Annotated in this window: 53 protein-coding genes and 1 pseudogene (2 of these 54 running past the window's edge); 19 read left to right on the top strand and 35 right to left on the bottom strand. The window is 62.1% G+C overall.

Translation table 11 applies throughout. From position 1 onward, the window contains the following. From IQ26_RS01380 to IQ26_RS01370, 3 genes are all read right to left on the bottom strand, one after another. Positions 1–249 carry the start of a DUF2950 family protein gene (locus tag IQ26_RS01380; protein WP_145711648.1) on the bottom strand. The gene continues 729 nt to the left of window position 1, outside the view, so only the first 249 of its 978 coding nucleotides appear in the window; its start codon is at positions 247–249; the stop codon falls past the left edge of the window. A 29-nt stretch (positions 250–278) separates the two neighbouring features. Next, entirely contained in the window at positions 279–1,622 is a 1,344-nt protein-coding gene (locus IQ26_RS01375; RefSeq protein ID WP_407660302.1) for a DUF3300 domain-containing protein, read from the bottom strand. A gap of 427 nt (positions 1,623–2,049) precedes the next feature. Further along, positions 2,050–4,197 carry an alpha-1,4-glucan--maltose-1-phosphate maltosyltransferase gene (locus IQ26_RS01370; RefSeq protein WP_240546954.1) on the bottom strand — a complete coding sequence of 716 codons (2,148 nt, stop codon included), beginning with the start codon at positions 4,195–4,197 and terminating at the stop codon, positions 2,050–2,052. A gap of 429 nt (positions 4,198–4,626) precedes the next feature. On the opposite strand from IQ26_RS01370, the gene IQ26_RS01365 reads away from it, so the two are divergent. After that, positions 4,627–5,781, top strand: a complete 1,155-nt coding sequence (locus tag IQ26_RS01365) for a glycosyltransferase family 4 protein (protein ID WP_145711560.1) — start codon at positions 4,627–4,629, stop codon at positions 5,779–5,781. Positions 5,782–6,020: 239 nt separating this feature from the next. Here the strand turns inward: IQ26_RS01365 and IQ26_RS01360 are convergent, their stop codons facing one another. Both IQ26_RS01360 and IQ26_RS01355 read right to left on the bottom strand, forming a co-directional pair. Continuing rightward, a complete protein-coding gene (locus IQ26_RS01360; RefSeq protein ID WP_145711558.1) occupies positions 6,021–7,253 on the bottom strand; it encodes an HlyD family secretion protein in 1,233 nt (410 codons plus the stop codon). A gap of 3 nt (positions 7,254–7,256) precedes the next feature. Further along, positions 7,257–7,751 (bottom strand): hypothetical protein, encoded by a 495-nt coding sequence (locus IQ26_RS01355; protein WP_240546953.1) that lies wholly within the window; start codon positions 7,749–7,751, stop codon positions 7,257–7,259. Between the two features lie 458 nt (positions 7,752–8,209). On the opposite strand from IQ26_RS01355, the gene IQ26_RS01350 reads away from it, so the two are divergent. Continuing rightward, positions 8,210–9,385 (top strand): hypothetical protein, encoded by a 1,176-nt coding sequence (locus tag IQ26_RS01350; RefSeq protein ID WP_145711556.1) that lies wholly within the window; start codon positions 8,210–8,212, stop codon positions 9,383–9,385. Positions 9,386–9,470: 85 nt separating this feature from the next. On the opposite strand, the gene IQ26_RS01345 is transcribed toward IQ26_RS01350, so the two are convergent. The 7 genes and pseudogenes from IQ26_RS01345 to IQ26_RS01315 form a co-directional block, all read right to left on the bottom strand. Continuing rightward, positions 9,471–9,812 (bottom strand): DUF1622 domain-containing protein, encoded by a 342-nt coding sequence (locus IQ26_RS01345; RefSeq protein ID WP_145711554.1) that lies wholly within the window; start codon positions 9,810–9,812, stop codon positions 9,471–9,473. Between the two features lie 7 nt (positions 9,813–9,819). Beyond that, positions 9,820–10,731: a formylglycine-generating enzyme family protein gene (locus IQ26_RS01340; protein ID WP_240546963.1), complete on the bottom strand. Its 912-nt coding sequence runs from the start codon at positions 10,729–10,731 to the stop codon at positions 9,820–9,822. Positions 10,732–10,868: 137 nt separating this feature from the next. Next, positions 10,869–12,359, bottom strand: a pseudogene (locus IQ26_RS01335) (arylsulfatase); the annotation flags it as partial. A 36-nt stretch (positions 12,360–12,395) separates the two neighbouring features. After that, a complete protein-coding gene (locus IQ26_RS01330; protein ID WP_145711550.1) occupies positions 12,396–12,839 on the bottom strand; it encodes a YidH family protein in 444 nt (147 codons plus the stop codon). 69 nt (positions 12,840–12,908) lie between these two features. Beyond that, positions 12,909–13,322 (bottom strand): hypothetical protein, encoded by a 414-nt coding sequence (locus tag IQ26_RS01325; RefSeq protein ID WP_145711548.1) that lies wholly within the window; start codon positions 13,320–13,322, stop codon positions 12,909–12,911. 92 nt (positions 13,323–13,414) lie between these two features. Beyond that, positions 13,415–14,419, bottom strand: a complete 1,005-nt coding sequence (locus IQ26_RS01320) for an HAD family hydrolase (protein ID WP_145711546.1) — start codon at positions 14,417–14,419, stop codon at positions 13,415–13,417. Positions 14,420–14,505: 86 nt separating this feature from the next. Next, on the bottom strand, positions 14,506–16,884 hold the full coding sequence (locus IQ26_RS01315; RefSeq protein WP_145711543.1) for an arylsulfatase: 2,379 nt from the start codon (positions 16,882–16,884) through the stop codon (positions 14,506–14,508). A gap of 1,437 nt (positions 16,885–18,321) precedes the next feature. On the opposite strand from IQ26_RS01315, the gene IQ26_RS01310 reads away from it, so the two are divergent. Further along, complete coding sequence (locus IQ26_RS01310; protein WP_240546951.1) at positions 18,322–20,487, top strand: mechanosensitive ion channel family protein; 2,166 nt, start codon at positions 18,322–18,324, stop codon at positions 20,485–20,487. Positions 20,488–20,964: 477 nt separating this feature from the next. Next, positions 20,965–21,492, top strand: coding sequence for a hypothetical protein (locus IQ26_RS01305; protein ID WP_145711541.1), 528 nt, complete (start codon positions 20,965–20,967; stop codon positions 21,490–21,492). 404 nt (positions 21,493–21,896) lie between these two features. Here the strand turns inward: IQ26_RS01305 and IQ26_RS01300 are convergent, their stop codons facing one another. From IQ26_RS01300 to IQ26_RS01275, 6 genes are all read right to left on the bottom strand, one after another. Further along, positions 21,897–22,313, bottom strand: coding sequence for a hypothetical protein (locus IQ26_RS01300; protein WP_145711539.1), 417 nt, complete (start codon positions 22,311–22,313; stop codon positions 21,897–21,899). Beyond that, positions 22,310–22,489, bottom strand: coding sequence for a hypothetical protein (locus IQ26_RS01295; RefSeq protein WP_145711537.1), 180 nt, complete (start codon positions 22,487–22,489; stop codon positions 22,310–22,312). The genes IQ26_RS01300 and IQ26_RS01295 overlap by 4 nt, the downstream gene beginning before the upstream one ends. 59 nt (positions 22,490–22,548) lie before the next feature. After that, positions 22,549–23,808, bottom strand: a complete 1,260-nt coding sequence (locus IQ26_RS01290) for an alpha/beta hydrolase (protein WP_407660303.1) — start codon at positions 23,806–23,808, stop codon at positions 22,549–22,551. A 214-nt stretch (positions 23,809–24,022) separates the two neighbouring features. Beyond that, positions 24,023–24,913, bottom strand: coding sequence for a porin family protein (locus tag IQ26_RS01285; RefSeq protein ID WP_145711535.1), 891 nt, complete (start codon positions 24,911–24,913; stop codon positions 24,023–24,025). Positions 24,914–25,013: 100 nt separating this feature from the next. After that, positions 25,014–25,787 (bottom strand): transporter, encoded by a 774-nt coding sequence (locus IQ26_RS01280; RefSeq protein ID WP_407660304.1) that lies wholly within the window; start codon positions 25,785–25,787, stop codon positions 25,014–25,016. 70 nt (positions 25,788–25,857) lie between these two features. Next, complete coding sequence (locus IQ26_RS01275) at positions 25,858–26,157, bottom strand: hypothetical protein (protein ID WP_240546950.1); 300 nt, start codon at positions 26,155–26,157, stop codon at positions 25,858–25,860. Positions 26,158–26,519: 362 nt separating this feature from the next. Between IQ26_RS01275 and IQ26_RS01270 the strand changes: the two genes are divergently transcribed. Next, complete coding sequence (locus tag IQ26_RS01270) at positions 26,520–28,241, top strand: hypothetical protein (RefSeq protein ID WP_145711532.1); 1,722 nt, start codon at positions 26,520–26,522, stop codon at positions 28,239–28,241. 404 nt (positions 28,242–28,645) lie between these two features. Here IQ26_RS01270 and IQ26_RS01265 read toward each other — a convergent pair whose 3' ends face one another. Continuing rightward, positions 28,646–29,005: a VOC family protein gene (locus IQ26_RS01265; RefSeq protein WP_145711530.1), complete on the bottom strand. Its 360-nt coding sequence runs from the start codon at positions 29,003–29,005 to the stop codon at positions 28,646–28,648. A gap of 61 nt (positions 29,006–29,066) precedes the next feature. Here IQ26_RS01265 and IQ26_RS39905 point away from each other — a divergent pair, with 61 nt between their 5' ends. Both IQ26_RS39905 and IQ26_RS01260 read left to right on the top strand, forming a co-directional pair. Next, positions 29,067–29,357 (top strand): hypothetical protein, encoded by a 291-nt coding sequence (locus IQ26_RS39905; RefSeq protein ID WP_208760086.1) that lies wholly within the window; start codon positions 29,067–29,069, stop codon positions 29,355–29,357. A gap of 1,644 nt (positions 29,358–31,001) precedes the next feature. Continuing rightward, positions 31,002–31,841: a coiled-coil domain-containing protein gene (locus tag IQ26_RS01260; RefSeq protein ID WP_145711632.1), complete on the top strand. Its 840-nt coding sequence runs from the start codon at positions 31,002–31,004 to the stop codon at positions 31,839–31,841. A gap of 615 nt (positions 31,842–32,456) precedes the next feature. Here IQ26_RS01260 and IQ26_RS39050 read toward each other — a convergent pair. From IQ26_RS39050 to IQ26_RS01205, 14 genes are all read right to left on the bottom strand, one after another. Beyond that, on the bottom strand, positions 32,457–32,621 hold the full coding sequence (locus IQ26_RS39050; protein ID WP_156090915.1) for a hypothetical protein: 165 nt from the start codon (positions 32,619–32,621) through the stop codon (positions 32,457–32,459). A 403-nt stretch (positions 32,622–33,024) separates the two neighbouring features. Beyond that, a complete protein-coding gene (locus IQ26_RS40235) occupies positions 33,025–33,465 on the bottom strand; it encodes an ABC transporter permease (protein WP_240546948.1) in 441 nt (146 codons plus the stop codon). Further along, positions 33,455–33,577 carry a hypothetical protein gene (locus IQ26_RS41000; protein WP_276316395.1) on the bottom strand — a complete coding sequence of 41 codons (123 nt, stop codon included), beginning with the start codon at positions 33,575–33,577 and terminating at the stop codon, positions 33,455–33,457. The genes IQ26_RS40235 and IQ26_RS41000 overlap by 11 nt, the downstream gene beginning before the upstream one ends. 30 nt (positions 33,578–33,607) lie before the next feature. After that, positions 33,608–33,829, bottom strand: coding sequence for a hypothetical protein (locus tag IQ26_RS40230; RefSeq protein ID WP_240546947.1), 222 nt, complete (start codon positions 33,827–33,829; stop codon positions 33,608–33,610). Continuing rightward, positions 33,826–34,419 (bottom strand): ATP-binding cassette domain-containing protein, encoded by a 594-nt coding sequence (locus tag IQ26_RS40225; protein ID WP_276316394.1) that lies wholly within the window; start codon positions 34,417–34,419, stop codon positions 33,826–33,828. Before IQ26_RS40225 ends, IQ26_RS40230 begins: the two co-directional genes overlap by 4 nt. A gap of 19 nt (positions 34,420–34,438) precedes the next feature. Continuing rightward, positions 34,439–34,834, bottom strand: a complete 396-nt coding sequence (locus IQ26_RS40220; protein WP_276316393.1) for an ATP-binding cassette domain-containing protein — start codon at positions 34,832–34,834, stop codon at positions 34,439–34,441. A 192-nt stretch (positions 34,835–35,026) separates the two neighbouring features. Then, positions 35,027–36,085: an ABC transporter ATP-binding protein gene (locus IQ26_RS01240; RefSeq protein ID WP_145711525.1), complete on the bottom strand. Its 1,059-nt coding sequence runs from the start codon at positions 36,083–36,085 to the stop codon at positions 35,027–35,029. Positions 36,086–36,131: 46 nt separating this feature from the next. Then, positions 36,132–36,953 carry a carbohydrate ABC transporter permease gene (locus tag IQ26_RS01235; RefSeq protein WP_077373101.1) on the bottom strand — a complete coding sequence of 274 codons (822 nt, stop codon included), beginning with the start codon at positions 36,951–36,953 and terminating at the stop codon, positions 36,132–36,134. Further along, entirely contained in the window at positions 36,954–37,856 is a 903-nt protein-coding gene (locus tag IQ26_RS01230; RefSeq protein WP_407660305.1) for a carbohydrate ABC transporter permease, read from the bottom strand. Between the two features lie 35 nt (positions 37,857–37,891). Beyond that, positions 37,892–39,229, bottom strand: coding sequence for an ABC transporter substrate-binding protein (locus IQ26_RS01225; RefSeq protein ID WP_145711521.1), 1,338 nt, complete (start codon positions 39,227–39,229; stop codon positions 37,892–37,894). 63 nt (positions 39,230–39,292) lie between these two features. Next, entirely contained in the window at positions 39,293–39,952 is a 660-nt protein-coding gene (locus tag IQ26_RS01220; protein ID WP_145711519.1) for a GntR family transcriptional regulator, read from the bottom strand. Between the two features lie 22 nt (positions 39,953–39,974). After that, complete coding sequence (locus tag IQ26_RS01215; protein ID WP_145711630.1) at positions 39,975–40,859, bottom strand: dihydrodipicolinate synthase family protein; 885 nt, start codon at positions 40,857–40,859, stop codon at positions 39,975–39,977. Positions 40,860–41,005: 146 nt separating this feature from the next. Beyond that, on the bottom strand, positions 41,006–42,292 hold the full coding sequence (locus IQ26_RS01210; protein ID WP_145711517.1) for a D-tagatose-bisphosphate aldolase, class II, non-catalytic subunit: 1,287 nt from the start codon (positions 42,290–42,292) through the stop codon (positions 41,006–41,008). After that, entirely contained in the window at positions 42,289–43,236 is a 948-nt protein-coding gene (locus tag IQ26_RS01205; RefSeq protein ID WP_145711515.1) for a sugar kinase, read from the bottom strand. The genes IQ26_RS01210 and IQ26_RS01205 overlap by 4 nt, the downstream gene beginning before the upstream one ends. A 247-nt stretch (positions 43,237–43,483) precedes the next feature. Between IQ26_RS01205 and IQ26_RS01200 the strand changes: the two genes are divergently transcribed. Next, a complete protein-coding gene (locus IQ26_RS01200; RefSeq protein WP_145711513.1) occupies positions 43,484–44,506 on the top strand; it encodes a LacI family DNA-binding transcriptional regulator in 1,023 nt (340 codons plus the stop codon). On the opposite strand, the gene IQ26_RS01195 is transcribed toward IQ26_RS01200, so the two are convergent. Further along, positions 44,494–45,474: an alpha/beta hydrolase gene (locus IQ26_RS01195; protein WP_145711511.1), complete on the bottom strand. Its 981-nt coding sequence runs from the start codon at positions 45,472–45,474 to the stop codon at positions 44,494–44,496. The two genes, IQ26_RS01200 and IQ26_RS01195, sit on opposite strands and share 13 nt — an antisense overlap. 9 nt (positions 45,475–45,483) lie before the next feature. After that, a complete protein-coding gene (locus tag IQ26_RS01190; RefSeq protein ID WP_145711508.1) occupies positions 45,484–46,632 on the bottom strand; it encodes a Gfo/Idh/MocA family protein in 1,149 nt (382 codons plus the stop codon). A gap of 173 nt (positions 46,633–46,805) precedes the next feature. Here IQ26_RS01190 and IQ26_RS01185 point away from each other — a divergent pair, with 173 nt between their 5' ends. From IQ26_RS01185 to IQ26_RS01135, 11 genes are all read left to right on the top strand, one after another. After that, complete coding sequence (locus tag IQ26_RS01185) at positions 46,806–48,152, top strand: ABC transporter substrate-binding protein (protein ID WP_145711506.1); 1,347 nt, start codon at positions 46,806–46,808, stop codon at positions 48,150–48,152. A gap of 3 nt (positions 48,153–48,155) precedes the next feature. Beyond that, positions 48,156–49,085, top strand: a complete 930-nt coding sequence (locus IQ26_RS01180) for a carbohydrate ABC transporter permease (protein ID WP_145711503.1) — start codon at positions 48,156–48,158, stop codon at positions 49,083–49,085. Continuing rightward, a complete protein-coding gene (locus IQ26_RS01175; protein ID WP_145711501.1) occupies positions 49,082–49,918 on the top strand; it encodes a carbohydrate ABC transporter permease in 837 nt (278 codons plus the stop codon). Before IQ26_RS01180 ends, IQ26_RS01175 begins: the two co-directional genes overlap by 4 nt. A 52-nt stretch (positions 49,919–49,970) precedes the next feature. Next, entirely contained in the window at positions 49,971–50,744 is a 774-nt protein-coding gene (locus IQ26_RS01170; protein WP_145711629.1) for a sugar phosphate isomerase/epimerase family protein, read from the top strand. A gap of 10 nt (positions 50,745–50,754) precedes the next feature. Beyond that, a complete protein-coding gene (locus IQ26_RS01165; protein WP_145711499.1) occupies positions 50,755–51,831 on the top strand; it encodes a Gfo/Idh/MocA family protein in 1,077 nt (358 codons plus the stop codon). Continuing rightward, positions 51,832–52,650, top strand: coding sequence for a sugar phosphate isomerase/epimerase family protein (locus tag IQ26_RS01160; RefSeq protein WP_145711497.1), 819 nt, complete (start codon positions 51,832–51,834; stop codon positions 52,648–52,650). Continuing rightward, positions 52,650–53,483, top strand: coding sequence for an alpha/beta fold hydrolase (locus IQ26_RS01155; RefSeq protein WP_145711495.1), 834 nt, complete (start codon positions 52,650–52,652; stop codon positions 53,481–53,483). Before IQ26_RS01160 ends, IQ26_RS01155 begins: the two co-directional genes overlap by 1 nt. Next, positions 53,480–54,202, top strand: a complete 723-nt coding sequence (locus IQ26_RS01150) for a ribulose-phosphate 3-epimerase (protein ID WP_145711493.1) — start codon at positions 53,480–53,482, stop codon at positions 54,200–54,202. Before IQ26_RS01155 ends, IQ26_RS01150 begins: the two co-directional genes overlap by 4 nt. Continuing rightward, a complete protein-coding gene (locus tag IQ26_RS01145; protein WP_145711491.1) occupies positions 54,202–55,233 on the top strand; it encodes an ROK family protein in 1,032 nt (343 codons plus the stop codon). The genes IQ26_RS01150 and IQ26_RS01145 overlap by 1 nt, the downstream gene beginning before the upstream one ends. Beyond that, positions 55,187–56,317 (top strand): ABC transporter ATP-binding protein, encoded by a 1,131-nt coding sequence (locus tag IQ26_RS01140; protein WP_407660299.1) that lies wholly within the window; start codon positions 55,187–55,189, stop codon positions 56,315–56,317. The genes IQ26_RS01145 and IQ26_RS01140 overlap by 47 nt, the downstream gene beginning before the upstream one ends. A gap of 374 nt (positions 56,318–56,691) precedes the next feature. Beyond that, positions 56,692–57,054, top strand: partial view of a sugar ABC transporter substrate-binding protein gene (locus IQ26_RS01135; protein ID WP_145711489.1) — the 5' end (the start) only. Its footprint extends 627 nt past the window's final position; only the first 363 of its 990 coding nucleotides appear in the window; the start codon lies at positions 56,692–56,694; its stop codon lies off the right edge, out of view.

Here is a 57,054-nt window from a genome sequence, read left to right as displayed (position 1 = left end):
CAGTGCTGCGACCGCGTCCGAGCCCTCAGCCTGAAGCGCCTGTTTGAAGGCGTCGAGCGCCGCCTCCGGCGTATCGAAGGACGGCGGCTCGTCGGCAGCCGCAAACGATTCGATCTCCGGTCTGGCTACATCCAGGGCCGCCGCATCCTGCGCGGAGGCGACTGACGACAGCGACAGAGCGAGGCCAAGAGCAATGGCGACCGCGCAGACGCTGTGATGAAGGCCCGTGAAACGGGTGGTGCTGAACATCCTGGTCATGATCCTGTCCTCCCGTTGCCTCAACGCCGCCGCCCGCCGCCGCTGGGTCGCCTGATCTGCTTGTGGGCACCGCCTCCGCGACTGCCACCGCCCATCGACTTGTGGCCCCGGTTGGAGCTGACCTTGGTAGCCTTGCCGCGGTTGACGTTGCCGAGCCCGGACGGCTTCTTCGGGCGATTGTCGACCCTCGTCGCCGGCTTCGGCTTGCCGGCCTTGCGGTTAACGTTGGCAGGCTTGGCCGCATGACGGTTGGCGGTGGGCTTCGCCGCAGGGCGATTGACGTTCGCCTTGTTGGCCGGCCTGTTTGTTGCCTGACCTCCCTGTCCCTTCAGCCCGTCCAGCGTGCTCTTGCGAATGTCCCTGGTTCCAGCCGTCTTGCCCGGCCCCCTGTTGCCGACCTGGTCGCGCTTCTTGATGTCCTTGGCGCGGTCGCGGATGGCGTTGTCGCCGTTCTTTTCGATCCGGTTCTTGATGTTGTTCTGGTCGAACTTGTTGAACTGGTTACGGTCGATGTTGATCTTGTCGCGGTCGACGTTCTTCCAGTCCACGTCATTGAAGTTGACCTTGCCGTTGAAGTCGCGGTTGTTGAAGCAGTTGTTGCAATCGATGTCGATGTCGCCGCCGTTCCAGCGGCCGCCCCATACGCCCCAGTCATCCCAGTCGACGGCGGCGGCCCAGATGGCGCCCGTCACCGCCCCAGCGAAGAAGGTCGCCCCGGGATACCAGTAATAGGGATAGGGGTCGGGATAGTAACGGATCGGCTCCCACACATAGCCGGGCTCATAGAGCATCTGAGGCGGATATTGCGGGACATAGATCACCTCCGGGCTGGCAGACTTGATGACGACGTTGTCGTTCTCCTTGACCACCTGTATCTTGTCGTCGGTCTTGATGACGCCCTTGGCGACCGCTTCGTCGCGCAGCTGCTGGATGGCGACCAGCACGTCCTTCTGCTGGTAGGCGATGGCGTCGCCGAGCGCCTGCGTCCATTCGAGGTCGTCGCTCATCATCTTGACGATGTCCGGATAGTTGAGCAGAGACACCACCGAGCCGTCCCAGCTCTCCTTCGGCTTCAAGCTCTTGTCCTTCTCGTACCGGTCGAGGAAGCGCGCTGCCTCGACGATCTGCAGCGGATAAAGCGCTGCCGCCGTGATCACCGCGATCAGCTCGTCCGGATAGAGCGCAATCCGCGCAACCAGGACCTCCATTTCGTCGGCGCTCAGCGGCTCCGGCGAAGTCGTCGCAGCGCCCGAAGCGTCAGCCGCCGCGACCTGTTCTTGTGCAAGGACAGGGTGCGCCGAACCAAGCCCGGCAAGCAGCAGCGCCAGCGCCGCAGCGCCCACCTTCAACATGTCATTGCCCATCATGCTTCGATCCTCCTGCTTGTCGTCGTCCCGGCAGGTCTTTGTGCCGGCCCGTCTATGCGTCTGCGAAAGGCAGTCCCGGAAACAAGAAAGCCACGACAGCTCCAGCGGCAAGAAAGGTCTTCATCTCACCCCCTCCTCCTGGCCGGCAGAAAGGCCCTGAGGGCCGGCGCCAGCAGCGTCCTTGTTGGGGACGCCTGTCCGCAGGCGAAAAGATGCGCCAATAGGCCCTGCCGTACCAGCGACTCTATGTAATTTACGTCGAACGCGCGCAGCCAAATGCGAGGGCGGCCGCACAATTGGCGGTGAGTGGAAAACTGCACTTTGCCGGTGACTACTCTGGATCCAATGCTCGACATACCGCGCCGATATCGCGACCAAAGCCGCAGAATATGCGAAGCTTCGAGAAGGCTTGTTCGAAGCCGCCTCAAGCGTCTGGTCGAGACTGCCCTGCGTGTGCTCCCGGCGAGATAAGTCGCCACACCGCATAGGGCTTGTAGAACGGATCGAGATGGATGTGCTGAATTTTGCCGTGCCAGGTGAAGTGCCGGCCGGTGACCATGTCCTCCACTTCGACCGGGGCGTCGTCGGTGAGACCTAACTCCCAAAGCGGCACCTCGAAATCCGCGCCCTGAGCCGAGTGCGGATCGAGGCAGACATGGAACAGCAGAAAGTCGGACAGGTCGGCCGTGCGCTTGCCGTAGTAGATGATGTTATCGTTCCAGGCATTGTAGAAGGCGAGACTGGTGAAGTCCTGCAGCGACTTGTGGTTTCGGCGGAGGCGGTTGACGAACCCAATGTCCCACTGCAAGTTGCCGGGCTCGTCCATGTTCCAGGCGCGGATTTGGTACTTCTCGGAGTTGAGGTACTCCTCCTTGCCGGGCACGGCCTCAGCCTCGCAGATCTCGAAGCCGTTATAGATGCCGTAATTGCCGCCGAGCGTGCCGGCCAAGATCAGCCTGGCCTGGAATCCCGGCCTGCCGCTATGCTGGAGATAGATTGGGTTGATGTCGGGCGTATTGGTGAAGAAGTTCGGCCGCATATAGTGGCGGCATTCTTCCTGAGTGAGTTCGGTAAGGTATTCCTCCAATTCCCGTTTGAGGTTTCGCCAAGTGAAATAGGAGTAACTCTGGTTGAACCCGACTTTGGCGAGGCGCTTTGTGATCTTGGGACGCGTGAAGCCTTCGGCGAGGAAGATAATTTCGGGATGCCTGGAGCGGACTTCCCCGATCATCCACTCCCAGAAGGCGAACGGCTTGGTGTGCGGGTTGTCGACCCTGAAGATCTTTACCCCGTGGCCAATCCAAAACAGCACGATGTCGCGCAAAGCGTGCCAGAGACCTGGGAAGGCGTCACTATGGAAGTTCACATTGACGATGTCCTCGTACTTCTTGGGCGGGCTCTCGGCGAATTCGAGGGAGCCGTCCGGTCGCCAGTCGAACCATTCCGGATGCGCCTTAATCCAGGGGTGGTCTGGAGAACACTGAATCGCAAAGTCGATCGCGACCTCCAGCCCGTGCCGCCGCGCAGCAGCCATCAAGCGATGGAAATCCTCGAAACTCCCCAGCTCCGGGTGGATGGCATCATGCCCTCCATGCTCTGAGCCGATGGCATAGGGGCTGCCGACGTCGCCCAGTTCGGCCTTGAGGCTGTTGTTGCGGCCCTTGCGATTGGTCTCGCCGATGGGGTGAATGGGTGGGAAGTAAAGCACGTCGAAGCCGAGATCGCGCACATAGGGCAGACGGGCGATGACGTCGTCAAAGGTGCCGTGGCGCGCGGGATCGCCTGATTGGGAACGCGGGAAAAGCTCGTACCAAGCGCTGAACGCCGCGGTCTTGCGGTCGGCGAAGATCTCGAGAACCTTGTGGTAATAGCTGAGATTGGTTCTGACCCCGGCCCGGCTCATCACGGCGGCCACCGCATCGGAACCAAGCAGAGCAAGACGCTGCGTGTCGGCACGCAGAATCTCCAACGACGCCAGCACCTGCTCAAGTTCTGCGACATCATCTGGGCCTGCCCAGTCGGACCGCGCCGCAGATTGAAGCAGGCGGCGTCCTTCCTCCAATTCGAGGGCGATGTTCCGGCCCGCCGTATGCTTCTTGGCTACTTCCTCGCGCCAGGTCGCATAAAGGTCGTGCCATGCGCAGAAGGTGAACTGGTAAAGCCGGTTTTCGCCGAGCACGATCGTGGTACTCCAGCGGTCGTTTTCCAACAGGATCATCGGCTGCTCGGTCCAGCTTTCGGTCCCTGCGGGCCGGTAACGCAGGCAAGCAACGATCCTGTCGTGAGCGTTGCCGAAGATGTCCGCCTCGATCAGAACCTGCTCGCCGGCGACACATTTGGCCGGGAAGCGCCCGCCGTCGATCTCTGGGCTTACGCCCTCGATCGCAATCCGGTTCGCCGCGAGGTCGCACAGCGCATCCAGTTCTCGTGGCTGCCCCTGCGGCTTGCGTGGCCGAAGATTTGCGGGGCGCCGGAAAAGTGGTTTTGCAGCGCTGGCTTTCTTTTCATCGACCAGCACGAAGTGCTTCCCTCCTCGCGACGGGACAGGGATCGAATGCATCGGAGTTTTCATCAACATCACCTTCCGACTTGTCGCGCTCAGGTGACGTTGAGACATCGCCTCTCTGCGCGGAAGGTAATTTACTGTATTGGAGAATTCGAAGTCAGTCCTCGATGTGAACCCTGCCTTTTCAGCAAACCGAGCAAGAGCTCGACGTCCGTCGAAGCAGCTATCCTCATCGAACTTGTTCTCGGCTGTTCTTCACCAGATCCAGCGCATTTTTGTGTAGCCGGGAACACGAGCGAACGGCCTCGATTTTGCTTCCTGCTTCGCCAGAAACGTCAGTGGCAATCACGTGATCGATCGGGACGCACAGAGCCGGCGATCTTTTGATCCACATAGCTGCCTTACCCAGCCAACCACGTAACTTACATTCCCCCACTGCCCTCCACGCGGTAACCTCACGGCAGCCTCCCGGTCGTCACCGAAAAGCCGCAAGAAATGAGAATTGCTCAGGTCGCGCCCCTAGACGAATCGGTCCCGCCGCGCCTCTACGGGGGAACGGAACGGATCGTATCGTTCCTCACCGAGGAGCTTGTCAGAAGAGGTCATGAGGTCTCGCTGTTCGCGAGCGGGAACTCCGTCACCACCGCCAATCTGGTACCGCAGGGCACCACGGCGTTGCGCCTTGACCCAAACGCGCGACGGTCCTCCATCGCCGCCCATCTGGCAATGCTGGATGAAGTGCGCCAGCAACAGGACCGGTTCGACGTAATTCATTGCCATCTCAGCCATTTTCAGCATTTCCCGCTCTTCGAGACATTCGCAGAAAAGACAATAACCACGCCGCACGGACGGCTCGACTACAGCGATCTTCCTAGCACATATGCCAGGTGGCCTTACTTCTCGCTAAGCTCGATCTCGATGCGCCAGCGCCAGCCGCTACCCAAGGCGCGATGGGTGGGCAACGTCTATCACGGCCTGCCCCTGCATCTTTATCCCGCCACCGACCGGGCTCACCCACAAGACCCCTACCTTGTTTTTCTGGGCCGGATTTACCGCGACAAGCGGCCCGACCGCGCGATCGAGATCGCCAGGTTGGCGGGCATGCGGCTAAAGATCGCCGCCAAGATGGATTACAGCAACCGCGCCTACTGCGAAGAGCTCGTCGAGCAAATGAAAAGCCCCCATGTCGAATTCTTAGGGGAAGTGGACGATGTCGGTAAGGCCGCTCTTTTCGCCGGCGCGCATGCCCTGCTTTTTCCGATCGATTGGCCGGAGCCTTTCGGCCTTGCGATGATCGAAGCCATGGCATTTGGGGTGCCGGTGATCGCCTGGTCGCAAGGTGCGGTGCCCGAAGTCGTGGACGACGGTGTCACCGGCTTCGTGGTCGACACCATCGACGATGCGGTCGCCGCCATCCAACGGGCCTATTCGCTCGACCGGCGTCAGGTAAGGCGCAGGTTCGAGGAGCGCTTCAGCGCGTCCCGCATGGTCGATGACTACGAGGCGATCTACGCCTCGGTTGCCGCAGGCGTGTACAAACCCGAAGGCGACCCGCGGATTGTTCCGATCGCGGGAGAAGGTCGATCGGACCAGGAATGGACAAACGGAAATCAGATCAGCTTAAACTCTCGGCGGGGATCGATGAACTAATTCCCCTGGAACCGTAGCGCCAACTGGAAATATCGATGCTGATGAGCCGCGCTGTCGGGATCTGGAGCAGATGTACGCACGCAAATGAACGAAGCTTTGCACGCAAACGAAGCACTGTTTGAGAATGGTCCGCCTGTCGGGCTCCTGCGGCGTCTCGGCTTCGTTAGGGGTAGTCAACTCAACGTTGGCCGCCGCGCGATGACCTAGCTAGCCGAACTCCTTGCATGCGTCGCTCCGTGTCAGTGGCCCGTCAAGACCAGGGTCTGCACCGGAAGCAGCAGCGCCTGAGCCCGCAGGATCCCGGCGTGCACGATTCCGACCGTGTCTACAATGTGCAGAAACAGCCATCGCGGGGTGCCCAGCTTGTCCGACGCGAGTTCGTCATGGTTGTTCGTGTAGGCGTTGGCGATGCAACTGCCGCCCGGCGGGACGCCTTCGAGCCCGCCCGCGTAGAGGGGCTCTAGGAATGCGGTGATGGTTCCGGGCCGGACGGTCTGTGTCACGTCGATCAGTTGGTCGGTGGGCCGGAATTGACCAGACGCGATCGCGTCCTGAACCTGGGTCACCACCATCGGGATAATGGTGAAGGGTTTGCCGATGCATGTGACCTCGGCAATCATCCCGGTCCTGATCACCTGAGCCTCGATCTGCCCGAAACCGGCGACGAGCGCCTGCCGACCCGCCTCGGCGGGGACCAGGATGCCGGCGGGCCGGAGCATCGGATTAACCACGTCGCCCTGCCTGAGCGTGAACTGCTGAACCGTTCCGGAAACGCCGGCCCGAACGAGTGTTTTGTCGATTTCGACTTGTGCCTGGACAAGTGCGGCCTCGGCGGTCGCCTTCTGCGCCGGCAACAGCGAAGCGATCTTGGTCTGCAGCGCCTGCTTGTTCGCCAGCGCGGCTTCAGCCGCACCCTGCTGACCTTCCGCGACGTCCCGCAGCCGCTCGAGTTCCCGCAAGGAAACGGTATTCGGGTTGCGGCGCCGGAGTTCGGTTTTGGTCTCGAGCTCCGCCAGCGCGTCACGATGGGCGCTCTCGGCTTGCCGGATCTGCCCGTCCGCCACCGCCAGTTCGCTCCGGGCCACTTCGGTAGCAGCATCGACTTCGGCGATGGTTCGGCGAGCCGACTCGTGGACCGCTTCCTGCTGCGAGCTGTCCAGGCGGAACAGCGGCTGGCCGGCCTCGACCTTGTCGTTCAAGCCCACAAAAACCTCGGCGACGCGCCCGCTGGTCTCGGGAAGGATGATGGTGGTCCGGAATATGGCCGTGACCGCTGTCGTAGCGGGATGGAAGTAGAAGATGAGCGTGATGAGGGAGACGGTGAGGATCAGGCAGGCGGTGATGCCCCAACGGAGCTCGAACCACACCGAGTAGAAGGTGATCTCCCGGCCGATCCGCTTGTCCTGGACATAGCGGCGAAAAAGATAGTCCGGGAAGATGGTGAGCATGGAGCACAGCAGCAATTCCAACATCGCTCAGCTCCGCGCTTCCAGCCTGTCGGTCAAGGGAGGTGTCCCCGGAACCACCTCTAGCGCCTCGTCGCTGCGGCGGGCGGCGTGGATGGGCATTTCGAGGGACTGGGCCATTGCCTCAGGGATCACAGTCAACTCCTCCCTGCGGCGGCGGTCGCCGCCATGAGCGAGCTTCTCGAGGGACTTGGCCATGGAAGAGATCGGTGTCGAGAAGTCCGGCAACTGAACGAAGGCGAGAAGCAGGCCCGCAATCCAGAACAGGTGGTTGTGGGTAAAGAGCGCGATAACCGCCAGGATCGCCACGATCTCCATCTGCACTTTTTGGGTCCGATGCGCCACCTGCTCGGGAAGCGCATGGAGGCGCAGGTAGAGGTTGCCGATGATAAGGACGATGCCGATGAGGAAGACCGTCATCACGACGAACAGAATGTCAGTCTGACCGGGAGGCGTAATGAACGGCGGCAGATGCTTCACCGCAGCGGGATGTATCTCTTCCATCGCCCAACCCCTCCGCGCCGGATTGCGGCGCTCTCGACAGCCCGGGAAGTATAGTCGAATCTAAACCCTTGGGTCGACACTGTCACTCCCGTTCATCAGTACTCATAGGTGACAATATCGCCCAGCGCTATGGCGTGTCCCTCACCACCTCCAAAGGGGCCTTGCTCTTTTTCGAGGCCTCGTAGGCTTGGTGTGCAGCGGCCACGGTCCCCCCGCCACCCTCGAGGCGATCTACGCCTCGGTTGCTGCAGGCATGTACGAACCAAAAGACGTCCCGCGGATTGTTCCGATCGCGGGAGAAGGTCGATCGGACCCGGAATGGACAAACGGAAATCAGATCAGCTTAAACTCTCGCCGGGATCGATGAACTAATTCCCCTGGAACCGTAGCGCCAACTGGGAACATCTCTATGCTGATGAGCCGCGCTGGCGGGATCGGAAGCAGATGTGCACACGCAAATGAACGAAGCCCTGCACGCAAACGAAGCACTGTTTGAGAATGGTCCGCCTGTCGGGCTCCAGCGGCGTCTCGGCTTTGTTAAGGGTAGTCAACTCAACGTTGGCCGCCGCGCGATGATCGTCGGTGCGGTAGGCTGGGCGCCCCTTCTCGTTTTAGCCGGCATTCAAAATGTGACCATGCACACCGACGGAATTACGTCGCTCCTTTGGGAGACGGGTGTGCACGCGCGGTATCTGATCGCCGCACCACTACTCGTCCTGGCCGAAGCGCAGTGCGCATCAAGGCTCAATGCCATCGTCCGGCACTTTGCTGACGCCGGGCTTGTAACCGATAAGGACCGTGGGACATATGACGCTGCCGTCGCATCGACCCGAGCGCAGCTCAATTCGCGCGCCGCAGAAATTATTGTAATCGCTCTGGCCTATCTCCTCACGTCTGCGGCGGTCTTTTCGCTGCCATTCGACCAGCTTCCAGTTTGGCACAAGACTGGCGGCTTCGCGCCTGCCTTCTCGCCAGCCGGCTGGTGGCACGTGCTGGTGAGTCTCCCTTTGCTCCTGACCTTGCTGCTTGGCTGGGGGTGGAGGTTTGCGCTGTGGGCGCATCTTCTGTGGCGGATCGCCCGGATCGACCTCCGCCTCATGGCATCCCATCCGGATGGCGCAGCGGGCCTTGCCGTGCTGGGATATTCGCTGCGGGCATTTTCCCTCATAGCGATGGCACTGGCCACGATCGTTGCCGGGCGTTCGGCGAATATTGTCTTGGTCGATGGGGCGCTGTCGAGAGACCACACGATCTTCAGTGCCGGCCTCTTGGTGGCGGTCGTCGCCTTGTTTGCCGCGCCATTGTTCTTTTTTACGCCGATTCTGATGAAGGCGTTGCAGCGTGGCTCATTCGAATACGGCGCACTTGCCAACCGGGTCGGAGCGGTTTTCGAAGAGAAATGGCTTGGACGCAATGGACCCGTCGACAATTCCGCGATCGAGAAGCCAGACTTCTCGGCGACTACCGATTTGTACGCGATCGTCGCAAATGTTTACGCGCTGCGCTTAGTGCCGATCGACCTCAAAAGCATCGTCATACTCTGCATCGCATTGCTGCTGCCGTTCGTTCCGATCGTGTTCCTGGCGCTACCCATGGCGGAAATCTTGGCAGGACTGAAGACACTGCTTTTCTAGAGCTAGAATGACGATCACGACCGGGGCGACGATACGGATTCCGCACCTCAGCATCCAAATTCTCCTTGCCTTGCAATAGCTCCCGTCAAGTCTGCTGAGACGCCCTCACCTCGAGCAAATCCCGCTCGAGGAAGTAATTGAGGAACGTTCGGATCACCGCAATTGCCGCTAGTCGTCCAATGTCATCCCAGCCCGGTGCAATCGAAGTTTCTATGATGTCGGCCGCGAGCTGGAAGGTTAGGCCGGCAACCAGCCAGCGAGCATAGCGCAGCCAGACAACGCGTCCCTCGGTTGGTCCCGAAGGGGCCAACATCGCGCGAATGGCGCCGACGAATGCCTCAATTGTCCCGACGACGATAGCGATCAGCGCGATAGCATCGATGAAGAGGACGGCATACCCGGTGATGACGGCGAAGCCCTCTTGCATCACTCCCTCACGAGCGTGAACGAACGATGCAGCGCAAGCCGAGATGGCAGGTCGATGTATCAACCGGCTGCGACATGCGCGCTGCAGGCCGATATCGCCGACAGTAATTGGGCGCGCATAGATAAGAGCCGCCTTTGGTTACCTTGCGCGGGATCGTGATCTCAGGGGTGTGAGGGTCAAAACTAGCTTCGCGCTGGCCGCCCCGCGGATTGTCGATCGTACAGCACGGGCTGTCGATCCGCGAGTGCTCCTGATACCAATCCGTAGTCCACTGCCAGACATTGCCCGCCATATCGTGGAGCCCGAAGCCGTTGGCCGGAAACGAACCGACCGGAGCCGTCCACTCGTAGCCGTCCTCGTTGCGATTTTCATAGGGAAACTCGCCTTGCCAAGTGTTGGCGAGATGCTTGCCGCCTGGCGTCAGTTCGTCACCCCAGACAAATTCGGCGCCGTCGAGTCCACCGCGGGCTGCGAACTCCCACTCGGCTTCGGTCGGCAGTTCCTTGCCCGCCCATTTCGCATAGGCCTCGGCATCCTCGAACGCAACATGGACCACTGGGTGGTCGCCCAGCTTCTTGATGGAACTCGCAGGGCCGCGCGGATGGCGCCAATTGGCGCCGCTTACATAGACCCACCAGTTGTAAGAGTTCCGCATGTCGACCTTCTGAGCCGGCTTCTTGAACATGGAGGACGACGGCACCAGGAGTTCCGGTATCGCTCCGGGGTAGTCTGCGGGATCCGCCGGACGCTCGGCCAGCGTCACATATCCGGTCTCTGCGACGAAACGTTCGAATTCGCGATTGGTTACCGTGTGGCAATCCATCCAGAAGCCACTCACCTTGACACGGTGAGCCGGCGCCTCTTCCGGGTAATGCTCGTCCGAGCCCATGAGGAACGTACCGCCAGGAATCCACACCATGCCTTCGAAAGGCGGCACGGCGCTATTTCGATCGCGCGTAGTCAGATCAACAGAGTCATTCACAACAGAGCACCTTTTGTATCGTCCCATCATAGGCAGCGCCGGGTGGCGGGATGCCCGCCGCCCGGCCAATGGCGCTAGTGTCCGCCTCCGCCTGTGCCGGTCACCGCTTCCATCACATGGTCGAGGTTGAAGCTTCCTGGCTTCTGGCGCGGCGGGAACTCGCGGAAACTCTGCAGCCATCGTCCCACGAAGGCGCCCGCGGGTGCGATCATAAACATGTGCTCGGCGAACCAGCGGCCATAGTCCATGCCGATCTGATGCGCGAGTTCAAAGGGGTCCATCCGTAGATTGGTCAACATCGGTGCACGCAGCGCCACGAAGGGCTCCTGCCAAACGTGCAGGCCGTGTGCGTCTTGCCGCAGGAAGGTAGCCTTCCAGTTGCCGTAACGCAGGGCGGCGACGCTGCCGTCATCGGTCCAATAGATGAACTCCTGGCGCGGCCATTTGGCCTCGCCCTTCAATGCGGGCATGAGGTTGTAGCCGTCGAGGTGGACCTTGTAGTCCCGGCCCATGGCCTTGTGACCCGTCAGGAGCTTCTCCTTGACGTCAGGCTCGCCAGCCGCGGCCAGGATGGTCGTGAGCATGTCCTCATGCGATCCGACATCGTTGATGACCGTGCCGGGTTTGATCACGCCGGGCCAGCGAATGGCGCACGGCACCCGATAGCCGCCTTCCCAATTGGTGTTCTTTTCACCCCGGAACATCGTCGTGCCACCGTCGGGCCAGGAGAAGGACTCCGAGCCGTTGTCGGTAGAATACATTACGATGGTGTTCTCATCGAGACCCAGCTCCTTGAGCTTGGCCAGCATCTCGCCGACCTGACGGTCGTGCTCGACCATGCCATCGGCATAGATGCCGAGCCCCGTCTTTCCCTGTACCTCCTTCTTGAGATGCGTGAAGATATGCATCTTGGTGGAATTCCACCAGAGGAAGAACGGCTTGTCCGCTTTTTTGGCGCGCTCCATAAAGTCGATCGCCTTGGCGGAGACCTCTTCGTCGAAGGTCTCCATGCGTTTCTTGGTCAGCGGACCCGTGTCTGTGAGGCGGCCGTCGGCGAAGCTGTGAATGACGCCGCGCGGACCAAAGTTCTTCTTGAAATTCGGAAACTCCGATTCCTTCGGATAGTCGGGGTTTTCCGGCTCTTCCTCCGCGTTCAGGTGGTAGAGGTTGCCGAAGAACTCGTCGAAGCCGTGGTTCGAAGGCAACATCTCGTCACGGTCGCCGAGGTGGTTCTTGCCGAACTGCCCGGTCATGTAGCCGTGGTTCTTGAGCAGGCCGGCGATCGTCGGATCTTCCTTCTTCATGCCCTCGGGCGCTCCCGGCAAGCCGACCTTGGTGAGGCCGGAGCGGATGGGCGACTGCCCGGTGATAAATGCCGCACGACCCGCGGTGCAGCTCTGCTGCCCATACCAGTCGGTGAACAGCGCTCCCTCCTTGGCGATGCTGTCGATGTTGGGCGTCTTGTAGCCCATCATACCCTGGTTGTAGGCGCTGACATTGAACTGGCCGATGTCGTCGCCCCAGATGATGAGAATGTTCGGTTTCTTGTCTGCCATTTTCGTCTCCTCCCTATGTTGTCGGATGCTGCGCCATCCTTGCCTTCAGACCAACCGGAACAGCACGGCAATGAAAGTGAGAATGCCGATGAGCAACAGAACGATCGTGACGGCAAAGAGCGGCGTCTTGTGCTGGTCCTTGTCCACTCCGGCGAGCGCAGCGAACTGTTTGCTCCACAGATAACGAAGTAGCGATCGGTATTGCCACAGCGAGACAGCAAGCGCACCCACGCCGGCGAAGATGAGCGCAAGGCCGAGAACGCGCGGCGACTGCGGGCGAAGCGCCGGGGCGACGCCTTGCATGTCCTGAAACCGCTCGAAGAACTGGACGATCGTGAAGCCGAAGCCGATAAGCGAGACGGCCGTTCGCACCCACGACATCAGCGTGCGCTCGACGCTGAGACGCGTACGCAGCCAAGAGAAATGACTGTCCGATGTCACATGGACTTCAAATCTTGGCGGGTTCTCATCCGCGGGCTGGCTCACCATTCTGATCCCTTGAATTCCCTATTCAACGACATTGTTTCAGCGTGCGAGATTGGCCCCAAGGCTTCTTGATCACTCATGATTTGGTCCGAGACGAGCGCGGCTCCACCAGCGCGCGATGCGCGCCGCGGGTCCCCGGATCAGGAGATAGGGAACGAAGGCGAGAACAATCGCGACGACCACAGCTTCAAACGGATAGAATGTCCGGAGCTGCATGATTTGATAGACAGTATCCAGGATCACGGCGAGCACCATAACCTTGCCCGTCGATCTAATCCCTTCAACAAGGCGCGCGCGGCGCTCGTCAGGCTTTGACAGGACGGTCCAAAAATAAGGCGAGCGCCCGTCGCGCGCGTCCTTGATGCCGTCACGTATCGCGAAGAGCGTCGCCATTACCGGCTGAAGCAGGAACCGAAGCGCCAGTGGCCCACTGGGCCTTGCGACGAGGTCTTCCCAAAAGCGTTGCAGAATGTCTTCGATTGCCATCCCTGTTCATTCCTCGTGCGAAGCCGGTAGCCCACTTCCGGCTCTGCGCCTCTCGGATGCTTGATCAGATACTCTAACGTCGGTGATACCGCTCATGGCTCGACCTTGTGAAGGTTCGGGAAAATGGTGTTCCAGTCGTCCTTCATGTCCACGACGGTCCAGCCATTCGCCTCGGCTTCATCAAGCGCCTTGTCGAGAAGGCCGATGGACGATTGCCGGTCATAGGCCCATTCGCGTTCCGCATCGGTGTGATGAACGATCAGTCCGAAGCGCGCCCCAGACGCGGCCGTCGTCCATTGCAGCATCTGCAGATCGCCGTCGGAATTGCCGAATGCCGCGATGGGCCGGCGGCCGATATGCTTCTGGATGGCGACCGGTTTGTCGGCCTCGTTGTCGATGAAGTCGACCTCCGGCAGCTTGACGAGAACCGGCTTGCCATCACGGATCTCGAATTTCAGCCTGCCGCTGCTGCCGATCACCTGCTCCGGCGGGATGCCGTAGACTTCTTCGGCGAAGACCCGCATGAACTCGATGCCACCGCCGGAAACGATGAAGGTCTTGAAGCCATTGGCACGGAGATAGGCGAGCAGTTCGAGCATCGGCTGATAGGCCATTTCGCTGTACAAGCGGCCGGTCTTCGGATGCTTCGCGGTGGCGATCCAGGTGTGGACAACACCCGCAAATTCCTCGGATGTCATCCCCGCATGGGTCGCGACGATGATCTCAAAAACTGCCGGCTTGCCACCGGCGAGCGCAGCTTTGAGGTCGCCCCTAAGCAGAGAGGAGAAGGGTTCCTTGTCCTTCCACTCGGGATGCTGTGGCGCCAACGCCTTCACGCGATCGAGTGCGAAAGCAAGCTGGAAGTATATCGGCTGCTCGGACCAGAGCGTGCCGTCATTATCGAATGTCGCGATGCGTTCGGACTCGGGCACGAAATCGGGAGAGCCTTGCGCTGTCACCCGCTCGACGAACGCGACGACGGACTGCTTGGCTTGACCTTCGTTCCAGGATGGAAGTGCATCGGCAGCGTGTGCATTGGTGGTGGCAGCCAGAGTGCCAGCGAACACAGCAGTCACAAGGCCGTCTTTGATTTTCATTGCACTTTCTTCGTTCGCCAGGGTCGCGCCCGCCCTCGGGACGGGCGCATCCTTTGAATGGACTTGGCGTTTTCTTCAGCGCGGCATCACTGCCGCGCCAGTGCGACGCGAAGGGCCTCTTCCGGCGAGACGTGATGGTCGGCACGGTCGGCGTCTTCGCCAATGGCGAGCTGCACGCCCTTTATGACACCATTGAACGCGTTTCCACGCGGGCCGTAGTCCGGCGAAACGGGCGCTCCGGTGTCGCAACCGACATCGCAGCCATCGTCCGCCGAGAAGACCGATGGCGCAGTTGCGCCCACAGCGCCTTCTCCGACTTTCTTGCTGTCGATGAACAAGGACACCGTGCCGCCCTTGGCAGGACCGCCGCCCGCATAGGCGAATTCCATGCGGACCTGATGCGATCCCGGCGGGATCGCGTCGGTGGATTCGGCGAAGAAATGCTGTACGCCGATCAGGTTGTAGCAGTATTTGAGCTTGCCGCCCTTGGCGTAGAGGCTCCAGCCGCCGATATTGGCGCCCTGCGAGATGATCACGCCTTCAGCGCCTCCCTCCGGCACCACGATCTCGGCGGTCACCGAATGCGACTTGTTCTTGAGGTTGAGGACGGAGTTCTCCGAGAGGCGACCCATGCCTCCGAACAGGATCTGGGATTTCCCCTTGATCAGAACCGGCCGTCCTGCCAGATCAGAGTCAAAGCGAGCGGCGACATTATCGTCCAGCGGCAGCACATTGTAGCGGGCGGCCTCGATCAGCCACAGGCGCTGAAGCTGATGCAGTTTGTCCGGCATCTGCTTTGCCAGATTGTTGGCCTGGCTCCAGTCCTTGCTGGTGTCGTAAAGCTCCCAGACGTCGTCGTCGAAGGCGGGAACCGTCTCTCCGTGCAGCAGCCACGGCGTCTTGTGGCGCGTCACCGCGGTCCAACCCTTGTGGTAGATGCCACGGTTGCCGAACATTTCGAAGTATTGCGTCTCGTGCCGCTCCGCTGCCTTCGCTTCATTGAACGAATAGAGCATGCTGACGCCTTCGATCGGCATCTGAGCAACCCCGTCTACCGCCTGTGGTTGAGGGAGCCCTGCCGCCTCCAGTATGGTCGGTGCGACATCGATGACATGATGAAACTGGGAGCGAATCTCGCCCTTGCCTGCGATACCGTTTGGCCAGTGCACGATCGTGCCATTTCGGGTCCCGCCCCAATGCGAAGCGACCTGCTTTGTCCACTGGTAGGGCGTGTTCATTGCGTGCGCCCACCCGACGGCAAAGTGGTTGTAGGAGTCCGGTCCGCCGAGCTTGTCCAGCCGCTCCATGAGGAATTGTGGCGTCTCGAGAGCGGCCAGGCCATTGAAATTGGCCATTTCGTTATAGCAGCCGATCAGCGTTCCCTCGGCCGAAGCGCCGTTGTCGCCAATAATATAGTAGATCAGCGTGTCCCCCGTCAGCTTCATCTGGTCGAGGCTGTCGAGGAGCCGTCCGACATGGTGGTCGGCGTATTCCAGGAATCCGGCGTAGACCTCCATCTGACGCCTCAGAACAGGCTTCATCTCCTCGGGCATTTGATCCCAAGCAGGAATCTGCTCGTGGCGCGGCGTCAGCTGGCAGTCGGAGGGAATGACGCCGAGCTTGAGCTGGCGGGCGAAGGTCTCCTCGCGCAGCTTGTCCCAGCCCTGATCGAACTTGCCCTTATACTTGTCCGCCCACTCCTTCGGAACATGGTGGGGAGCGTGGGTTGCGCCGGGTGCGAAATACATGAAGAAGGGCTTGTCCGGTATCAGCGCCTTCTGCTGGCCGACCCAGGCAATCGCCTTATCGGTCATGTCCGCCATGAAGTGGTAGCCTTCTTCCGGCGTCTTGTGCACCTCGATCGGCGTGGTGCCCTCATAGAGAGACGGGTACCACTGGTGTGCCTCGCCGCCGATGAAGCCGTAGAAATATTCGAAGCCGCCGCCACCGGTGGGCCACGCGTTGAACGGGCCTGCGGGGCTCGTTTCCCACACAGGGACCTCATGGCATTTGCCGAACTGTGCGGTCGCATAGCCGTTCAACTTCAGCGTCTTTGCCAGTGGAGAAGCCGTGTTCGGCAGGACCGAGCAATAGCCGGGCGACCCGCTGGCGATCTCGGTAATGCCGCCCATGCCGACCGAGTGGTGGTTGCGACCCGTGAGCAGCGCCTGGCGCGTCGGCGAACAAAGAGCTGTCGTATGGAAGCGATTGTACTTGAGACCGCCGGCCGCCAGGCGTTCGGCGTTGGGCGTCTGGCACGGACCGCCGAAGGCGCTGGAGGCGCCGAAGCCCACATCGTCGATCAGGATCACCAAGACGTTCGGGGCGCCCTTTGGCGGACGCAGTTGCTCGATGACCGGATACTTCGATTCCGGATCCTTGGCGTCGTAGGTGATGAGACCGGTTCGCGGACGTGTCGGTATTGGAAGGACGCCGCGGTTGATGTTGTCTATGCCATCGCTCATCGTGATCTCCCATTTGGCGGCGCTCTCGCCACATAGCTTTGAAGGGCAAGTAAGTGAGGTTCGCCTATTGCCGCTCGGGGCGGAAGGTAATTAACGGTAACCTACGGACAGAATCCGCTCGGCCAGCGCAAGAGTCGGTCCTTGGGTGAGTCCGGCTTCCTCGATGAGCCAAGGAAGAACTCCACGTCTTCCGAACGGATAAACCGCATCGAGACCTTGCCGCGTGCCTTCACCAAAACCGGCACATCTTTCGAGCCAGGGGCGTTCATGCTCAGCGCACGATGCGATGGCTGCAGAGGCTTGGGTTACAGTCAGATCATCAAACGTTTCGACGAGCAGTCGTGGAATTTCGGGCGTGCTTCGGCTGACGAGTCCCCGATTAGGCCGAAGGCATGGCCATAAGCGATGACGGCCTTCGCCAGCGAAGTGGTTGAGTGGCGATTTTCTCGACGGTGCTCGCGAGGCACGACCGCCTCGACCGAGGGGGCGCTCGCAGCGAGGGCGCTGGAACGTAGCCGTTTTTTTTGTTTCGTTCGACGGAGCGGCGCAAGAGGGCCAGCCTCATTGCAAACGATCGGACCCCTCTGCGGGTCGAAGCAAGCCGACGACGTTGCCTTCGGCCGCATGGCCGAGAAGGCGTCGTTCGCGGGCAGTTGCATCGAAAGCGGGCTGTCAAGGATGCGATCTAGCTCGACACGACAATGGCCGGTAGGGAGATACAACTCCCGGTAGCGATACAGCGCAATAGCTTGGTGGGATCGGGAAGACGTTGCGGGTTCTTTGGGACCGCCTGCCACAAGCGTGGCGATCCTCGGCCGCCGGCGGATACAGCTTCGCCAGCAACAGTCCGACTACGTAACTTACATACTGATACTGGCACCATCAAAAAGACTATGCGCATTCTAGCGCACAAGTGATGGCCCTATGGCAACAATGGAAAACCTCCTGGCGGGGAGCAATCATATTCGGCGGCAGGCGACGCATGCCGCATGCTGAATTTGCGACCCGCAAATTGAGGCATTCCGCGACAGTAGGAGCTGCTCTACGAGAGGCTGAGGCCTGGCAATTGAAGTCACGGCAAAGCTGCTCAGCCATGAACCCGCCAACGCTCAGGCCTATGCGGTCATCGCCATCGCTTACAACGCAAAAGGCGACTAGATCGGGCAAAGGAGAATGCAGCCAAGGCCCGTGACATAGACCCTTCCATCCGCTTGCCGGATGAACTCGACCGCATGCTAGGCGGCCGAGCTGATTGACGGGGAGGCCAGCGGGATACTCGAGGGACGAAATCGCGAAATCCATCTCGCCAAGCATGCCTCAAAGCATGAAAGAAAGTGGAGCTTTGGTGATAATGTGGCTCGACGGATTGGTTGTTATTGGGAGCCGGCTCGGTGACTGGGTAGATCAGTCGAGATCGGATTTTCGCTGGAGGGCGGCATGAGAGCGATCGAGGTATCCCGGCAAAAGTCGCCATTTTTGGCGGTGTGCGTCATGGCCGCGCTGGCATTGGTGTGGTTGGCGGCAATGGGCAGCGCCTCGATGGCGCAGGCGCAGCAAACTTCGACCGTGCCGGTGGCGGATGAAAAATTTCAGGCGTTCATCAAGATGCTTGATGATCCCGATATCCGCGCGCGGCTGGACGCCATGGCAGTGCCCCCTGCGGACAAGCCAGTTGCGCCAGCCGCCTCCCAGATGGCGGTCTGGGACAGCCTCATTCGCAACCATCTCGTTGCGTTGCGTAGCGCGGTTCCGCGCATCCCGGGCGAGGCCGCAAACACCGTCCGAATTGTGAGGTCAGAAATCAACAACCGTGGATTCGCCACCATACTTGTTCTCTTCGCAGCCTTGCTGGCGCTTGGCTTCGGAGCGGAGTGGCTATTCAAGCGTGCGGTGGGCGGAGTGAAGCAGCCCGGCTCGGGCCAGGCAGCCGGTGCAAGCGCCGCACGCGAGGGCAATCGTGCCGCCCGATTATTCGCGGAACTGGCGCCGCTCGTCGTGTTTTCCCTCGTCAGCGCTGGGGTTTTCCTGGCCTTCGATTGGCCCGCCTTGCTGCGCGTTGTCATCCTGACCTATCTGGTCGCATTCATCGTCGCGCGGCTGGTGATGACCATCGGCAGGATACTGCTTGCACCGAATGGCGGCGCCATTCCGGCGGGACAGGAGAAACCGCTCCGGCTTGTTCCGGCGAGCGATGCCGAAGCCCATTTCTGGTATCGCCGGCTGGCCGTTTTCACCGGCTATCTGATGGCCGGCTGGGCGACCGTCAGCCTGCTTCCGCACCTGGGCTTTTCGCCGGATGCAACGCGTTTGATCGCCTATCTGCTGGGGATCGGGCTTCTGGTCCTCGCCGTCGAGATGGTCTGGCGGCGTCCAGGCCGCCCGGCGACCACACAGCGCATAAGCACGAGGGAATGGCTCCTTACCATCTACCTGGTTCTCCTCTGGGGGCTCTGGGTCGCCGGTCTCAACGGCGCGCTGTGGCTCGGCATCTATGCCTTGCTTTTGCCAAAGGCGTTGACCATCGCCGGCCAGGTGGCAGAGGCGCTGGTGGTCCGGCCGGACAATGCCACCTCGGCGAATTCCGTTCGCACAGTGCTGATCAACCGCGGCGTTCGCGCGCTGGTGATCCTGCTCGCGGTGCTGTGGCTGAGCCTGGTCTGGCGCCTGGACCCAGGTGCAATGGCAGAAGGTAATACCACCATAAACCGGATCGTGCGCGGCCTGTTCCACGGTGCCCTGATCTTGCTGGTTGCCGATCTCATCTGGCAACTGGCGAAAGCCTATATCGGCCGGACGCTGGAACTGGCCGCGGTCGACGACACAATCACGCCGGCTGAGGCGGCACGCCGGAGCCGGCTCAGGACCTTGCTGCCGATCTTCCGCAACATGCTGGCTGTGCTGCTTGCTACTGTGGCCGTTCTCATGGTGCTTTCGGGGCTCGGCGTGCAGATCGCCCCGTTGATCGCCGGCGCGGGCATCTTCGGGGTTGCTATCGGCTTTGGCTCGCAGACCCTGGTCAAGGATGTGCTCAGCGGCGTCTTCTACATGCTCGACGATGCCTTCCGGGTCGGTGAGTACATCCAGAGCGGCAGCTACAAGGGAACCGTCGAATCCTTCAGCCTACGCTCGGTGAAGCTGCGCCATCATCGCGGCCCCATCTATACCGTCCCGTTCGGTGAGCTCGGGGCGATCCAGAACATGAGCAGGGATTGGGTGATCGACAAGATCACGATCGGCGTGACCTATGATTCCGACGTGGACCTAGCGCGCAAGCTGATCAAGAAGATCGGCCTGGAACTGGCAGCCGATCCTGAATTTGCGGCCGACACGATTGAGCCGCTCAAGATGCAGGGCATCGACAATTTCGGGGACTATGCGATCGTTCTCAGGATGAAGCTGATGACAAAGCCGGGTACCCAATTCGGCATCAAGCGGCGCGCACTCATGATGATCAAGGCGGCATTCGAGGAAAACGGCATCAAGATCGCGGTTCCCACCGTTCACGTCGAGAGTGGCGGGGAGACCGCGGCCGCTGCTCATCAGGCAGACCAAATCCTGAAAAAGAGCAAGGCCCCCTTGGAGGCGGTGAGTGGCACGCCATAGAGCTGCGCGGTCCTGTCCACGTCATCCGAACTCGGCCTGACTCTCTGAGAAAGGCATCGATGAATTCGGGCCGTGCCAAAACCGACATCCGACCAAAGGGCAATGGCTGTCGCGTGATAGTCGTTCGCGGAATGTCGGCTATCTCTCAGGAACGGCCGCAATGGGGGCAAACCGACATCATGCCGTCGTTGCGGACGTTCTGACGAACATAGTCGGATGGCAAGACATTAGGCGGCGTTCGTATGTGTGCCAACCGCCATTTGTCGATGGCGTCGAGGACTGAACGGTCCGCAATGCGCTGGCCAGCATTAGCCCGTAGGTTACAGTTATTTACGTTCCCTGACGTGAGCCGATCGGCCAAGGTCACTCACAGCGCGCAATATCGCCTCGCCCCGCAAGAGGACAGCAGCCTCTGAGCAATCGAATAGGGCGCCCATAGCCAGAAACAATTTAGCCTGCACACAAAGGGGAATATCGATGCGAAAATTCATGACACTCATCGCGGCAACGTCAGTAGCACTTTCGTCTGCGATGGCAGCCTACGCACAAGATCAAAACCCCCTTCCCAAGGCCAGCGATGTGCTTGTCCGATACGGGGACGACGTCGAGGGCTGGACCGTGTACGCCAATCAAACCCGCGGAGATTGCTTGATCGTGCACTCAGATGGCCCAAGTTCGGTGCAAATGGGCGTTACCGCAAATCGGGAGGTCGGGTATCTTGGGGTGTTCACGAAGCAGGATATCGGCCTTCAGAACGGGACCAAGTCGGAAATCTTCGTCTCCATCGGCGGCCGTCTCTACGAGGGTGTGGCCACCAGCACGAGCGGCGAACTCAAGGGCGGATATTCTGGCGGCTACATCTTGACCGACGACCCGAAGTTCAAGCGCGACGTAGCGAAGCAATATGAAATGATCGTGTTTCCGGAAACCAAGGGGGCCTTTGTCGTCGATCTGAAGGGGACTTACAAGGCAATGGCAATGGGCCACAAGTGCCTCACGCAGTGACCCCGCTCTGACCGCTCATTTGCCTTTCATGGGTCCGGAACGCGAGGTTGGCGTTTGGAACAGAATTGGCAATTCTGTTCCACCCGACGCCTAATCGGGCACCGGGCGCGGTGTATTTCTTGGGTGGCGCGGAGCGCCATCGTCCGCCGGGCGCAGTCGCGGCAAGCGTCCTAACTGGCTTAGTCGCGGACTTTTTCAGCAATATCGACCCATTCTAAGCATTCGCGCCGGAAAGAGAACGTTGTCGCATGTTTGAGGGCCTTGCTATCCTGGCAGGCGATGCACGATCCGCCTACCTCAATGACAATCTACCCAAAACAGCGTTTCCTTAGCCGGCCGGCATCGCCGCGAAATCACGCGATATGCCCACAAGCAACGTGACGTTGTCCTATTTCAAGGACCCCTCAGTTGCCACCGATTTGTCGGCGGAGTTCGCTCGGAACGCCACGTAGAAGCAGACAACTCCAGACGGCAAGAAGTGCGTGAAATGCAGCCATGGGCCAAAGCATGACGCCGGTCATCTTTAGGACCGCACCCGCGTACATGAGGAGAATTGATACGGCTGTGTTGTAGATCAGAATGCCAATAAGCAATCCGAATAGTGAAGGATTTAACTTGTCTTTTCTCGCCATCCAGCTTGCGACACCTATAGCAAGCAGCGTAGCGCCCGCAATGCGGCCGACAAAAATTGCTTCAACCGTGTCGCGTTCCAATCCAAGCAGGAGCGCAAATGGAACGGAAGGCAGCAAAAGAAGAGCGAAACCTGTCGGCGTCTCGGTCACCGCAATCACGATGAGGAATAACTTTCGTGCCGCGTTCATTGCTGACTTTCCCTTCGCTGATCGGGCATCTCGATTGCTTTGTCGTAGGCCTCCTTGGCGATGACGCGGCCTTCAGCCTCGGTTATTTCAGCAGCCTGCGCGCTTTTGGAGCCAAGTGCTGGAAGCCCCAGAGCTGGCGCCGAACCTATTCTGAAATAGCGTCGACTGAGTTTCATCGCGCTGTTCTCCCAGCTTTACCGTCCGGCGACATGGATCTGGGGTGCCCTTCAAAGCACTATGTCTTGCACTTCTTCGCGGACGGTGCTGGCAGGGCGCAATTCTTGACGCCAGCACTCGATTTCTGGCCGGTCTCAGAACCTGTCAGGGCGCCGATGTGACTGCCCAAATTTTCTCTGCTGTTTTGATCGACCGCTGCAACAGGCGCCGCAATCACCAACCCTGCCGCGCTGCCCGCCGCTGCCGCCGCACCGGTCGTTGCGTGAATGATCGTGTCGCCCAGGCCTATCCTGTTGTCGGTCAACGTCTGGCCGCCGGCAATACGCGTCCCAATCAGTTGCACGATCTGCGGTGACGACGCGAATTTGCCGTGATGCAAGCGATCTCCCGATTTGACTTTCGTCATATCGATGACGGTAATATTGTTGCTCTCGAGTTCTTCCTTGTATGGAGCTTGTTCCGGGTCAATTGATCCGAGCCGGGGGATATTGCCCCAGACCCGTCGCGAAACTTTGAGCGCGCGATCGTCCTGCGAGACGAAGAGGGTGAACTGCGGGTGCTGTTTGCCCATGTCGGCAATCTGAGTGCGAAACACGTCGACATCGACGTCGGGCGCGGCCAGCATGACGTTTTTGAACTTCGCTGGAAGGCCGCCATTGCGGATGGCCATCTGGCGCAAGCCTTCCAACGCAAGCCAGTTGCCCATCGAATGGGCGAGGATCGAAACTTCCTTGATTTCAGGATCGCGTGCCAGATATTGGAACAGCAGTTCGAGGGCATTTCGCGTGTAGTTGGTGCTTTCACGGTCGTAGCCATACGCCAGCGCACTGCCTCGGGAGGGCCATGTGACCAGGATCGGGACGCTCTGCGTGCCCGTATCCTTCGCGATCTGCGCAAAGCGATAGACCGAGTCTTCAAAGCGATTGTTGAATCCGTGAATAAAGACGAGGACGCTGTGATCCGGGCTCTTCGTGACGGAGGCGCTAAGCCACTCCTTCGCGGTCTCCGGAGTTATTTCCTCGGCTCTTACAACCGCGAAATCGGTTGCCGGGTTCGATGGCAGCTTCTTGGGCCATGCCACCTCTCCAACCTTGCGGACCGATGCCGGAGGGATCGACACCGTGATTTCCGCGAACGAAGGGGCCAGTCCGCGCTCGCCCGTATACATTTGTGCCGGATTGGAGGAACGACTGCGTGTCGTTGCGACCAGCATCTCCACCTTGCTGGAGGAAGGGGAGGTATCGGCCACGGGCAGCAGCACATTCGTCGGACGGGACGCGCACCCCCACAGCAGGCCAACCAATGCCGACGCCAGCAAAACGTTGCTGACACGCCTGACCTTGGAGAGGCTCACGAAACAGTTCCCCAAACTCTCCTCCCGTTTCGAAGCCGTCCCAAAGCGTCCTCGGGCAGCAAAAGCCGCCCCGCAACCAGGAGCGGAAACGATCAGCACTGTACTGCTGGCGCGAACTTCGCGATGCGATTACTCAGACACGCGGCCATGATCTATTTGACCCCCGGCTCAAATCCAATCAGAACCGAAATCTGGCGCCGATGATCGGTCCCTGCATTGCTATGTCAAACACAAACCCGTCGTCGTCGTAGTCTACGGCAAGGTAGCGATAGCCCGCTTCCAGCGTGACCGAATCACTGTACCGGTATTGAAGCGTGCCCTGCACTTGCCAATCGATGTCGGCGCCAACACCGAAGCCACCGACATCCGCCTCGCCATGGAGCCCGAATCCGTTACCGAGAGCAACATCGCCGGCCACACCAATCAAGGGGTCGACCCAGGTCTTGCTGCCGCTGGCCTCATTCGTGGCGAGAGGGCCAGTAACGGTCAAATCCGTATCCAGGTACCAGAGCCGTCCGCCGGCCAGAACGTCCAAGGTCGCGGTGCCATTGTCGAGGACCCGATAGGAGCCGCCGAAGGTCCACACCACCGTGTTCATGTCCGCTTCGGCCGAAAGAGCCAACGGGCCTGCCGACGTGCCATCGGCCTCGAGTCCCAGGTAGATGAAGTCGGTGAAAAGAGCATAGCGGCCATTGCGCGCCTCACCGGCAAACATGACCGGCGGGGGAGACCAATCGATGTGGTCGAAGATCTGGCTGAAATCGACATCGATATCCGCCGGCGACAGGCCCCTGACGCCGACCCTGCCCTTCATGCCTGCCATCCAGAAATAGGGCTCTGCGGTGAAGGTCCAGACCGGCGCGGGCGCGGCTTCAGCAGGCGCGGGGGCGGTTTCAGGAAGTTGCGTCGCAGCGTCCGCGGCGATCGCCGGCACCGCAAACAGCGCTGCCGCTGTTCCCGCCCAAGCCAACACGAGAGCTCGGATGATCCCCATATCGAAGTCCCCTCTAATTCCGTCTTTTACTTCATGTCCGATGCGATCATCACTGCACGCCCGCAGTGACACCATATATGTATTCGCGCCGCTCAGCTAATGGATATCGGATTCCGATCGTTTTTCATGTCGACAGCGGTTCATTTGTTGCTGTCAAGGAAGGATAGTTCTGGGTCTACTTCGGGAACAGCAGGGTAATTCCCGTGCGGAATCCGAAGCCGTCGGGTCCGCTATCGGGGCTTACCGCCCAATACCGCACACCGGCGAAGAGGCTGATTGGCTGCTTGTCGATCACAACCAGCTTCGAGACCTGGAAGTTGATCGGGACCGACCATTGATGCGTCTCCCAATTGTAGGCGCTCTCGGTATTGAGCGTGAAGGTCCAGGCATCCTTCGTCGTGTAAGAGACGAAAGGCTGCAGGAAAGTGGAATTTATATCGCTGCGGTCGCTGTCGCCTGCAAATGACCAAATGTGGTTGGCCAGCATGCCGACCGTCCACCCATCGAATTGCTTCAAGACGACGCCGGTCGGTCCCGCTCCCCATTTTTTTCCGCCAAGGAACTCGTCAGTCGCAGTGGGCAATAGAAACACCGGGCCGACACCCCAGATGATCCCGCTCGCTGTGGGTTGGGAAGGCGAGAAGAACAGGCTTTGGGTTATGTCGCCGAGCCCGGACTGGTCGCCGGATGGTCCTGCAATGTCGTGCTGCCAGGCAATCGGCAAGATGGTGCGCGATATCAGGTTCCAGTTGTCGTTGAGCGTGATCGGGATGACCGGCTGCACATTGACATAGGCTTTGTCACCATCGTTCGGGCCATAGCCGCTGTCGTAGTTGAACTGGAACGGCACGCTGATCAGCGAGGCGATCGGATTGGATAGCTTCTTGGCGAGATCCTGGGTGTCATCCTGGGCCCACGCCGCCGTGGCGACAAGCAGGGCCGGGAGCACGGCTGCTATGGTTTGCAGAGGTCGATTGCCTGACAGAAATTCCAAGCCAGCCTCCGCTAATTCTGGCCGCTCACCGTGGCGGCCAAGGAATGACACGCGATTTCCGGGTGGCGTCCGCGTGCAGCACGGCTCCGACTTCCCCAACCAGCCGATCCACCAGTTCCTGCCATTCGGCTCGTCTAGACTCGCGCAATGCCGGCGGCACCCTATCGATCCTCGACAGTGCGAGCTCCGCTTCAGCAAGTTCCTCGCACATATCCTGAAAGCTCTCACTTCGGTCCATCAGTCGATGGATCGCCAGTTCAAACTGCGGGAACCGACGCACCGCCGCCGAGACCGCTCTTTGTCTATCAGCCGGTTCGTCGTCCATCCTCATGGCGCAAATTCGTATTTTCCCGAAACCACCGTAGCCTATCGCATGGAGGCGGCTGCGGAATGTAAGTTACGTGGGTGACAGGGTAATTTCTGAACATCCCGTAGCGAGTTCGGTGGGCACCAAGCCTCGCAAATGCAAACTGCGTTGCCGGTGACGTCGCCTAACTGTCGATCGGTGTCATCTGCCGCTGCATGGCACAATCGTCGCCGTCATCCGGATGTTATCCGCTCAGACTACTACCAGGAGTATTGCAGGAATTGGCTCACGCATGTAAAATTGCATAGCGAGAGGTGACCGGCGAAAAAAGAAATATAACTGGGAGTAGTCACCCCAGAACGTCAGGCGAGGGAACCAAGATGATCCGGGCGGAACCGGCCGCAGGGAGGGGCATAGGGTTGTCCCCAGAGGATTGTCGTGCCCAGCTTGCCCTGATCCTCAACAGCGCGGACTTCGATGCAACCGGTCGCGAACGCCGCTTCCTCAGCCATGTGGTGGAGGAGACGTTGGAGGGTCGCGGTGACCGTATCAAAGCCTATTCGATCGCAGTCGAAGTGTTCGGCCGCGATATGTCTTTCGACCCGCAGACGGATCCGATTGTCCGCATCGAGGCTGGCCACCTCCGGCGCGGGCTCGAGCGCTACTACCTGACTGCCGGACACGACGATCCAATTCTCATCACGATTCCGAAGGGCGGTTACGTTCCAACGTTCTCGGCGCGATCGCCCCCCGAGACCATTGAGCCGGTCTTGCCGGTTAACTGGGCAGAGAAAGTCCCGACCCCTCCTCGATGGATGAGGGCATCATGGCTGACGGTAGCTCTCGCGGCTACCGTCGCGGCATTGGCTGTTCTGGCGTTGGGATTGGCGAGCGGCGGCGTCCGCCCAACTTCGCCTGAGATTCCGCGACTGCTGGTCGAGACGTTTGACGATCTTTCAGGAACGGAAGCCTCCAGGGCGATTGCGAGCGGATTGACACAGGAAATTGTCGGGCAACTCTCTAAGTTCAAGGATGTCATCGTCGTCCAGTCTTCCGAAAATTCGGTCGCGCCATCGCGCTTTGTTCTTGCGGGAAGCGTCCACCTGTCGGCGGATTCCTTCCGGCTTCGGGTCAGGTTTATCAACCGCGCCGACGGCTCCGTCCTGTGGGCGGACAGTTATGATGGAGAGATAAGAGTAGCCGCGCTTCTCGAGACCGAGGCGAATATCGCACAGAAAGTGGCGACGAGCCTGGCCCAGACATATGGCGTGATCTTTCAGGCCGACGCCTCGCTCCACGTCTCGAATCCTCCCGACGATTGGGCTGCCTATTCCTGCACGCTTTCCTTCTACGCATACCGGGCAAAGCTCGACCAAAAGGAACTTCCAGCGGTGCGCGGTTGCCTGGAGAAGGCCGTTGAACGTTTCCCGGGCTACGCCACGGCCTGGGGTCTGCTGTCGCAAGCCTATATCGACGAGATTCGATTCCTCTACCCTTCCGACGAAGCCGCGACTTCGGCTTCGATCGCTCGCGCTCTTGCCGCGGCCAGGCGGGCCGTGGAGCTGGACCCGCTCAACATCCGCGGCCTGCAGGCGGAAATGTTCGCGCTCTATTTCAGCAAAGAGATCGAGGCGGCGCTGTCCGTGGGCAAACGTGCCTTGAGCATCAACCCCAACGATACCGAACTGATGGGCGAGTACGGATATCGGCTGGCGCTTTCAGGAGGATGGGACGACGGCTGCCCGCTGGTGGCGGAAGCTCGCACACGCAATCCGGGTCCCTTGGCCTATTACGAGACCGCGCTTGCCCTTTGCGCCTATTTTCGCGGCGATTATCCGCAGGCGGCCATGTGGATCAGGAAAGCCACGGTTCCCGGCAATGCCAACTATCACATCATAGCGGCCGCCATTTTCGGCGAGGGCGGATATGAAGCGGACGCCCGGCGCGAGCGGGTCTGGCTTGAAGAAAACGCGCCAGGCTTGATCAAGAAACTCCGGCAGGAGGTCGCGATGCGGATCATTCGACCAGTGGACGTCGATTTCTTCCTCGGTTCGCTCAAAAAGGCCGGACTCGCATTCAAGGACCTGGCCGGGCAGACCTAAACTCCGCCCGTAGGACACGGCAGCGTACATTCAGCGCGCCGGCTGACACCGCAACGCCAGCCGATTTCGTAGCGCCCGTGAAAGCTGGCGCCGCTGACGGCATTGGCAGTCGCTCTGTGCACCTATACTGCACCAAGCGCGATTTTGAACTTCGGCGGCTTAAGCCCCTATCCTGCTAACCGCTCACCGCTCACCGCATTACCCTGTTCCCGCCGCAAAAGCCGTGGTGACAAACCACCTTTGAAGGCGATGTATCAGCCTCCCCTGCAACTCCAGTACGACAGCGCTGCCCTCCTCCCCGGCGACACCCATGCTGCAACCTGTTTCGGTGGACGGGGGCCACGAAATCCATGAAATGGCCGACGCGTTTCTTGCGTGAGGCGGATTTCGCTCTTCCGCCGGGATCATGCCGGCGGATAGGGCCGCGAGGGCGGCGTCGCCAGCGTGAGCAGGTTGCCGTCAGGATCACGCACCTGCGCCAGCGTCGAGTAGTCGCCCTCAATATCGTCCTCAAGCACGATCCGCAGGCTCTGCAGCCTACGGCGCTCCTCCGCGACATCGTCGACGATAAGGAATATCACGCCCCTGCCGGCGATCTCGCTGTCGGTTGAAAGCGCTACCCCGCCCTGGTCGAAGAGCTCCCACTGCACCAGCGTGTCCATCGGCCGGTAATCCGGTCCACGACCGAGCAGCTTCGTATACCAGCCTTCGGCCGCCACAAGGTCTGCGGTGAGCAATGCGGTGTAGATCTTCTGCAGGTTCATTTGTTCCTCCCCGAGCCAGACGCTGTATGAACGCCTACTCGACCAGCAAGGTTCCCCTGCCATGGGTGACGAAAAGCGTATCGCCGGATCGCTGTTTGCCACGGCAGCCTCTGCCCAACCGCCGGACCAAGCCCGCAACGATGAAGCGAAGCTCCATCCCGGTCATCAAGGGCACCTGTCGAGCGGCCGCGAATACCCGGGAAGACCTGCCACTGAGTTCCACGAGAGCCTAGAGGCGGAAGGAGAGCCTAGCTTTCCGACCGGTCCGGGTGGGTGGGCCGAGCAACAGAGCGACGGCGCTAACGCCCAGCGCAGCAGCACCGACGCAACGGCCGACAACCCGGGCAGGTAAACACAGGTCCTGACGGACAAGGTAAATCGCGGCAATTGCCGGTGCATGCACCGACCCAGATTCGCCACCAAGAGCGGGCGCTGCAACGGCCGTTTTGCATGGCCGAAGTGCTGCCGATCGACGTTTAATATGAGTGACGGTTGACCGTGGCGGTCTGTGACCTAGCTTAGATCAGAATGGACCGTCCAGAGCCGGAAATGCGCAACGATACGCACCCGTGGGAGAACTCTCGGGACGTCGAGATGCAGAGATGCAAGTCGGCTTTTCAGAGCCTGTGCGCCCTTGGCGACCGACAATTGGCGCCACGGCATCTTCAAGTTTCGTTTCAAACAAACGTCATCTGCGCCGGCATGTCGACAGCGCGCGACCGGCGCTCCGCCATGCAACAACAATTCGAGCACTGGAGGGACCTCGAAGAAAGTGACAGCTTCGAGAGCGACCGAAGGCTTTAGCCAGCACCAAGGTGAGGGACCAAACACCGCTTCACGAGCTTGAGAATACACACAAGAGCGCACAGGCACGGCAATGCCAAATCATCTTGCCGAAATTTACGCAAACAACGCAGATCCCGCGGTCCTGGGCGGGATAGCAGCACTTGCATCGGTGGGCGTCTGTCTTTTGCTCCGGCGTATCCTTATCGCTGTGCAACGGCGTCGCATGAAACCAGATGCCGACCTGAGCGAATGCATATCTGATCTCCCCGAGGAGTCTTCTTGGGATTGGGAAAGCCCGGCCGACCTTGCAACCGAGCCAGCTTCTTCTTCTCAGGTTGCCGTGGCCTCAGACATGGCAGACCTGGATGTTCGGCCTCAGAATGCCAATTACCTTCGGTTCGGGGTGCGAATCGAGTATTTCGACGTAATCTCCAAACCTTGCGAGAGCTCGCCGGTGGCCCAGACCGACGCTGTCGCTTCCGCGAGGAACATACCGCAATCCGGCCGGCTTGCGACATCGATCAGAGAAATCGCTGACTATGCTTATAGGCAGGTGGCGGCTAATCTTGCCGCTCTAAGCATTCCAGTGTTGAGGGCTCTGAGCCGTGTGCCGAGACAACTCGCGCTCGCGGAACCTGGGAAGCGAATTTACGGGTCAGCATGGAACCAACTGGGTCATAAGGCTCCTCCGCGCAAAGTTGCTCGGTTGGCCAATCCGGCGCGTCGCGGTTTGAAGGCCACAGCTCAAAGCGGAGGATTCAGCCTGGATCCCGACCCGACCATCGCGACGGCCTCACCTCCTCGCGTTGGCAGGCCGATCGGCCTTGTGTCCCGCTTGGGCGTCGCCGCAATCTGTCTGGCCGTGCCGCTTGGCTATGCGATGACGAGACAAAACTGGGTCGAAATCGCCCCCGCCATTTCGCAGGCTCAAGGCTACGCCCATAGGGACCTTTCGCGACTCGTCGAGCTTCAGGCGAGTGCTGCATTAGACAGACCAGCCCACGGAGGCAGGCGCACGAGTGTCGAATTGCTCAGCCCGGATCTCACGGCTTCCCGGGTGCAATTGGGGACAGCCGGTGCTCAGGCAGTTGGTGCGAGGGAACTGGCCGGCCTGGCGCACCGGACGGCGGAAGGCGAGCGCGCCAGGAGCGCCGCTCTGCAGAGAGCGCTCCTCGAGTCGCACAAGCAGATCGATGCGCTGAGGGCAAGCATGGCAGCCGCCGACAAAGCACGCGAGGAGCGATTGCGCAAGGAGCTCGAGGCAGCCCGCACGCTTGACGCATTGCGGCGCATTGCGGGAGATGCCCGCGCGCTGCTGCGCGAAGCCACCAACTATGTCTTTACGGAGATGCCCGATGCTCATCTGCAGCGTCAGCGAGCCGACCGGCTGACGGGCGATCTAGCGCGAGCGCGGGCACAAATTGAGCAGCTTGAGGCCGAGGCCGCTAAGGACCGTGCCAAGGCCAAGGCTTCGCTGGCGCAAGCGAGCGGAATGCTCGACGACGAGCGCCAGAAGTCAGAGGACCTTCGTCGCGATCTCGCGGAAATGAAACTGGCCAGTGCCGCGCTCGTGGAGCGCGCGGACGCGGCTGAGCAGGAACGGACCGGTGCAGTCACAGCGAGAGAGCGTGCCGAGCAGACTGCAACCGAGACAGCTCAGGCTCTGGCACGGGAACGCGCTGCAGCAGTCTCGACCCATGAGGAGCTCGATAAAGCTCGCCTCGAGCGCGACGCCGCCCGAGCGCTTTTGGTACAGGTCTCCAGGCTGAGGGAAGCTCTGGACAAGCAACGTAAAGCCACTGTTTCTCTTGCCCGCGACCTGGCCGCCGCGCGGGCGGACAATGACAGGCTCAGGGCTGAGCGTCGCAGCGCGCAGATTGAAACCCCGCAGAAGCCGCGCTCTGGCCGCGCCGCAGCCGCTACCGGCCGGATGAAGGCTGTCAGCCAGAAGACTGCGCGCAGCAAGGCTCGCAACCCGTCGCGGGTTGCCCGGGTGCGCTCCATCCCGCTTCCCTATTCCCTCAGGCCAAGATACGCGACGTTGGAGTGAACGACTGCGCAGGCCCTCCTGTTGAACGCCCAGGCTTTGAGATGATTGCCACGCACCCTCTCGCGATACACTGCTGAGGCAAGGAGAGATCACGGCGCCGCGGTCGCTTCGGGCAAAACAAGGCGTTAATGCATGTCGCGCAAAAGTGTGCAGCGGTTTTGCGATAACGACATGCATAAAAAAGAGCCTAAAGCGCGTCGCATGAATCCGTTCAAACGCGACGCGCTTTAGGCCGGGATGAACACCTATTCTTCATCCTGCTCTCGTCGGCGAGGAGTTGCGCAATGCGCTATGTCAGCCCGATCACGCTGCCTTTCGCGTTCAATTCGCATTTGATCGGCGCCTGCCGCGTCTCCACATTGCCTTGCCGTCCATAGTCGATGCTGACCTTAATGGGAGCCGAGATCATATCTGGGCTCAACTGACGTATGAAGCCTGCGCTGCTGACGCGCACACTGGTCGCCCCAAACGGGGCGGCGGCCACCTCGATTGCATCGCGGCAGGCGCGAACGACTTCATCCGGGACGCCCGGCAGCGCTTTGATTGGACTGACAGTTGATGGACTGTTCCCAGGAGGCTGGAGCGCGGGCGGGAGGCCCAGCGACTGTCCGGCCTCTACGGACGGGACGACACTGACGGCAGCGGCGGCCGTAGTGCTGGTCCCGTCGTCGCCAGCTCCTTTGTGCGCGCTGCCTTTGCCGCGATGGCTGCCAGCGCCATGGCCTCCGCCTTTATCGCTGCCAGCGCCATGGCCTCCGCCCTTATCGCTGCCAGCGCCATGGCCTCCGCCGCCCTGGGCGCCGGCTGCAGTTCCTGCGCAAGCTACCGCGATCGAGCACGCGAATGCGAAATATACCCAGCTGGATCCAGGGGATTGACGCACGGCCACCTCCATAAGTGCGTCGGTCCAACCGTCTTTCCGCGGCATGCAGTCAGAACGGCGCAACCGCCGCTGCCCCCAGGCAAACTTACGATCAACGCGCCCACGGAGGTAAGTAGAGGATGCCTCCGGTGTATCAAGGGCGCGGTATGTGGCAGTGGCCGGCATCAGCAGCGAGTTCGGCAACAACGCATACTCCGCATAGCTGCCGTCGAACTTCCGGCCAGCGGGGCACCGGCGGCCGCTACGCTATTTCGGCCCTGGTCCGCGGACGCTCGGGCGATCAGCAAGGATCGCGACCTCTCACCTTCTGAGATACAGCCATAGCGCTGTCGGCGCCAGGATCGCGGTCAGCGCCACCGGCGCGATCAGCGCGAGGACGATCTGACTGAGCGTCGCCCCGCCACCCATCAGCCCGCGCAGCGCCGTCGTCATCAGCGACACTGGATTGACGTCGACGAAGGCCTGTAGCCAGTCCGGCATGGTGCCGGGGTCGACCATGATGTTGGAGGCAAAGACCAGGGGGAACAGGAAGGTAAAGCCGAGCGTCATCACCGTGGTTGGCGTGCGGATCAGCAACCCGAGCACGATGAATACCCAGCCCATGCCGAACCCGATGGCGATCAGCATGGCGAAGGCGGCAAGCACGCCGAGGATCCCCGCCTCAGGCCGGTAGCCCAGGATCAGCCCGATCGTGAGGATGATCGAGGCGGCAATCAAATGGCGCAGGATATCACCCACCATCGGGCCGGCGAACGGAGAGCGACCAGATCGGCAGCGATCGGAAGCGGTCGAACAAGCCCTTGCCGAGGTCGGTCGACAATCCCATGCCCGAATAGACTGCGTTGAACACCACGGTCTGAACCAGGTTGCCGGGCAGGAAGAACTACAGGTATTCGCCAGGCGAACCGGCGAGCGCGCCGCCGAAGACGAAGGTGAAGAGCAGCGTGAACATGATCGGAGTCATCACCAGGTCGAAGAGCTGCTCCGGCACATGCTTGAATTTCAGCACCGCGCGCCACCCGAAGACGAGCGCGTTGGAAAGGGCTGATGGGGTCCCGGGCCGGGCGACCCTTTGCAGCCGCTGCAGCGATGTCGTGTCGATCATGGCTTGTCGTCCTTTCGGCTTTCACCCAGGCCCGGCTGGCCCGTCAGCGAGAAGAAGACCTCTTCGAGGCTGGGCTGGCCCATGGAGAAATCCGACAGCTCGATGCCGCCGGCGACCAGATCGGCCAACGCCTCGTTGGCGGCCTTCGCCGTACCGGCAAGGACGGAGAGCTCGGCACCCTCGGTGCTGCGTTGGACGGGATGTTCCAGCCGTCGTTTCAGAATGGTCGCTGCTTCGTCCAGCCGCTCAACGTCGGCGAGCGCCACATGGAGAAAGCCGGAGCCGGTGGCCGCCTTCAATTCGCGGCTGGTGCCCTCGGCGATTTTTCTGCCGTGGTCGATGACGGCGATGCGCGCCGCGAGTTGATCGGCCTCCTCGAGATATTGCGTGGTGAACAGGATGGTGACGCCGGCCTCGGCCAGGCCGCGAATCATGGCCCAGACATCCTTGCGGGCGTTCGGATCGAGGCCTGTGGTCGGCTCGTCGAGGAACAGCACGCCCGGAGTAACGATCAGCGAGGCGGCTATGTCGAGTCTCCTTCGCATGCCCCCCGAATAGTCCTTCACCTGCTTCGTCGCCGCTTCGGACAAGCCGAAAGCCGCGAGCAGGTCATCCGCGCGGGCTTTCGCGGCGCGACCGCGAAAACCCCAGAGCCCGGGCAAGCAGGACGAGGTTCTCGCGGCCCGTCAGGTCCTCGTCGAGCGAAGCGAACTGCCCGGTCATCGCGATTGCCGCACGGACCTCATGCGGGGCCTGCACGAGATCGTGGCCCATCACTGTCGCGGAGCCGGCGTCAGGGCGCGACAGCGTCGCGAGCATCCGCATCAGCGTTGTCTTGCCGGCGCCGTTCGGACCCAGAATGGCGAAAATCATGCCGCGCGGCACATCGAGATCGACACCATCGACGGCGCGCAGCTTGCCGAACGTCTTGACCAGGCCACGGGCGGAAGTGGCCGACGAGGCAAGATCGGTGGAGGGCACGCGCATAGGAGACGTATCGTTCATGGCGATCAACCGGCAGTCGCATTAAGCGGCAAGGGTCGAACTGGCGCGCGATGGCTGCGTTGTCAACTCCTGGAGCGGGATGCGTTCAAATTGAACTGCGCATCCCGCTTTAACGAACCGTTCCAGGCCACGGTCATTGTAGCGGGTGAGAGATCTTGCAGCCCGTCTTGTGTGCGGTTGCGGCCGCCCCAATCAGATGCGCCGACCGGTTTTCGCGTCGAACAGGTGGGCGCAGATGCGATCGACCTCGATCCGTACCTGTGCGCCCTGCCTGAGCGGAAGCCGCTCGCGGAAAAGGCAGGAGATTTCCTCGCCGGCGCAGTCGACCTTGGCGAAGATTTCCGAACCCGTGGCCTCCAGAAGCGTGACAGTGCCGGGCATGCCCTCGGCGGTTGCGCGGATATGTTCGGGGCGGATGCCGTAGACAAGTTCGCGTCCTGCGGCGTCAGCCGGGCGGGCACCCGCCGGCAGCGGCAGGATCAGCCCGCCGGCGCTGCGGAACACGCCTTCCTCAATGCGGCCGGCAATGAAGTTCATGGCGGGCGAGCCGATGAAGCCGGCAACGAAGAGATTGGCCGGATGGTCGTAGAGGTCGAGCGGCGCGCCGATCTGCTCGACCAGGCCGTCATGCAGCACGACGATCTTGTCGGCCATGGTCATCGCTTCGATCTGGTCATGTGTGACGTAGATGGTGGTGGTGCCCAGCCGCTGGTGCAGCGCCTTGATCTCGCCGCGCATCTGAACGCGCAGCTTGGCGTCGAGATTGGAGAGCGGCTCGTCGAACAGGAAGACCTGCGGGTCGCGCACGATGGCGCGGCCCATGGCGACGCGCTGGCGCTGTCCGCCGGAGAGCTGACGCGGATAGCGCTCAAGCAGCTTTTCCAGGCCGAGGATGCCGGCGGCATTCCTGACGCGGCCCGCGGTATCGGCTGGATCGGCTTTCTTGATCTTCAGTGCAAAGCCCATATTGTCGGCCACCGTCATATGCGGATAGAGCGCATAGTTCTGGAACACCATGGCGATGTTCCGGTCCCGCGCCCGCAGATTGTTGACCGTGCGCTCGCCGATGGCGATCTTCCCGCCCGAGATCGTTTCGAGTCCCGCGATCATGCGCAGCAGCGTCGATTTTCCGCATCCCGACGGGCCGACCAGGATGACGAACTCACCGTCGGCAATATCGACACTGACGTCGTGAATGATCTTGGTGGCTCCGAAAGCCTTCTGCACGTTGTTGATTGTTACCGATGCCATTGGATTTCTCCGGGAGAAAAGAGTGATGTCCATCTGGAAGGCGGCTTCAGCCGCCCTTGACCGCGCCTGCGGTCAGCCCGGCGACGATCTGCTTTTGCGCGAACATGGTCAGGACCAGCACCGGCAGCGTCACCACAAGTGCCGCGGCGGCGAGCGGCCCCCAGCTTACCTGCTCATAAGAGAGCATGTTGTAGACGGCGACCGGCAGCGTGCGCGTCTCGCGGCTGGCGAGCACCACGCCGAAGACGAAATTGTTCCACGAAAAGATGACGGACAGGATGAAGGCGACAACGATGCCCGGCTTGGCGATGGGCAGAGCGACCAGCCGAAACACCTGCCAGGAGCTGGCGCCGTCGATGTTGGCCGCCTCTTCCAGCTCCATCGGCGTGGTCTCGAAATAGCCGATCATCACCCAGACCACAATCGGCACCGTCACCACCAGATGGATGATGATCTGCGGCCAGAGCGTGCCGAGAATGCCGATCCATTGGAACAGCAGAAACAGCGGGATGAGATAGGACAGCCCGGGCGTCATACGGGCGATCATGATGACTACCGCCGATCTTTCCGCCTTGAGCCGCGCTATGCCGTAGCCGGCCGGTACGCCGATCAGCAGCGCCAGCAGCGTTGCCGTGCCGGTCACTAGAACCGAGTTCCAGAGATAGAGCAGGAAATTGTTCTCCTCGAACACCTTTACATAGTTCGACCAGGCGAAACGTTCGGGGATCAGGATCGGCGGATAGGCGCCGTTGTCGATCTCGAATTTCAGCGAAAGCGATATCATCCAGAGGAAGAACAGGATCGCCGGCGAGACGATGACCAGGGCCGCGAAAAACAGGCCGATCTGGTTGAGCAGACGTGAGCTCATTTATTTGCCCTCCGCGTCGATCCACTGCGAGCGCTGGCGCAGCATCAGCAGGATGAAGGACAGCGCCACGATGACGATGAAGAACACCACGGCTATCGCCGAGCCATAGCCGATGTCGTAGTAGGAGAAGGCGGTGTTGTAGAGGTATATGTTGATGGTTTCCGATGCCGTGCCCGGCCCGCCCTGGGTCATCGCATATATGATGTCGAAGCTCTTCAGCGCATCGATGGTGCGGATGATCAACGCGATCATCAGGAACGGCGCGATCATCGGCAGAGTGAGGTAGCGGAATTGCTGCCAGGCATTGGCGCCGTCGATCTCGGCGCTCTCGAACGGCTCGCGTGGTACCGAGGCCAGCCCGCCCAGCACGATCAGCATCACCAGCGGTGTCCACTGCCAGGTCTCGACCGCAACCAGCGAAGGGATGACCGTCTTGGCGTTGAATATCCATTCCTGCGCCGGGATGCCGATCAGCGACAGAAGGTAGTTGAGCACGCCGAGCTGGGGATGGAACATCATGGTCCAGACCAGCGCCACGGCCACGGGCGTCGCCATCATCGGCATCACGAAGACGCCGCGCAGCAGGCCGCGCAGCGGAAACCTGGCGTCGAAGATCAGGGCGGCGACAGTGCCGAAGAACATCGGCGCTGCAACCGAGAGGGAGGTGTAGGTCAACGTATGAACAAGGGATTCCCAAAACCGCGGGTCGCTGGCCAGACGGAGATAGTTCTCCATTCCGGCGAAGCTCCGCGACTGGCCGAGCGTCCAGCGGTTCACGCTCATCCAGAGCGTGAAAGCCCAGGGAAAGACGATCACGGCGCCAACGACGACGAGCGCCGGAACGACGAAGGGCCAGTAGTTGGGAGCCAGCCGGATCGTCTGGCTCTCCCCTATGGCCTGCATCGTCGCCCCGGTGCGTTCTGGGGCGATGGCGGACATCAGCCTTGCTCGCTCCTGTCGAGAACCGGCTGGAATTGCGCGGTGGCCTTCTTCAGCTCTTCGGCAGGATCGGCACCGGCAATCATGTTGGTCAGCGCCACACCATAGACGTCGCGGAACTCGGTGACGGGAATGATCACCGGCAACGCCAGCCTGCTGATATCGCCGGACTGAACCACGGCATCGAGCCAGCTTGCCGGCATGGTGACGCCTTCGCGCACCTTGGGGTCTTCCAGCACCGACTTGCGGAAAGGCACGCCGGCGCCGGCCTGGAGCAGGCGCGCGCCCATGGCCGGGGACACCGCCCACTGACAAAACAGATAGGCGGCTTCCTTCTTTTCGCTGGAGGCCGTCACGCCGAGGCCGTCGCCAAACGTCCCGGAAGCATGCGCCTTGGGACCCTTGGGCATGACGCCATAGCCGACCTTGCCGACCACGCGCGACTTTTCGGGATTTTCCATCGGCGGGGCAAAACCCACGCCATCGAACCACATGCCGATCTTGCCTTGCAGGAAGGCGGACTGCGCTTCAGCCCAATTGAAGCCGGTGACGCCCGGAGGGGCGGACTTGGTCATCAGCCTCTGATAGAGGGCGGCGGCCTCGATCGCCTCGGGCGTTTCGGTGCGCAGCTTTCCCTGGTCGTCGAGCGGCGTCATGTCATAGCCGAGCATCAGCGATGTCCACACCGGGGTGTTGGCATTCTTGAGGCCGCGGGCGACAAAACCGAAAGTGTTGGTCGATGGGTCGGTCAGTGCCTCGGCGGCGGCCACCAACTGCTCGAACGTTTCGGGGTATTTGAGGCCCTTGGCCTCGAACAGCTCCTTGTTCCAGTAGACGATCCAGTAGTCCACCGAGAAAGGCAGCGAACGCAGCACGCCTTGGCTGTCCTTGGCGAAAAGCATGCCGGCCTCGGCGAAATCGCTTTCGACCAGCCCGGGATCGGTGAGCGTCGGGTCGGCGAGATAGCCTGATATGTCGGCCAGCCAGCCGCCCTTTTCGAACTGGCGCTTCTGCACGTGATAGCTCAGATGCACGACATCGAAGCTCGGCTTGCCGGAGCTGAGCTCGATCACCGTCTTCTGCCGCTGCTGCTGTTCCGGCGTCGCCTCGGCATTGACCTTGATGCCGGTCAGCTCCTCGAATTCGGCGAGATATTGGAGGATGGTGTCGCTGCGCGGGCTTTTCACCAGATTGACGTCGAGCGTCGCGTCGGCAAAGCGCTTCCAGTCGACGCCGGCGGAAAAGCTCGGGCGAAGGCCCGCCAGGCCCGCGGCGGCGAACGCCGTGGTTCCTGCAAGAACCTGCCTTCTTGTTGGCTTGAACGGATTGGACGACATTTCTTCCTCCCTTGGGTTGCTGTCGTTGTGGGTGGCGCCGCGGCAGCCGCGAACCATATGTCCTCAGATCTGGAGCGCCAACCGGCGCGCATTGTCGATATGCCGGCTGATCGCCTCGACCGCCTTTTGCGGATCGCGGCTCTCGAGCGCTTCGATCACTGCCAGGTGCTCGTGCATCACCGGCACGACGCGCCCGTCGATACGGAAACGCTCCTGGTGGATCAGGCGTATCTTTACCGAATTGACCAGATACGCCTTGGCGATGATCTCATTGCCCAGCGCATCTATGAAGGTGTCGTGCATCGACCAATCGATGTTCTGGGCCTTGGCTTCCATCTCCGGCGTCGGCGCCTGCGACAGCGCTTGAGCCAACATTTCCTCATGTTCGCGCCGCAAGCGGGCGAGTTCGGAGTCGGAGGCGTTGGCGGTGAACAGCGCCACCGCTTCGCGCTCCATGAACAGGCGGAACTGAAAGGCCTCGCGGATCAGGTTGATATCGATATGCGCGATCTGCATGCCGCGCTGCGGGATCGTCGTCAAAAGCCCCTCGGCCTCGAGACGCGGCACGATCTCGCGGATGGCGCCTAGCGGCAGCCCGGTAAAGGCAACCAGTTCACGCTGCGACACGAACTGTCCCGGCCGCAGATCGCGGGCCAGCAAATGCCGCGTGAAGCTGGCATAAGCTTTTTCCCGAAGGGTGGCCGGTTCGCTGCTGTCGTCCATTTCAGCGCGCTTCCCTTGCCGGTCAGGCCGGCTCTGTCACAAAAAGCCTGTCATAGGCGGCGGCAAGCTGTTGTCGCCCCTGCGCAGCGATCGGCTCCAGCGGCGGGCGGACCGCCAGCCAGCACTCGTCGCCGGTCTTGCGCGCCACCATGACCTTCACCGCCGGGGTGACCGGATATTTGAGCAATTCGAGCACGAAGCTCTCGACGCGGGCATCGTCGCGCCCGTCCTCGGCCATGGCGCGGATTTCGCTGGTGACGAAATTGGCCATGCCGGAGATGGCGCCCTGCCCGCCCTGGCGCACGCTTCTCGCCAAATGCCGCTCGTCGCCTATTAGGATCACCAGGTCGCCATGGGCTCTTAGCAGCGCCTCGCTATAGCTCCAGTCGCCACCCGAATCCTTGACACCGGCGACCACCGCGGGAAAGGCGGCGCGCAGCCGGCCAATCAGGGCAAGCGGGAGCGGCACCATGGTGACAGAAGGGATATTGTAAAGGAGGACGCCGCGAGCCAGCGGGCCGAGTGCCGCGAAGACAGCGGAAAACCATCCGAACAGCCCGTCCTCGCCGACATTTTTGAAGTAGCTCGGCGGAGCCAGCAGGATGTTGCGGATGCCGCACTGCAAGGCATGTCGCGCCTGTTCGGCGGCGTCTTCTGCCGCATCGACCAGCACGCCGGCGACGAGCTGATGTGCCGGAATGCCGGCGGCAAGCATGGCTTCGGTGACGATCCGCCGCTCTCCCGTGCCCACGGAGGCGCCTTCCCCGGTGGTGCCGAAGAGCGTTGCGCTGCTGCAACCGGCGCCAAGGCAAGCCTGGGCATGCGCAACCATCGGAGAGATGGCGATTTGTCCGGACGCATCAAAAGGCGTGGTGAGGGCGACCGAAAGACCAAAACGCGAAGCCAATGCCATGCTCTCCAACATCAATCTGCGCGCAGTACTAACACGCTAACATGTTAGTTGTAAATTACAGCGGATGCTTTTTTCGAAACGGACTTTGGCATCGGACATTTGCGAGGCGGGCGCGTGCCGTATCTCCGGCAGCGCGACCCCTACTGCCCCGTCGCGTCCGCGTAGATATCGAGAACACGGGTGATGCTGCCGATCAAAAGGTCATGCGCCAGGGGCTTGACCCGGCCTGCCGCAATTTCGGCATCGAACTGCCCCAGATGCTGGCTGATCAGGGGGCGAGGGAGGTCCTTGTCGCCCAGCACCTTCAGCAGGTTCCGTGTTGCGTGCTGCGCCTCCGGCGTCGGCCAGTAGTAGCGGATGCGGTCGCTGAAGGAGAAATGCCGCTGCACGCGCTGCTCGTCCGGCCTGCCTGGATAGTATTTCTGCCAATTATCCGGCGACGCCAGCATGATGCGCTCCATCGCGACAGGCAGGCTTTCGCGCGAAGGGTCCGGCGCGAGCACATCGGCGATGTGGCTAAGCCCGTACAATGCCTCGCGAAGTGCGAAGGTCAGCCAGGGGCCGACCTTGAGGATGGCAAAACCATCGCGAACGAGAGCATTGAGCGCCTCGGCCGTTTGGTAATCCGTCGAATGCGCTTCAAAAACGACCTCTGGCATGCGGTCGAGCACCGCCACCAGCCCCGTCGCCTTGTCCGGCGCATAGGAGACGACCTCGGTGTTGCCGAACTCCACGCCCGGCTGGACGACGACGCCCACCACACGGGCAAAAGCGGCTTCGATGCCGACCCGGGAAAACGCTCGGGCGTGAATCTCCACGGTGTGCTGTGCATCGTCGGGCGCCGTCACATGCAAATGGTCCAATGCCTCCAGCGCGCCGCCCGGCACCGGCACCTCGGTGCCTATGACGTAGACCGGTTTCTCGCCGCCGGCCCGCTCGACGGCCGCCTCGGCGATTGCCGCAAGTTCGGCCGCGCGCGCGGCGATCGTTTCGTTGGCAAGCACTGGAGGATCGTCGGCGCAGGCCATGCTTGTATCCAGATGCATCTTGGTGAAGCCGGCGCTCGCATAGGCATCGATCATCGCCGCAGCGTTCTTCATGGCGGCGGCAGCCGCCATATGCTTCCACGGATTGGGCCCGAGATGATCGCCGCCGAGGATCAGGCGATCGACGGGGAAGCCGACTTTCTGCGCACGCGCCTCGACGAAGCCGCGGAAGTCGGCGGGCGTCATCCCGGTATAGCCGCCCTCGTGGTTCACCTGATTGCAGGTGGCCTCGATCAGCACATCCGCGTTCCGCGCCACGCCGTGGCGCAGGGCGGCTTCAATCACCAGCGGATGCGCCGAGCAGACCGAGGTGATGCCGCTTCTCTCGCCTGCGGCGCGCCTGGCCGCAATGTTCGCAAGCCTCCGCGTCGCGGCACTCATTGAGCGTTCTTTCCTGTGGCGATGAAGGCCTCGACCGCGGCAAGCGGGAAAATGCCTTCCATCGGCCCCTTGCGGGTGACGGCGAGCGCACCGCAGGCATTGGCGATCCGCAGCGCCTCTGCGGGAGCCGCCCCGCGCAGCCAGAACGAGACGAAAGCAGCACCGAAACAATCACCCGCGCCAGTCGGATCGACCTCGTCGACGGCAAAGGCCGACGAGGCGACCGCGCCGTGGCGGTCATGATAGGCGGCGCCTGCGGCGCCCTTCTTCAGGACGATGCAGGACAGGCCACGGGCCAGCAATTCCTCGACCGCGCCCTTCTCGTCCTTCGCGGATGAGAACAGGAAGAGTTCTTCGCCACTCGGCAGGAAGATGTCGGCTTGCGACAGCACGCGATCGAGCGCCGCGCGCATGCCGGGCGCCTGCATGATCTCCCGGCGGATGTTCGGATCGAAGGAAACGGTTCCGCCTTTGGCCTTGACAGCCTCGATCGCCGACAGCGCCACCGCGATGGCGCGGTCGGAAAACAGCGACGAGCCCATGACATGGACGTGATCGCCACCGGCCAGCAGCTTTGTCGCCGCCGCGTCGGTCTCGATCAAGCCGGAGGCGCTGTTGCGAATATTGAAGACGAAGTGCCGGCTGGCGTCGGCCCGGTAGGTGACGAAGGCCGTGCCCGTCGCATGGCCCTCGTGAACCGCGATCGCCGACACGTCGGCGCCCAGCGCTCGCAGCCGCTCGATGTTCAGCCTGCCGAAATCGTCGTCGCCGACGGCGCCGATGAGGCCGGCCGGCTGGCCGAGCGCCGCCGCCTGGCCGATGAAGATGGCGGGCGCTCCTGACGGGTAGGGCCCAAGCAGCGGACCAGGCTCAAGAAAACTCTGGCCGATCCGTTCGGCCATGATCTCGACCAGGATCTCGCCGGCGCTGACCAGCTTCTTCATCTCGCGCAATCCCTCCCGGCGTTGCGCCCCGGCCTCGCTTCAGATGAACCGCGCGAGCATCTTCCGGGGGATACGAATTTCGAATTTCGCCCACTGGAAGTGAATACGGTTTGCGCTTTTTCGCGTCAATTAATAAATTTACGCGTGGAAACCGTCGAAATTATCTGTAAAATTTCGCCTTGCAGCTGCACGCTCGCGCACCGTATGTAGGGACTTGGCAGCGCTAAGGAACAGCGCGAGGGATTCAATGCCGATGACGCACAAGACGATGGAGGATTTCGCCCGCTCTTGCGGCGTCTCCAGGCCGACAATGTCGAAATATTTCGACGATCCGACCAGCGTCAAGCCGGCGACACGCCAGCGGATCGAGGTGGCGCTGCTCTCGTCCGACTACCAGCCCAATCTCTTTGCGCGCAACCTGAACCGCAAGCGGACCCGCAGCATCGGCATCGTGGTGCCGACGGTCGCTGATCCCTTCTATTCCGAGATGGTCAGCCGCATCGAACTCAGGCTGCGCGACGAAGGCTACTGGCCGATCGTGATCTCCTCGCACGGCTCGCGCGAGCTCGAAGTGGAAGCGACGCGAACCATTCTTTCGCTGAAAGTCTCCGGCGCTCTGATCGCGCCGCTCGGCCTGCGCTCCGACCACCGCACGCTGGAGAAGCTGACGCAGGCCATACCGGTCGTCTATTTCGACACCTATCTGGAGGGTGACACGCCGTTCGTCGGCAACAACAACAGCCAGAGCGTCTCGACCATCGTCGACTATCTCTGCCGCTCCGGCGATGCCCCGGTCTATTTCGACATCCCGCACGTCAACCACAATTCGCGCGAACGCCTGGACAGCTATGTCGGCGCCATGCAGCGGCTCGGGCATGAGCCGGTGGTCATCGGCAATACCGACGACTACACTTGGGATTTCGAACGGATCGGGTACGAGCAGATGGAAGCGATGCTCGCGCGTGGCGGCCTGCCGGGCAAGACCATCCTGTGTGCCAACGACCGTCTCGCCTTCGGCGTGATGGCTGCCGCCTACTCGCAAGGCCGCAAGGTCGGCCGCAAGGCTGATTGCGACCTGCGCGTCGCGGCCCATGACGATCATCCGCTGAGCCGCTACACTTGCCCTGCCCTCACCACCATGGCGCAGGACTTCGCTTCCATGGCGGGACGCAGCGTGGAGACGCTGCTGGCCTTGCTGGACGAGGACGACGCAGCGGTTGCCCCCAAGGTCAATCTCGACGCAACACTGGTCATGCGTCAGTCGGCCTGAGCGTTTCCAAAGGCAGGATCGAAGCCGCGCCATGCGGCAACCGCAGCAGCAACCGCCTGCCGCGCCGCCGGGGCATGGCGTCCCATCGAGACGAAGCCGTGGATCTGGCCGGGCCAGCGCCGCAGGACAACCGGCACGCCGTCATCGTCCAGACGCTTGGCATAAGCCTCGCCTTCATCGGCGAGGATGTCATGACCGGCAATAGCGACAAAGGCCGGCGCCACACCGGCAAGGCTCTCGGTCTTGAGCGGCGACACGCGCCAGTCGCCGATGTCCCTGGCATCGCGGATGTAGTGATCGCGGAACCATGCCATGGTCGCCGCGGTGAGACCATAACCGCCGGCAAAGCGGCTATAGCTGTCCGCCGCCTGTGAGGCGTCGGTGTTCGGATAGAACAGAAGCTGCGCGGTCGGCGGGTTCTTTTCGCGGCGCGCAAACAGACAAAGGACGGCAGCGAGATTGCCGCCGGCACTGTCGCCCGCAACGGCGATCCGCCTCGCGTCGATGCCGAGATCGCTCGCATCGTCGTGCATGAAGGAAAGCACAGCAACGCAATCCTCGACCGCCGCCGGAAACTTGTGCTCCGGCGCTAGCCGGTAGTCGGGACAGATGACCACACAGTCCGCCATGTTGGCGAGCCATCGGCAGATCTCATCATGGGAGTCGAGATTGCCGATCACCCAGCCGCCACCATGCAGATAGAGCAGCGCCGGGGCATCGGCCCCGCCTGCGCCCTGTCCGCGATAGACTCTGAGCGTCAGCGGGCCGCCCGGCCCGGCGATGGTTCGCTCACTCAGCGAAGCGACCGGCTCGCGCTCGCCCTGGAGTGTAGGAAATCCCTCTTCATAGGCGCGGCGCGCCTCTTCGGGCGTGCCGGCCTCGAATGGCCGGACGGCGGCCTGCCGGCCGAGGTCGAGCACGTGCCGAGCCTCGGGATCGAGTAAAGGCACGGAGGGCGATGTCGTCATGGGCGGATCTCAGGCAAGCAGGCTTGCCGCCTCGTCTTCGCCAAGCAGCGGCGGTTGATCGACCGTTCCATTGACGGCGACCGATTCGCGGCTTTCGCCCGAAGCCAGGATCGCCTCCATGATCTCCAGCACATGCAGTGCAAGGTCGCCGGAGGCGCGCGGCTTCCTGCCCGTTGCCAGCGCCCGCGAAAGGTCGGCAACGCCGAGCATGCGGTAGTTGGCGCGATCCGGCGCGGCGAACGGCCAGTTGCGCGCGCCGTAGAGCTCGCTTTCGCTGTGGAAATCGGCCCAGTCGGCGCCTCGCTCCGATAGCGAGACCGTACCGCCGAACGTGTCGGGGTCGGGCAGGCGCAGCGAGCCCTCCGTCCCGTGCAGCTCGATCGGGTGGTTGGAGTGCTTGAAGACATCCCAGGAGGCGCCAAAGGTGACGGTGGCGCCCGAGCGGAACTCCAGCAGCGAGAGGATGTTGGTCGGTGTGCCGACCTTGAAGCTGGTGTTCTTGAAGGGGCCTTCGGCGGTGATCAGCCGCTCTTCCTGGCCGCGAGTCGCCATCGCCATCACGCGCTGGACCGGCCCGAGCAGATTGACGAGCATGGTCAGGTAGTAAGGCCCCATGTCGAAAACCGGGCCGCCGCCGGGCTGGTAGTAGAATTGCGGATTGGGATGCCAGTGCTCCATGCCGCGCCCCATCATGAAGGCGGTGCCGGTCACCGGCCGACCGATCGCGCCCTCATTCATCAGGCGGCGTGCGCGCCGCCCGGCGGCGCCGAGGAAAGTATCCGGAGCCGAACCAAGCAGCAGCCCGCGCTTCGCCGCCTCGTCGACAAGGCGGCGGCCATCGGCGGCCGAGGTTGCCAGCGGCTTTTCGGTGAAGACATGCTTGCCCGCCGAAAGTGCCGAAAACGAAATGTCGAAATGCGTCGCCGGGATGGTCAGGTTGAGCACGAGATCGATCTCCGGGTCGGCCAGCAGCGCATCGACGCTGGCAGCCCGGATGCCATATTCCTTGGCGCGCAGCGCAGCCATGTCGGCCGAAATATCGGCGCAGGCGCGAAGCTCCACCTCCCCGAACAGAGCCGCGTTGCGCAAATAGGTCATCGAGATGTTGCCGCACCCGACAACGCCGATACCGAGTTTAGCTCCTGATTTTCCGTGCATTTTCGAATTCACCTTCCAACACCGCAATGTCCTGACCGAACCACTGCACCGGCAATCGAGCACAGTCGGCAGCCGCTATACAATACTTTAAATCTTGACGCGCGTAAAATTTTTATGGAACATGCGGAAATGCTGGCGCAATATCGGGAGGCCGCCGGCCCAAGGAGGAGAAAATGACTGACATCAAGAAAGGGCCGGTCACCGGCTCGAAGCCTGTTGCGCATGTGACGGTCGCTGACCGCAGGCAATTTCTCGTCGGCAGCGCCGGACTTCTGGGCGCGGCGACACTTAGCCTCGGCACGGGACTGGGCGTTCGCCGGGCGCGCGCGCAGTCGCGGGCCGAAATCAGTTTCGCCAGCGCTGCCTTCTTCGGCAAGGAGACCTTCGGCGACCTGATCAAGGCCTTCAACGAATCGCAGGATCGCGTTCTGGTCAAGAATATCGAGCTGCCGCCGCCGAGTTCCTCGACCGAGGTCTACCAGGGCCTCGTCCAGCAGCTCGCCCGACGCACCGGGACGCCCGACGTTTTCAGTCAGGACGTGATCTGGATCGCCGGCTTTGCCGCCGCGGGTTGGGCGCTGCCGCTCGACGAGTATTTTCCGGCGGACAAGCGCAGCGCCTACTTCTCCGGAACCCTCAATGCCTGTACCTATGACGGCAAGCTGACCGCCCTTCCCTGGTTCATGGATTCGGGCATGTTCTATTACCGCAAGGACGTGCTGGAAAAGCATGGCGGCAAGGTGCCGGAAAACTGGGCCGACATGGCGACCATCGCCGCAACCGCGCAGAAGGCCGGCGATGTCGATTTCGGCTATCTCTGGCAGGGCAAGCAGGCCGAGGTTCTGGTCTGCGACGCGGTCGAGATCATCACCTCCAACAACGGCGCGATCCTTGCGCCTGACGGCAAGTCGTCGCTGATCAACCAGAAGGCGGCGGTCGACGCGATCCAGTTCCTGCACGACACCATCAACGCGACCAAGATCAGCCCGCAGGACGTCCTGTCCTGGGACGAGGAGCCGTCGCGCCAGCCCTTCACCTCGGGCAAGGCGATGTTCATGCGCAACTGGTCCTATGTCTATCCGATCGCCCAGGACGCCAAGGCCTCGCAGGTGGTCGACAAGGTCGGCGTCGCGCCGTTGCCGTCCTTCCCCGGCGGCAAGAGTGCGGCCTGCCTCGGCGGCTACCAGCTCGGCGTCAACGCCAACTCCAAGCAGCGCGAGGCCGCGATCGAACTCTTGGCCTGGCTGTCGTCGACCGAAACCCAGCACCGCATCGCGCTGAATTTCGGCCTCGCGCCGACGCGGCCGGCATTGTTCCAGGACGAGCAGATCAAGAAGGAACAGCCTTTCATGGCGAGCCTCGAGAAAGTGTTCACCGGCGCCACGGCGCGGCCGATCACGCCCGAATACGCCAAGGTGACGCTGGCGCTCCAGTCCGGCATCTCCAAGGCGCTGGTTTCGGGTAATGTCCAGGCCGAGATGGACGCGCTTTCCGATCAGATCAACAAGATCGTCGGCTAACCAATGTCCGCGGCGGCCACTGTTCCTGGCATTGGCCGGCCGCGGCTTGGCAAGGCGCTTCCCAGCGCGCTCTGGGCCTTGCTTCTGCTGACGCCGGCCTTCGTGTCGCTGGCGTCGGTTTCCTTCTACCCGATCGTCAACGGGCTCTATCTCTCGCTCACCAACACCTCGCTGATCACCCAGGAGAACGAATTCTCGGGCTTCGCCAATTATGTGCAGCTCTGGGGCGACGCGCAGTTCTGGAACGCCTGGTGGCACACAATGTGGTTCACCGCTGCGTCGACGGTGCTGGAGACGGTGATCGGCCTTTGCATGGCGCTCATCCTGTGCGAGGCTTTTAAAGGTCGTGGGCTCGTCCGCGCGGCCATGCTGGTTCCCTGGGCGATGCCGACCGTCGTCACCTCGAAAATGTTCGGCTGGCTGTTCGACGGCCAGAACGGCATCATCAATTACATCCTGCTGCACGCCGGGCTGATCGACCAGAACATCAACTGGTACGGCTCTCCCGACACCGCGATGACCACCATCATCATCGCGGACGTCTGGAAGACCACGCCGTTCATGGCGCTGCTGCTGTTGACGGGACTGCAGACGGTGCCCAATTCGCTGATCGAGGCGGCGCGCATGGATGGCGCCAAGGGCTGGATCACCTTCTGGTACATCCGCCTGCCGCTCCTGATGCCGACCTTGCTGATCGCCGGCCTGTTCCGTGCGCTCGATGCGTTCCGCGTCTTCGACCTCGTCTATGTGCTGACCGGCGGCGGCCCGGCCGATTCCACCGAGACGCTGTCGACGCTGTCCTACAAGGTGCTGTTCTCGACCCTGCAATTCGGTTATGGCTCGGCTGTTTCGACGGCCATGTTCGTCACTGAAGGCATCATTGCGTTGGCCTTCTGCCTCTATCTGATCCGGCAGATCAGGAGGGCACAATGAACGACACGCGCTCGCCCTTGCAGACCGTCTTCATCTATCTCGGCGCGCTGCTGATCCTGGTCTGGTCGGGCGGCCCCTTCATCTGGCAGTTCTCGACATCGTTCCAGCTCGACAAGGCGCTGACCTCGGGCTCGCCGTCGCTGATCCCCGACCCCTTCACGCTCGAGCACTACTACAACGCCTTCGTCGAGAAGGAGCTGCACCGCTATGTCTGGAACTCGCTGGTGGTCTCGCTGGCGACGACGTTCCTGTGCCTCTTCGTCGGCTCGCTGGCCGCCTTCGCGCTGTCCAGGCTCAACATCAGGGGACGCTTCGGCATACTGATGGTCATCCTTTCGGTGTCGATGTTCCCGCAGATCGCGCTGGTCGGGCCGCTCTACCTGGTCGCCACCAATCTCGGTCTGCTCGATACCTACACCGCGTTGATCATCACCTATCTGGCGCTCGGCCTGCCGCTCGTCACCTGGGTGCTGTTCGGCTATTTCGAGACGCTGCCGCGCGAGATCGACGAGGCGGCGCGCATGGACGGCGTCAGCGTGCCCGGCCTGCTCTGGCACATCATCCTGCCGATGTCGCTGCCGAGCCTGGTCACCACAGGCCTGCTCGCCTTCATCACCGCCTGGAACGAATTCCTGTTTGCCCTCGCCTTCACCTCCAACATCGATCGCCAGACCATCCCAGTCGGCATCGCCAATTTCACCAACCAATATTACGTGCCCTGGGGCGACATCGCCGCGGCGTCGGCAGTCGTCACCGTCCCCTTGATCGTGCTGGTGCTGTTCTTCCAGCGGCACATCATCGAAGGGCTGACCCAGGGCGGTATCAAGGAATGAAAGGACGATCGTGAAAGACCTGAAAGTCGGTTGCCAGACCTTTACCTGGGAAATGCTGGGAGACCGTTTTACCGGCGGTCCCGACGACCTCCTGAAGGCGATCGCCGACGGCGGCTATGCCGGCATCGAGATCACCGACACGATGATCGGCCGCTATGCCGACAGGCCGCTGGAATTCACCGCCGCGCTGAAGTCGTCCGGGCTGACGCTCGTCTCCTTCGCCTTCGGTTCGAAGAGCGGCTTCACGCTGAAGGATCAGATCGGCACCGACCTTGAGGCCGCACGGCGCTGGATCGATTTCGCGGCCGCATTTCCGGGCGCATTGGTGTCGATGGGGTCAGCGACGGTCGTCTCCGACGGGCCCCGCGACGACAAGTTCGCCGTCGCCGCAGAGGTCTACAACAAGGCCGGCGAACTCGGCCGCAAGGCAGGCGTCCAGGTTGCGGTGCATCCGAGCTCGCACCACAACACGCTGCTCTTCGACCGCGCCGACTACGACCGGATCTTCGGGCTGCTCGATTCGTCGCTGGTGGGCTGGGTGCCGGACACCGGCCACATCCTGCGCGGCCACAAGGACATGGCCGACACGCTCACCACCTACCGGGACCGCATCCGCTATGTGCATCTGAAGGACGTCGATGCCGGCGGCACCTGGGCGATGCTCGGCGAGGGTGTATGCGATACGGCTAAGGTGATCGAGATCGCCGGTGCCGCGCCGCATTTCAACGGCTGGCTGGTGCTGGAGGAGGAATCCGGGACCGCCGCCGCCGATCCGGCCGCAGCGGTCAAGACCAACCGCCAGACGATGCGCGGCTACGGCGCGTGAGGAAGAAACCATGATCCGGAAGCAAGACCGTCGCCTTCGTGTCGGTGTGCTCGGCTGCGGGCCGATCGCGCAGTTCGCCCATCTGGAATCCTGCGTGAAGGCCGCCAATGCCGATCTCTATGCGATCTGCGATGCCGCGCCCGATCTGCTCGCCCGTATGGGCGCTACCTATGAGCCGGAGAAAATGTATGGCGACTACGGTGAGATGCTGGCCGACCCGCAACTGGAGGCAGTGATCGTCGCAACTTCGGACGCCTATCACGTGCCGATGTCGATCAAGGCGCTGGAAGCCGGCAAGCATGTGCTGTGCGAAAAACCGATCGGCGTCTCGGTCGAAGAGGGCCAGAAACTCGCTGATGCGGTCAGGCGCTCCGGCAAGGTGCTGCAGGTCGGCCACATGAAGCGCTTCGACCCGGCGCTGGAGGCGGCGCGCGATTTCGTCCGCGACGAGATGGGCGAGATCCTGGCGCTGAAGGCCTGGTATTGCGATTCCACCCACCGCTACACCAACACCGACGCGGTCCAGCCACTGCCCGTCACCAGCAAGCTGGCGAGGAAACCGGCCGGCAATCCGAAGGCCGATCTCAGGCAATATTTCATGCTGGCGCACGGCTCGCATCTCGTCGACACGGCGCGCTTCCTGTGCGGCGAGATCACCGCTGTACGCGCGCGCCTCAATGAGCGCTTCGGCGCCTATTGCTGGTTCGTCGAGACCGAATTCGCCAATGGCGCGCTTGGCCATCTCGACCTCACCGTGGCCGTCCGCATGGACTGGCACGAGGGTTTTCAACTCTATGGCCAGAACGGCTCGGTGATCGCCAAGACCTTCAACCCCTGGTACTTCCGCGCAAGCGAGGTCGACATTTTCCATGAGAAGGACGCGACGTCGCGCAAGCCGCTTGGCGCTGACGGCCATTTCTTCAGGCGCCAGCTCGAAGGCCTCGCCGAGACCGTCCTGGACGGCAAGCCGCTGCGCGGCGCCAACGTCGAGGACGGCCTCGCCTCGATCCGCGCCATGGTGGCGATCGCCCGCTCGGTCGAGATCGGCGAGCGCATCGAGATCGCCAGCGTGACGGGAGCGGTCTGAATGCAGGTCGGGGTGTTCGCCAAGACCTTCCCGGGCAGCGAGCCGGCCGGCGTGCTGGCGGCCGTGCGCGACGCCGGATTTGCCGTCACCCAGTTCAATCTGGCCTGCGCCGGACTGCCGTCGATGCCGGATGCGGTGCCCGACGATGCCGTCAACGCCATCGCGGCTGCGTCGAATGCTTTCGGCGTCGCCCTGGTGGCGCTCTCGGGCACCTACAACATGGCCCACCCCGACAGGGCCGTGCGCGACGATGGCCTGCGCCGGCTTGGCGTGGTCATCGAGGCCGCGGCATCCCTGTCCGTTCCGCTCGTCACCCTGTGCACGGGAACGCGCAACGCTGACGACCAGTGGGCATATCATCCCGACAATGCCGACCCTGAGGCATGGGCCGATATGGGGGGTGAGATGGAAAAAGCACTTGGCCTCGCCGAGCGTCACGCCGTCGATCTCGGCATCGAACCCGAACAGGCCAACATCGTCACCTCGGCGGCGGACGCGATGCGCCTCATCGCCGAGATGGGCTCGAAACGGCTGCGCGTCGTTCTCGATCCGGCGAACCTGTTCGAGCAAGCCAACGCGGCACAAGCCCGCGCAATCGTGGCTGCCGCGGTCGAACGCACGGCCGGCCATGTCGCCATGGCGCACGCCAAGGACCGCTTCGCCGATGGCCGCTTTGCCATCGCTGGCAGTGGCGTCGTCGACTTTCCGGATTTCGTCACCCGCCTCAAGGCGTCAGGCTTTGACGGGTCGCTGGTGACGCACGGACTTTCGGCCGAAGAGGCGCCCAGGGTTGCCCGTTTCCTGAAAGGGCTAGTGTGATGGCACGTCCGACCACCTTGCTCCGTGATGACGCCACGCTGCGCGTTTCCGACACCGGCGACGGGCTGGCGGTCGTGTTCCAGCACGGATTGGGCGGCAGCGAGGCGCAGGTTGCCCAGGCTTTCCCTGTCGACGCCGGCATTCGGCGCCTCACCCTGGAATGCCGCGGGCACGGTGCCTCCGAGCTCGGCGGTCGCCGCCCGTTTTCCCTGGGCATGTTCGCCGACGATGTGCTGGCCGCCGCCGATCAAGCCGGCCTCGACCGTTTCGTCGCCGGCGGCATTTCGATGGGTGCTGCGATCGCCTTGCGCCTCGCCTGCCGCCACCCGGACCGCGTGGCCGGCCTGCTGCTCGTGCGTCCAGCCTGGGCCTTCGACAAGGCGCCCGCGAACATGCAACCTAATGCCGAGGTCGCCAGCCTGATCCTCGGTCACGGCCCCGACAAGGCAAGAACGATCTTCGCGCAATCGCAGACGGCTGCGCGCCTCAAGCGCGAGGCGCCTGACAATCTCGCCTCGCTGTTGGGTTTTTTCGACCGGCCGGATTCGGCGTCGTTCGCGCAGGTCCTGTCCGACATCTCCGCCGACGGGCCAGGAGTCTCGGAAAGCGACATCGTTGGCCTTGGCGTTCCGGCACTGGTCGTCGGCAACGCCGTGGATGCGGTACATCCCTTGTCAGTCGCGCACAATTTGGCCGCCACTATTCCTGGCGCGACCTTTGCCGAAATCCCTGCCAAGGCGCTCGATAGCGCCAGGCATTTCGCCGAGTTCCACGCCGAGATCAACGATTTCCTACACGCCCACGCCAATTTCCGGAGCCTTATTCCCTCATGACGACCAAATCCCTGTCCGGTCCTGCCGCCATCGCCGCCCTGCCGCGCAACCGGCTGCTCGGCGAGTTTTCCCTGTGGTCGGCGGACCTTGCCAATATGGAGCGCGACCTGAAACGCATCGACGCTTACGTCGACCTTTATCACATCGACGTCGCCGATGCCCGCTTCACTCCCGGCTTCCTGTTCTTTCCCGATCTGGTGGCGCGGATCGCCAAGCTGACGGCAAGGCCGATCCATGTCCATCTGATGGTCGAAGCCGAGATCGTCGAGGAGCAGACGCGGCAGTTCATCGAGGCCGGCGCCGACCTGGTCAGCGTCCATGCCGAAAACGGCGAGGCCGGCCTGCGTGCCGTCCGGCTGGCGCATGCGCTTGGCGCCGAGGCCGGCGTCGTGCTCAGGCTGGAGACGCCGGTCGCGGCGGTCACCCCCTTCCTGCCTGAAGTGGCTTTCGTGACGCTGCTCGGTACCTCCATCGGCGTCAAGGGCCAGAGCCTGTCCGACCAGGCTTGCGACCGCCTGATCGAGGCACGCGCGCTGATGAAAAAGGCAGGCCGCGAAGCCGACATCATCCTGGCCGCCGATGGCGGCATCCGCCACGAGACGGTGCCGCGCCTGCGCGCCGCCGGAGCAGAGACGGTGGTACTTGGCTCGCTGGCTTTCGGCGACCCCGACCTTGCGCAACGCATGGCCTGGCTGCATGGGCTGAAGGTCGCCGCCTGATGACGAAACTCGCGCTTGCCTTCGATCTCGGCGGCACGGAGCTGCGTGGCGCGCTGGTCGAGCGCGGCGGCGCCGTTGCCGCGCGCGTTTCGGCGCCGACGATGGCGGGTGCGGGATCGGAAGCGGTGATCGGCCAGATTATTGCCCTGGCTGGAACCCTGCTGGCGGAGCATCCACAGGCAAAGGTCGCTGGCATTGGCATGTGCGCGCCGGGACCACTCGATCCCAAAGCGGGGATCGTCATCGGGCCGCCGACGCTGGCCGGCTGGCACGACGTGCCGTTGATCGACATTCTCAGCCGGCAGTTCAGCCTGCCGGTGCGGCTGGAGAACGACGCCAATGCGGCCGCTCTCGGCGAATGGCGCTTCGGCGCCGGCCGTGGCAGCGGCTCGCTGGTCTTCGTCACCGTATCGACCGGCATTGGCGGCGGCGTGGTTGCCGACGGCCATATTTATCATGGCCGGCGCGGGCTGGCGGCCGAGATCGGCCACATGACCATCACCGGCGAGGGCGACCGCTGTTTCTGCGGCGCCGTCGGCTGCTTCGAGGCCGTCGCCTCCGGCACCGCGCTCGGACGCCGCGCCACGCGGCTGACCGCACCGGGCGACGGCTCGCTGCTCCGGCGCCTTTCCGGCGGTGGCGATGTCTCGGCCAGGCATGTCATCGAGGCCGCGCGCGCCGGTGATATCAGCGCTCTCGAACTGGTCGACGCCGAGGCGAAGTGGCTCGGCATCGGCTTCACCAACCTGCTTCATCTCTATTCGCCGGACCTGATCGTCATGGGCGGCGGCCTCGCCAACGGCTTCGACCTCCTGGCGCCGAGGATCAGGTCTACTGTCGAGCAGCGGGCGATGCCGGCCTATCGCGACGTGCCGATCGTGCCGGCGGAGCTTGGCGATCGGGCCGGGCTTATCGGCGCGGCAAGCCTGATCCTGTGGGAAGGCGAACCCGGCGCGCCGCTGGCGATAGCGCAGGACGAAGACAATGGCGCGAGCAAGCGTGCCGATGCCAGGGAGGCAAGCCACGGCTGAACTCAAGCTGCGCGGCGCGCGCAAATCCTACGGATCGGTCGAGATCATCAAGGGGATCGACCTCGATGTCGAGGATCGCGAATTCGTGGTCTTCGTCGGCCCGTCCGGCTGCGGTAAGTCCACCCTGCTGCGCATGATCGCCGGGCTGGAGAGGATCAGCGCCGGCGATCTTCTGATCGATGGCGTGCGCGCCAACGACATCGATCCGTCGGAGCGTGAGCTCGCCATGGTGTTCCAGTCCTACGCGCTCTATCCGCATATGACGGTGGCCGAGAACATGGGCTTTGCGCTGAAGATCGCCGGCGTTTCCGCTGCGGAAAAGGAAAGCAAGGTGCGAGAAGCGGCCGAGGTACTGCAGCTTTCGCATCTTCTCGACCGGCGGCCGAAGGCGCTGTCGGGCGGCCAGCGCCAGCGTGTCGCCATCGGCCGCGCCATCGTGCGCAATCCCAAAGTGTTCCTGTTCGACGAGCCCTTGTCCAATCTCGACGCCGCCTTGCGGGTCAGCATGCGGCTCGAGCTGATGCGCCTGCACGAACATCTGGCCGCGACCATGATCTATGTCACCCACGACCAGATCGAGGCCATGACCATGGCCGACAAGATCGTGGTGCTGAACGGCGGCTCGATCGAGCAGGTCGGCTCGCCGCTCGATCTCTACAACAGGCCGGCAAACATTTTTGTCGCCGGCTTCATCGGCTCGCCGAAGATGAACCTGCTGACGCTGAAGGTAGCCTCGACCGTCCCCGAAGGCGTCACCGTGACCTTGCCGGACGGCCAGGCGCTTACCGTGCCGGTCGCAGCGGGCACAACCAAACCGGGCGACGAGCTGCTGCTCGGCATGCGACCGGAACATCTGCGCATCGCGCCCAGCGGACGGTTCAAGGGACAAGCTGTGCTGGCGGAGCGGCTGGGCAGCCTGACCATCCTGCATGTCGAGCTCGCGCCCGACATCACGCTGGTCGTCCAGGCCAAAGGCGGCGACAGGACGCCGTTGCACAGCCCGATCGCGCTCGACGTCGCTCCGTCGGTTTGCCATCTGTTTCGCATGGATGGCCCGGCACTGGCGCCGCTGCAATCGGCGTGAGTTTCCGACGTCGGCGGGACAGCGCCAACGCTCATCCTTCATCGCTGCATTTTTCGTCGTCCCTACCGACTTCTGCCGCACTGCAGCACAGCAAAAACCGCTGCACACCATTTTAATTCTTGACGCGTGTCAAATTTTTATAAAACATGCGGAAATGCTGATCTGCATTGGTCGGCACTCTGGGAGGAGAAATGCCTGATACGAAAAGTGGCCTGACCCGGGCCCTCAATCTGCGCGCCGCATGGCGACCGACGATTTGTCGGCAGCCTGCCGTCGCAAGCGCCGGGCTAGCCATTGCCGCGCCCCGCCCAGGCATTCCGGTCGTCAAGAAACGAGCCAGATAACGCAACCAACAATTAGGAGGAGGACGAAGCATGCGCATGTTCAATGGCCTGACGCTTGGCGCAGGTCTGTTTGCAACCGTGATTTCAATGCCGGCCCATGCCGAAGATGCGGCCAAGGTCGCGGCCATCGTCAAGGGCCTCGACAATCCGTTCTTCCAGTACATGCAGAAGGGCATTGAAGAGCAGGCCAAGGCCGACGGTGTCGGCGTCACTGTCCAGGCGGCCGCCAATATGGGCGACGCGACCGGACAGGCCGATCGCCTGACCGCCATGGCCATGCAGGATTTCGATTGCTACCTGGTCAATCCGATCAGCGTCTCCAACCTCGTCCAGGCGCTTGTTCCCGTCGCCCAGAAAAACAAGCCGATCGTCAACATCGACAGCACGATCGAC

It is taken from the genome of Mesorhizobium tianshanense (assembly GCF_007830515.1).
Classification (GTDB): domain Bacteria; phylum Pseudomonadota; class Alphaproteobacteria; order Rhizobiales; family Rhizobiaceae; genus Mesorhizobium; species Mesorhizobium tianshanense.
The sequence above is the reverse complement of the archived record's forward strand: the minus strand, read 5'-3'. Positions and strand labels throughout refer to the sequence as shown.

Coding starts and splice junctions, on each gene's coding strand:
- IQ26_RS01375 (WP_407660302.1), bottom strand. CDS start 1,622: ATGGGCAATGACATGTTGAAGGTGGGCGCTGCGGCGCTGGCGCTGCTG.
- IQ26_RS01370 (WP_240546954.1), bottom strand. CDS start 4,197: ATGAAAACTCCGATGCATTCGATCCCTGTCCCGTCGCGAGGAGGGAAG.
- IQ26_RS01365 (WP_145711560.1), top strand. CDS start 4,627: ATGAGAATTGCTCAGGTCGCGCCCCTAGACGAATCGGTCCCGCCGCGC.
- IQ26_RS01360 (WP_145711558.1), bottom strand. CDS start 7,253: ATGTTGGAATTGCTGCTGTGCTCCATGCTCACCATCTTCCCGGACTAT.
- IQ26_RS01355 (WP_240546953.1), bottom strand. CDS start 7,751: ATGGAAGAGATACATCCCGCTGCGGTGAAGCATCTGCCGCCGTTCATT.
- IQ26_RS01350 (WP_145711556.1), top strand. CDS start 8,210: ATGAACGAAGCCCTGCACGCAAACGAAGCACTGTTTGAGAATGGTCCG.
- IQ26_RS01345 (WP_145711554.1), bottom strand. CDS start 9,812: ATGCAAGAGGGCTTCGCCGTCATCACCGGGTATGCCGTCCTCTTCATC.
- IQ26_RS01340 (WP_240546963.1), bottom strand. CDS start 10,731: ATGGTGTGGATTCCTGGCGGTACGTTCCTCATGGGCTCGGACGAGCAT.
- IQ26_RS01330 (WP_145711550.1), bottom strand. CDS start 12,839: ATGGTGAGCCAGCCCGCGGATGAGAACCCGCCAAGATTTGAAGTCCAT.
- IQ26_RS01325 (WP_145711548.1), bottom strand. CDS start 13,322: ATGGCAATCGAAGACATTCTGCAACGCTTTTGGGAAGACCTCGTCGCA.
- IQ26_RS01320 (WP_145711546.1), bottom strand. CDS start 14,419: ATGAAAATCAAAGACGGCCTTGTGACTGCTGTGTTCGCTGGCACTCTG.
- IQ26_RS01315 (WP_145711543.1), bottom strand. CDS start 16,884: ATGAGCGATGGCATAGACAACATCAACCGCGGCGTCCTTCCAATACCG.
- IQ26_RS01310 (WP_240546951.1), top strand. CDS start 18,322: ATGAGAGCGATCGAGGTATCCCGGCAAAAGTCGCCATTTTTGGCGGTG.
- IQ26_RS01305 (WP_145711541.1), top strand. CDS start 20,965: ATGCGAAAATTCATGACACTCATCGCGGCAACGTCAGTAGCACTTTCG.
- IQ26_RS01300 (WP_145711539.1), bottom strand. CDS start 22,313: ATGAACGCGGCACGAAAGTTATTCCTCATCGTGATTGCGGTGACCGAG.
- IQ26_RS01295 (WP_145711537.1), bottom strand. CDS start 22,489: ATGAAACTCAGTCGACGCTATTTCAGAATAGGTTCGGCGCCAGCTCTG.
- IQ26_RS01285 (WP_145711535.1), bottom strand. CDS start 24,913: ATGGTGTCACTGCGGGCGTGCAGTGATGATCGCATCGGACATGAAGTA.
- IQ26_RS01275 (WP_240546950.1), bottom strand. CDS start 26,157: ATGGACGACGAACCGGCTGATAGACAAAGAGCGGTCTCGGCGGCGGTG.
- IQ26_RS01270 (WP_145711532.1), top strand. CDS start 26,520: ATGATCCGGGCGGAACCGGCCGCAGGGAGGGGCATAGGGTTGTCCCCA.
- IQ26_RS01265 (WP_145711530.1), bottom strand. CDS start 29,005: ATGAACCTGCAGAAGATCTACACCGCATTGCTCACCGCAGACCTTGTG.
- IQ26_RS39905 (WP_208760086.1), top strand. CDS start 29,067: ATGGGTGACGAAAAGCGTATCGCCGGATCGCTGTTTGCCACGGCAGCC.
- IQ26_RS01260 (WP_145711632.1), top strand. CDS start 31,002: ATGGCAGCCGCCGACAAAGCACGCGAGGAGCGATTGCGCAAGGAGCTC.
- IQ26_RS39050 (WP_156090915.1), bottom strand. CDS start 32,621: ATGGCGCTGGCAGCGATAAGGGCGGAGGCCATGGCGCTGGCAGCGATA.
- IQ26_RS40235 (WP_240546948.1), bottom strand. CDS start 33,465: ATGGTGGGTGATATCCTGCGCCATTTGATTGCCGCCTCGATCATCCTC.
- IQ26_RS40230 (WP_240546947.1), bottom strand. CDS start 33,829: ATGATCGACACGACATCGCTGCAGCGGCTGCAAAGGGTCGCCCGGCCC.
- IQ26_RS40220 (WP_276316393.1), bottom strand. CDS start 34,834: ATGAACGATACGTCTCCTATGCGCGTGCCCTCCACCGATCTTGCCTCG.
- IQ26_RS01240 (WP_145711525.1), bottom strand. CDS start 36,085: ATGGCATCGGTAACAATCAACAACGTGCAGAAGGCTTTCGGAGCCACC.
- IQ26_RS01235 (WP_077373101.1), bottom strand. CDS start 36,953: ATGAGCTCACGTCTGCTCAACCAGATCGGCCTGTTTTTCGCGGCCCTG.
- IQ26_RS01230 (WP_407660305.1), bottom strand. CDS start 37,856: ATGCAGGCCATAGGGGAGAGCCAGACGATCCGGCTGGCTCCCAACTAC.
- IQ26_RS01225 (WP_145711521.1), bottom strand. CDS start 39,229: ATGTCGTCCAATCCGTTCAAGCCAACAAGAAGGCAGGTTCTTGCAGGA.
- IQ26_RS01220 (WP_145711519.1), bottom strand. CDS start 39,952: ATGGACGACAGCAGCGAACCGGCCACCCTTCGGGAAAAAGCTTATGCC.
- IQ26_RS01210 (WP_145711517.1), bottom strand. CDS start 42,292: ATGAGTGCCGCGACGCGGAGGCTTGCGAACATTGCGGCCAGGCGCGCC.
- IQ26_RS01205 (WP_145711515.1), bottom strand. CDS start 43,236: ATGAAGAAGCTGGTCAGCGCCGGCGAGATCCTGGTCGAGATCATGGCC.
- IQ26_RS01200 (WP_145711513.1), top strand. CDS start 43,484: ATGCCGATGACGCACAAGACGATGGAGGATTTCGCCCGCTCTTGCGGC.
- IQ26_RS01195 (WP_145711511.1), bottom strand. CDS start 45,474: ATGACGACATCGCCCTCCGTGCCTTTACTCGATCCCGAGGCTCGGCAC.
- IQ26_RS01190 (WP_145711508.1), bottom strand. CDS start 46,632: ATGCACGGAAAATCAGGAGCTAAACTCGGTATCGGCGTTGTCGGGTGC.
- IQ26_RS01185 (WP_145711506.1), top strand. CDS start 46,806: ATGACTGACATCAAGAAAGGGCCGGTCACCGGCTCGAAGCCTGTTGCG.
- IQ26_RS01180 (WP_145711503.1), top strand. CDS start 48,156: ATGTCCGCGGCGGCCACTGTTCCTGGCATTGGCCGGCCGCGGCTTGGC.
- IQ26_RS01175 (WP_145711501.1), top strand. CDS start 49,082: ATGAACGACACGCGCTCGCCCTTGCAGACCGTCTTCATCTATCTCGGC.
- IQ26_RS01170 (WP_145711629.1), top strand. CDS start 49,971: ATGCTGGGAGACCGTTTTACCGGCGGTCCCGACGACCTCCTGAAGGCG.
- IQ26_RS01165 (WP_145711499.1), top strand. CDS start 50,755: ATGATCCGGAAGCAAGACCGTCGCCTTCGTGTCGGTGTGCTCGGCTGC.
- IQ26_RS01160 (WP_145711497.1), top strand. CDS start 51,832: ATGCAGGTCGGGGTGTTCGCCAAGACCTTCCCGGGCAGCGAGCCGGCC.
- IQ26_RS01155 (WP_145711495.1), top strand. CDS start 52,650: ATGGCACGTCCGACCACCTTGCTCCGTGATGACGCCACGCTGCGCGTT.
- IQ26_RS01150 (WP_145711493.1), top strand. CDS start 53,480: ATGACGACCAAATCCCTGTCCGGTCCTGCCGCCATCGCCGCCCTGCCG.
- IQ26_RS01145 (WP_145711491.1), top strand. CDS start 54,202: ATGACGAAACTCGCGCTTGCCTTCGATCTCGGCGGCACGGAGCTGCGT.
- IQ26_RS01140 (WP_407660299.1), top strand. CDS start 55,187: ATGGCGCGAGCAAGCGTGCCGATGCCAGGGAGGCAAGCCACGGCTGAA.